At 64.2% G+C, this 57,671-nt stretch carries 40 protein-coding genes and 2 pseudogenes (2 of these 42 cut by a window edge); 20 read left to right on the top strand and 22 right to left on the bottom strand.

Translation table 11 applies throughout. The annotated features are described in order from the left end of the window. Positions 1-624, top strand: the 3' portion of a protein-coding gene (locus tag NE850_RS09110) for a patatin-like phospholipase family protein (RefSeq protein WP_007178166.1). It extends 540 nt beyond the left edge of the window; only the last 624 of its 1,164 coding nucleotides appear in the window; the start codon falls outside the window, past its left edge; it ends in the stop codon at positions 622-624. 198 nt (positions 625-822) lie between these two features. Here the strand turns inward: NE850_RS09110 and NE850_RS09105 are convergent, their stop codons facing one another. Further along, positions 823-1,962 carry an FUSC family protein gene (locus NE850_RS09105; RefSeq protein WP_035516781.1) on the bottom strand — a complete coding sequence of 380 codons (1,140 nt, stop codon included), beginning with the start codon at positions 1,960-1,962 and terminating at the stop codon, positions 823-825. 195 nt (positions 1,963-2,157) lie between these two features. On the opposite strand from NE850_RS09105, the gene msrA reads away from it, so the two are divergent. After that, complete coding sequence (msrA, locus tag NE850_RS09100) at positions 2,158-2,664, top strand: peptide-methionine (S)-S-oxide reductase MsrA (protein WP_007178168.1); 507 nt, start codon at positions 2,158-2,160, stop codon at positions 2,662-2,664. An 89-nt stretch (positions 2,665-2,753) separates the two neighbouring features. Here msrA and NE850_RS09095 read toward each other — a convergent pair whose 3' ends face one another. The 3 genes from NE850_RS09095 to NE850_RS09085 form a co-directional block, all read right to left on the bottom strand. Continuing rightward, positions 2,754-3,158 carry an ester cyclase gene (locus tag NE850_RS09095; protein WP_007178169.1) on the bottom strand — a complete coding sequence of 135 codons (405 nt, stop codon included), beginning with the start codon at positions 3,156-3,158 and terminating at the stop codon, positions 2,754-2,756. A gap of 27 nt (positions 3,159-3,185) precedes the next feature. After that, complete coding sequence (locus NE850_RS09090; RefSeq protein WP_007178170.1) at positions 3,186-4,358, bottom strand: glycosyltransferase family 9 protein; 1,173 nt, start codon at positions 4,356-4,358, stop codon at positions 3,186-3,188. A gap of 183 nt (positions 4,359-4,541) precedes the next feature. Further along, positions 4,542-5,702, bottom strand: coding sequence for an MFS transporter (locus NE850_RS09085; protein ID WP_007178171.1), 1,161 nt, complete (start codon positions 5,700-5,702; stop codon positions 4,542-4,544). Between the two features lie 191 nt (positions 5,703-5,893). Between NE850_RS09085 and NE850_RS09080 the strand changes: the two genes are divergently transcribed. Then, on the top strand, positions 5,894-6,325 hold the full coding sequence (locus NE850_RS09080; protein ID WP_035516784.1) for a PRC-barrel domain-containing protein: 432 nt from the start codon (positions 5,894-5,896) through the stop codon (positions 6,323-6,325). Positions 6,326-6,395: 70 nt separating this feature from the next. Here the strand turns inward: NE850_RS09080 and NE850_RS09075 are convergent, their stop codons facing one another. Together NE850_RS09075 and NE850_RS09070 are read right to left on the bottom strand one after the other, a co-directional pair. Next, on the bottom strand, positions 6,396-7,385 hold the full coding sequence (locus NE850_RS09075; protein ID WP_310698653.1) for a substrate-binding domain-containing protein: 990 nt from the start codon (positions 7,383-7,385) through the stop codon (positions 6,396-6,398). A 53-nt stretch (positions 7,386-7,438) separates the two neighbouring features. Then, on the bottom strand, positions 7,439-8,776 hold the full coding sequence (locus NE850_RS09070) for a leucine-rich repeat-containing protein kinase family protein (RefSeq protein WP_007178174.1): 1,338 nt from the start codon (positions 8,774-8,776) through the stop codon (positions 7,439-7,441). Between the two features lie 286 nt (positions 8,777-9,062). On the opposite strand from NE850_RS09070, the gene NE850_RS09065 reads away from it, so the two are divergent. Then, the gene (locus tag NE850_RS09065; protein WP_007178175.1) at positions 9,063-9,695 is read left to right on the top strand and encodes a methylated-DNA--[protein]-cysteine S-methyltransferase; all 633 of its coding nucleotides are present in this window, start codon (positions 9,063-9,065) and stop codon (positions 9,693-9,695) included. A 128-nt stretch (positions 9,696-9,823) separates the two neighbouring features. Beyond that, complete coding sequence (locus tag NE850_RS09060; RefSeq protein ID WP_007178176.1) at positions 9,824-10,129, top strand: hypothetical protein; 306 nt, start codon at positions 9,824-9,826, stop codon at positions 10,127-10,129. A 72-nt stretch (positions 10,130-10,201) separates the two neighbouring features. Here NE850_RS09060 and NE850_RS09055 read toward each other — a convergent pair whose 3' ends face one another. The 4 genes from NE850_RS09055 to NE850_RS09040 form a co-directional block, all read right to left on the bottom strand. Continuing rightward, a complete protein-coding gene (locus NE850_RS09055) occupies positions 10,202-11,068 on the bottom strand; it encodes a GNAT family N-acetyltransferase (RefSeq protein ID WP_007178177.1) in 867 nt (288 codons plus the stop codon). Beyond that, positions 11,065-12,306: a Zn-dependent hydrolase gene (locus NE850_RS09050; protein WP_007178178.1), complete on the bottom strand. Its 1,242-nt coding sequence runs from the start codon at positions 12,304-12,306 to the stop codon at positions 11,065-11,067. The genes NE850_RS09055 and NE850_RS09050 overlap by 4 nt, the downstream gene beginning before the upstream one ends. Before the next feature lie 290 nt (positions 12,307-12,596). After that, on the bottom strand, positions 12,597-14,183 hold the full coding sequence (locus NE850_RS09045; protein WP_007178179.1) for a S9 family peptidase: 1,587 nt from the start codon (positions 14,181-14,183) through the stop codon (positions 12,597-12,599). Positions 14,184-14,205: 22 nt separating this feature from the next. Next, a complete protein-coding gene (locus NE850_RS09040; protein ID WP_165189195.1) occupies positions 14,206-15,108 on the bottom strand; it encodes a LysR substrate-binding domain-containing protein in 903 nt (300 codons plus the stop codon). 203 nt (positions 15,109-15,311) lie between these two features. On the opposite strand from NE850_RS09040, the pseudogene NE850_RS09035 reads away from it, so the two are divergent. Together NE850_RS09035 and NE850_RS09030 are read left to right on the top strand one after the other, a co-directional pair. Then, positions 15,312-15,644, top strand: a pseudogene (locus NE850_RS09035) (alpha/beta fold hydrolase); the annotation flags it as partial. A gap of 11 nt (positions 15,645-15,655) precedes the next feature. Then, positions 15,656-16,402: an SDR family NAD(P)-dependent oxidoreductase gene (locus tag NE850_RS09030; protein ID WP_007178182.1), complete on the top strand. Its 747-nt coding sequence runs from the start codon at positions 15,656-15,658 to the stop codon at positions 16,400-16,402. 35 nt (positions 16,403-16,437) lie between these two features. Here the strand turns inward: NE850_RS09030 and NE850_RS09025 are convergent, their stop codons facing one another. The 4 genes and pseudogenes from NE850_RS09025 to NE850_RS09010 form a co-directional block, all read right to left on the bottom strand. Next, positions 16,438-17,145, bottom strand: coding sequence for a dienelactone hydrolase family protein (locus tag NE850_RS09025; protein ID WP_007178183.1), 708 nt, complete (start codon positions 17,143-17,145; stop codon positions 16,438-16,440). 90 nt (positions 17,146-17,235) lie between these two features. Continuing rightward, the gene (gene cynS / locus NE850_RS09020) at positions 17,236-17,679 is read right to left on the bottom strand and encodes a cyanase (protein WP_007178184.1); all 444 of its coding nucleotides are present in this window, start codon (positions 17,677-17,679) and stop codon (positions 17,236-17,238) included. A 194-nt stretch (positions 17,680-17,873) separates the two neighbouring features. After that, positions 17,874-18,932, bottom strand: coding sequence for a porin (locus NE850_RS09015; protein WP_007178185.1), 1,059 nt, complete (start codon positions 18,930-18,932; stop codon positions 17,874-17,876). Positions 18,933-19,147: 215 nt separating this feature from the next. Next, positions 19,148-19,426 (bottom strand): annotated as a pseudogene (locus NE850_RS09010) (DUF899 family protein); the annotation flags it as partial. 206 nt (positions 19,427-19,632) lie between these two features. Here NE850_RS09010 and NE850_RS09005 point away from each other — a divergent pair. Next, positions 19,633-20,853 (top strand): helix-turn-helix domain-containing protein, encoded by a 1,221-nt coding sequence (locus NE850_RS09005; protein ID WP_310698652.1) that lies wholly within the window; start codon positions 19,633-19,635, stop codon positions 20,851-20,853. A gap of 31 nt (positions 20,854-20,884) precedes the next feature. Next, on the top strand, positions 20,885-21,517 hold the full coding sequence (locus tag NE850_RS09000) for a DUF5074 domain-containing protein (RefSeq protein WP_007178187.1): 633 nt from the start codon (positions 20,885-20,887) through the stop codon (positions 21,515-21,517). Between the two features lie 65 nt (positions 21,518-21,582). Here the strand turns inward: NE850_RS09000 and NE850_RS08995 are convergent, their stop codons facing one another. After that, a complete protein-coding gene (locus NE850_RS08995) occupies positions 21,583-22,473 on the bottom strand; it encodes a LysR family transcriptional regulator (protein WP_007178188.1) in 891 nt (296 codons plus the stop codon). A 117-nt stretch (positions 22,474-22,590) separates the two neighbouring features. On the opposite strand from NE850_RS08995, the gene NE850_RS08990 reads away from it, so the two are divergent. The 3 genes from NE850_RS08990 (at position 22,591) to NE850_RS08980 (ending at position 26,173) form a co-directional block, all read left to right on the top strand. Next, positions 22,591-23,469, top strand: coding sequence for an NmrA family NAD(P)-binding protein (locus tag NE850_RS08990; protein ID WP_007178189.1), 879 nt, complete (start codon positions 22,591-22,593; stop codon positions 23,467-23,469). Between the two features lie 224 nt (positions 23,470-23,693). After that, positions 23,694-24,371 carry a hypothetical protein gene (locus NE850_RS08985; RefSeq protein WP_007178190.1) on the top strand — a complete coding sequence of 226 codons (678 nt, stop codon included), beginning with the start codon at positions 23,694-23,696 and terminating at the stop codon, positions 24,369-24,371. Between the two features lie 293 nt (positions 24,372-24,664). Continuing rightward, the gene (locus NE850_RS08980) at positions 24,665-26,173 is read left to right on the top strand and encodes an MFS transporter (RefSeq protein ID WP_007178191.1); all 1,509 of its coding nucleotides are present in this window, start codon (positions 24,665-24,667) and stop codon (positions 26,171-26,173) included. A gap of 25 nt (positions 26,174-26,198) precedes the next feature. Here the strand turns inward: NE850_RS08980 and gudD are convergent, their stop codons facing one another. Continuing rightward, positions 26,199-27,548, bottom strand: a complete 1,350-nt coding sequence (gudD, locus tag NE850_RS08975; RefSeq protein WP_165189210.1) for a glucarate dehydratase — start codon at positions 27,546-27,548, stop codon at positions 26,199-26,201. Positions 27,549-27,925: 377 nt separating this feature from the next. Between gudD and NE850_RS08970 the strand changes: the two genes are divergently transcribed. The 5 genes from NE850_RS08970 to NE850_RS08950 all read left to right on the top strand — a co-directional run bounded on the left by NE850_RS08970 (position 27,926) and on the right by NE850_RS08950 (position 32,470). Beyond that, the gene (locus NE850_RS08970; RefSeq protein ID WP_007178193.1) at positions 27,926-28,636 is read left to right on the top strand and encodes a FadR/GntR family transcriptional regulator; all 711 of its coding nucleotides are present in this window, start codon (positions 27,926-27,928) and stop codon (positions 28,634-28,636) included. A gap of 346 nt (positions 28,637-28,982) precedes the next feature. Beyond that, on the top strand, positions 28,983-29,489 hold the full coding sequence (locus tag NE850_RS08965; RefSeq protein ID WP_157187723.1) for a DUF2844 domain-containing protein: 507 nt from the start codon (positions 28,983-28,985) through the stop codon (positions 29,487-29,489). Between the two features lie 30 nt (positions 29,490-29,519). Then, positions 29,520-30,845: a DUF3443 domain-containing protein gene (locus NE850_RS08960; protein WP_007178195.1), complete on the top strand. Its 1,326-nt coding sequence runs from the start codon at positions 29,520-29,522 to the stop codon at positions 30,843-30,845. 171 nt (positions 30,846-31,016) lie between these two features. Further along, entirely contained in the window at positions 31,017-31,835 is an 819-nt protein-coding gene (locus NE850_RS08955) for an alpha/beta hydrolase (protein WP_310698651.1), read from the top strand. Positions 31,836-32,239: 404 nt separating this feature from the next. Beyond that, positions 32,240-32,470 (top strand): hypothetical protein, encoded by a 231-nt coding sequence (locus NE850_RS08950; RefSeq protein WP_007178197.1) that lies wholly within the window; start codon positions 32,240-32,242, stop codon positions 32,468-32,470. Between the two features lie 107 nt (positions 32,471-32,577). On the opposite strand, the gene NE850_RS08945 is transcribed toward NE850_RS08950, so the two are convergent. After that, on the bottom strand, positions 32,578-34,806 hold the full coding sequence (locus NE850_RS08945) for an NADP-dependent isocitrate dehydrogenase (protein WP_007178198.1): 2,229 nt from the start codon (positions 34,804-34,806) through the stop codon (positions 32,578-32,580). 412 nt (positions 34,807-35,218) lie between these two features. On the opposite strand from NE850_RS08945, the gene NE850_RS08940 reads away from it, so the two are divergent. After that, a complete protein-coding gene (locus NE850_RS08940) occupies positions 35,219-37,402 on the top strand; it encodes a TonB-dependent siderophore receptor (RefSeq protein WP_007178199.1) in 2,184 nt (727 codons plus the stop codon). Here the strand turns inward: NE850_RS08940 and NE850_RS08935 are convergent. Continuing rightward, the gene (locus NE850_RS08935) at positions 37,399-37,881 is read right to left on the bottom strand and encodes a LysR substrate-binding domain-containing protein (RefSeq protein ID WP_232064384.1); all 483 of its coding nucleotides are present in this window, start codon (positions 37,879-37,881) and stop codon (positions 37,399-37,401) included. The two genes, NE850_RS08940 and NE850_RS08935, sit on opposite strands and share 4 nt — an antisense overlap. Between NE850_RS08935 and NE850_RS08930 the strand changes: the two genes are divergently transcribed. Then, positions 37,862-38,560, top strand: coding sequence for a hypothetical protein (locus NE850_RS08930; RefSeq protein WP_405044812.1), 699 nt, complete (start codon positions 37,862-37,864; stop codon positions 38,558-38,560). The genes NE850_RS08935 and NE850_RS08930 overlap by 20 nt on opposite strands. 67 nt (positions 38,561-38,627) lie before the next feature. Here NE850_RS08930 and NE850_RS08925 read toward each other — a convergent pair whose 3' ends face one another. From NE850_RS08925 to NE850_RS08910, 4 genes are all read right to left on the bottom strand, one after another. Beyond that, the gene (locus NE850_RS08925; protein WP_007178200.1) at positions 38,628-39,470 is read right to left on the bottom strand and encodes a folate-dependent phosphoribosylglycinamide formyltransferase PurN; all 843 of its coding nucleotides are present in this window, start codon (positions 39,468-39,470) and stop codon (positions 38,628-38,630) included. 40 nt (positions 39,471-39,510) lie between these two features. Continuing rightward, positions 39,511-40,881 (bottom strand): lysine N(6)-hydroxylase/L-ornithine N(5)-oxygenase family protein, encoded by a 1,371-nt coding sequence (locus NE850_RS08920; RefSeq protein WP_165189216.1) that lies wholly within the window; start codon positions 40,879-40,881, stop codon positions 39,511-39,513. 122 nt (positions 40,882-41,003) lie between these two features. Then, positions 41,004-46,031, bottom strand: coding sequence for a non-ribosomal peptide synthetase (locus NE850_RS08915; RefSeq protein ID WP_310698650.1), 5,028 nt, complete (start codon positions 46,029-46,031; stop codon positions 41,004-41,006). Positions 46,032-46,095: 64 nt separating this feature from the next. Then, positions 46,096-55,815 (bottom strand): non-ribosomal peptide synthetase, encoded by a 9,720-nt coding sequence (locus NE850_RS08910; protein WP_310698649.1) that lies wholly within the window; start codon positions 55,813-55,815, stop codon positions 46,096-46,098. Between the two features lie 280 nt (positions 55,816-56,095). Between NE850_RS08910 and NE850_RS08905 the strand changes: the two genes are divergently transcribed. Further along, positions 56,096-57,671, top strand: the 5' portion of a protein-coding gene (locus tag NE850_RS08905; RefSeq protein ID WP_310698648.1) for a cyclic peptide export ABC transporter. It continues 191 nt past the right edge of the window; the window shows 1,576 of its 1,767 coding nt (coding positions 1-1,576); it begins with the start codon at positions 56,096-56,098; its stop codon lies off the right edge, out of view.

Raw genomic sequence — 57,671 nt, 5'->3', positions numbered from 1 at the left:
ATGCGGTACTTCACCAATCGCGACGCGCCGCTGGACGTCGAGCATGTAATGGCCTCCGCCGCTTTTCCGCCCGGCTTCCCGGCGGTGCGACTGGAAGGCGAATCGTACTGGGACGGTGGCATCTATTCGAACACGCCGCTCGAAGCCGTACTCGACGACCGGCCGCGGCGCGACTCGGTGATTTTTTCGGTGCAGTTGTGGCCCTCCAGCGGTCTGGAGCCCGAATCGATCCTGCAGGTGATGAGCCGGCAACGCGACATTCAGTATTCGAGCCGCGCGGAAAGCCATCTCGATCGACAGAAGCAGATTCACCGCCTTCGACACGTGATTCGCGAGCTCGGCCAGCATCTGCCCGAAGAACAACGCAATGCGCCGGCGGTGCGGGAACTCCTCGACTGGGGTTGCGGCACGACGATGCAAGTGCTGGAACTCGACGCACCGGCATTCGATAACGACGACCTGAACCGCGATATCGATTTTTCGTCGGCGGGCATCGAGCGGCGCTGGCGCGCCGGTTATGAGGACACGGCCCGCTTGCTGAAGCTCGCGCCCTGGCGCGAAACACTGGACCCGATGGAGGGCATCTCGGTCTTCAGGATGGCATCGGCGGAAAGCCGGAAGTAGACAGCGTTAGCGCCGCACATAACGCGGCCGGCCCTCGCTGAAATCCATTTGTACCTAGCACGCAAGACTGTTCGTCCATAGCAGCGACCGGACAGCAGGGCGCGCCCGCCGGCGTGCTGCGAACCGGCATGCCGACGCCATATGGCCACTACCGGCTGGGGTCGTAAGCATGCGGGTGTTCGCTCGATGGTCCCGGTATCAGGATCGCAGCGGAAAGATGAACTTCGCCGCGAGCAGTCCAAATGCCCCGCCGAGGAGCGTCTCCCAGGCGCGCGCGCCAAGAAGCGAAATGGAGTGCACGCCGCCGATCGCCAACGTCACGATCAACGTAAAGGCAAACGCCGCGCAGGCGATGTCGTAGCGATTGGGCAATGCCATCGCGTAGACGATCATCGCCACTGCCGCAGCGGCCCAGGCGAGCAACGGCGCGTGCTCGACTAGCGGCAGGCAGACGAGCCCCAGCGGCACACCGATCAAGGTGCCGATAATGCGCCGGCGCACCCGTTCCGCCGTGCCGCTCGCCGAGCCCGCAACCACGTACGTGCACGCCGTGATCGCCCAGGCAGACTCCTTGAGCCCGATCGCCTCGTTCAAGGCGACCACGGCCAGCGAGCCGCTCGCCGCCTGTAAGCCCATGATGAGTTCAGCCGGGAGTTTCCAGCGACCCGGCACATCGACGGGTGCAAGCATCGTCGTGGCCGGACGTTCCGCTGGGCCGCTGAGCAGGCGCGGAACAATCGACGCGAGCATGGCGATCAATCCCGCGACCGCAACCGCCGGCAGATCGACCCGCGTCAGCTGCGCACCGTAGGCCAGCAACTGGCCAATGTATATCTGGGACCCGGCTCCCGCGCCCAGAATGCCGAAGCGCTTGAGGTAGCCGACGAGAAAGGCTCCCGTCACGAGCGTCAGTTCGGGAGCCGCCTTGCCGATGGTCTGCAGGAGCGGGGCGAATCCGATGAACATGGCCGCGCCGAACGCAGCGGCGGCACATAAGAGAGCGAGGTCGCGGCTCGATTCGGCTCGCGAGACGCGCGCTTCCGAGACACTGGCCCACAGTGCGAAGCTGCTGGCCAGCGAACCGACCAGTGTGGCGCCGGGCAGACCGTGCGTAATGTCCTGCAAAGCCCCGAGCGCGGCGGCGATACCGTAAGCGGTGACGAGCCGCAGACCCTTGATCCGGCGATGCGTGCCGGGGTCGATCCGTTCGAGCCACGCCGTCACCGATCTGGAGACGCCGCGCTCGCCCTCGCCGTTCGGTTCACCTCGAATGCCAGCGCCCGGCGCGCGATCGTGCGCGTCGGTGCCGGCCTCCCTGTCGTCGTCATCGAGGATCATCTTTCGCTTCTCGGCGTTGTGCGCGTCGCATCGGGGTACCTCGTAGTCTAGGCGAAAGGAATGGCGCGGACCGGTGTGGCCGCCGCTACGCGACCCGGCCAGGCCGATCTCTGGCATGCTTGTGGAATCACCTCCGACAAACGGCGAACCGACCACCAGCGAGTGGCGCGGCGCCACTGACGAAAAGGATCGAAAATGACGACGCAAACCGAAACCGCCCTCCTGGCCGGCGGCTGCTTCTGGGGTATGCAAGACCTGCTGCGGCGCTATCCCGGCGTGCTGTCCACGCGCGTGGGCTACACCGGCGGCGACGTGCCCAACGCCACTTACCGCAACCACGGCACCCACGCGGAGGCGCTCGAGGTCGTGTTCGACCCGCGCCAGATCAGCTATCGCCAGATCCTGGAGTTTTTCTTCCAGATCCACGACCCGACCACGAAGAACCGCCAGGGCAACGACGTGGGAACGAGCTACCGCTCCGCAATTTTCTATCTCGACGACGAGCAGAAGCGCGTGGCCGAGAACACCGTCGCCGACGTCGAAGCATCCGATCTGTGGCCCGGCAAGGTCGTCACCGAGATCGCTCCCGCGGGTCCGTTCTGGGAAGCCGAGCCGGAACATCAGGACTATCTGGAACGCATTCCCAACGGATACACGTGCCACTTCGTCCGGCCCGACTGGAAGCTGCCGAAGCGCGGCTGAAGATGAAACCACACGCTACGGCCGGGCACGGCCGTGGCGCAAAGGCAGAAGTCCACAGAGACGATGTCAACCGCTCGATATTCCACGGCTCAAGCCGTGCCATTGGAATCGAGCTGTGCTTTGATGGCCGCCTTATCGATCACCGACCAGACCTGCTGGATCTTGCCGTCCCGGAATTGATAGAACACATTCTCCGTGAACGAGACCCGCTTCCCGTTGACCGGGAGGCCAAGAAACGTCCCCTTTGGCGTACAGGCGAAGCCGAGCCGGCTACCTATATGAGGCGGATCGGACATCAACAATTGAATGTTGAAATGAAGGTCCGGAATTTCACGAAAGTCCCTCTCCAGCATCTCGCGATACCCGGAGAGGCCGATGCGCCGACCGTTGTAGTGCACGTCGTCGTCGACGAACCGTCCCAGATCGGCCCAGTCCTGTTTATTCAGGCAGGCAATGTAGCTGCGATAGAGGTTGGCGAGTTCGATCGTGTTCACGGCAATTGCCCATGAGGTGAAGCGGCGTCAGGCGGCCGCGTCGACCGGCGCCCGCTGCATGCCGACGGCCTCCAGAACCGCTTGTACGACCCGCTCGACGCTCGGCCAGTTCCCCGCGTGTTCGCCCGCGACATACTGCTCGGGCGACACGCTGCGATACGGCGGCGGATAGCCCCATATGGCATCGTGCCTGTCCGGTTTCGTCACGCTCCCGCCGATCACCGCGACAGTCGGCCGCCGAAACGCGGCCGCGACGTGCATCAGCATCGACGAATTCGTCAGCACGACGCCGGCCTGTTCGGTGAGAGCAAACGTGATGCGCATCGGCACCTCGCCCGCTACCGAGCGGACCGGCACGCCCGTGCCCGCCGAGGCGATCGCCTCGGCGGCGCGCGCGCGATCCGCCGCGCTGCCGGCGATCACGAAATCGCCGGCGTCACCGGCTTTGTCGAGCGTCTGCGCGATCTGCGCGAGCGCCGCGCCGACCTGGCGAGCGTCCCAGGCCTTGCTCGGAACACCGGCCCCGACACCGACGATCAGCCGCACCGTGCGACGGCCGGGCGCGTCACCCGCATTCCAGATTTGCGCGGCCGCGGCGCGCTCGTCGTCGGTCAGGAACAGTTGGGGCCGTGCTTCCGGCAGCGCGGTCGCGCCGAGCAGTTCGCCCTGCGCGAGCGCGGCGCGTCCGCATTGCCGCGCGGCGAATTCGATATGCGCCTGGCACGCACTCCAGCCGCCGCGATAACCACGCACGCCGACGCGATAACGCACGCCTGTGCGCATCATCAGCAGCGCGCCCATGTAGCTGCCGAGCACGTCGATACCGACGTCGAAGCCACCGCGCGCGCGCAGTGCGGCGACCTGCGGAGACTTCCACAGAAAACGCAGCACGTTGCCGTGCGAGCGGTCCTCGACCAGTTTGTTGTTCCAGGGCGCGTCGATTTCCACGATCTCGTCGACAAAGGGATTGTTCTCGAGAACCGGACGCCCCCAACTACCCACGCCCGCAATCAGGCGGGTCGTTGGAAAGCGCCTGCGCAGCGCTTCGAAGAGCGGTGTGGTGGTGAGCAGTTCACCGAAATCGTTCGGGCGCAGCACGAGAATCTCGCGCGGCGTGTCGCGATGCGGGTCGAACCGTGGGCGATGGAACCGGCCAATCATCCAGACCGGCATTTCGATCAGCAGGCTTTTCCAACCCATTGCTTCTCCCAAGCGGCAGAGGGTTATCGCCACCGCTGCGCTTTGGCGCGCGCCGGCAGGCGGCCCGGGCGCGCACGGCGCCGTCGCGCCACGGGCGCCGCCCGGCTCTCGCTCCGATTGTGCATGGTTGCCGCAGCGCATTCTGTGGCCGGCCGAACAGAGCTGCGGACTGAAGCATCGCCTTCAGCAGCTCTCGACCGCCTGACGATCGGCGCGGCCGGCGAATACCAGCATCAGGCCGGCCCCGGCCAGCACCGCGCCGGCAATCGGCACGGCCGTGTAGCCCAGGCCCGCCGAGATCACCGCGCCGCCGGCAGCGGCGCCCAGCGCATTGCCGAGATTGAACGCGCCCACATTGACCGACGAAGCGAGTCCAGGCGCATCCGCCGCCGCGTGCATCACGCGAATCTGTACCGGCGGCACGATCGCAAAAGTGGCCGCGCCCCACACGAGCATACCGATCAACGCCCCCACGTGACTGGTGAGAACGAACGGCAACGCCGCCATGATGAGCGCCAGCGCGCCGAGAAACAGCTTGGTGCTGCCGTCGAGCGACCAGTCGGCGAGCCGTCCGCCCAGGCCGTTGCCGATCGTGAAGCCAATGCCGATCAGCACCAGCGCAATCGTGACGAAGCCCGCGGAAGCGCCCGTCATATTTTCGAGCACCGGCGCCACATAGGTGTAAAGCGTGAACATCGCGCCGGCGCCCATGACGGTGGTGGCCATCGCCATCAGCACTTCAGGCCGCGCCAGCACCCGCAACTCGCGGCGAATATCCGGCATCTTGCCCGCGTCGCCTCGCGGCAGCGCGACCGCCAGGGCGGCAATGGCCAGCACGCCGAGCCCCGCAGTGCCGGCGAACGCCATGCGCCAGCCGATCTGCTGACCGATCCAGGTCGCGGCCGGCACGCCGCCAATGTTGGCGATCGTCAGGCCCATGAACATGGTGGCGACCGCGCTCGCGCGCTTCTCGCGCGGCACCAGATTCGCCGCGACCACTGAGCCGATGCCGAAGAACGCGCCGTGGTTCAGGCTCGTGACAAGGCGTGCGGCGAGCAGTGTCCAGTAGCCGGGCGCCACGGCCGAGAGCAGATTGCCGAGGACGAAGATCGACATGAGCGCGATCAATGCCTTTTTCGCGCGCAGCCTGCCGAAGGCGAGCGTCATCAACGGCGCGCCCAGCATGACGCCGAGTGCGTAGGCGCTGATCAGCAGGCCGGCCGCGGGAATCGACACACCCACGCCGTTCGCGATTACGGGCAACAGGCCCATTGGCGCGAATTCGGTGGTGCCGATGCCAAATGCGCCGACCGCCAGAGCCAGCAGTGCCCAGGTTGATTTCATGCCTTTTCTCCGTCCGGATATCGCAAACGATGGATTGTGGGGTAGCGGGCGCCCGACAAACAGCCCTCCCGCGGCAATTGAATATTGACCGCGAGGCACGAATGCCGCCGCCGGACGGAGCCGGGCACGTCGCGTGCTTCCTCGTACTCTGGTACGAAGCTAACTGTTCGACAGACAACCAGGAGCCGAAAATGAAAGCAAGAACACTGATCTGCGCGACCGCTCTCGCCGTGATCTGCGCCTCACAAGGCGCCTATGCGCAGATTGCCGGACTGCAACCGCTCGGCGGCACGGTCGAGCAAACCAATGCGCTGCTGAAGGGCTGGAGCGTGCGACGCGCTCTCGTGGACGAGCCTGTCTACAACGATCTGAACGACAAGATCGGCAGCATCTATGACGTGATCATTGCGCCGGACCGCAAGGCAACGTATGCCGTCGTATCGGTAGGCGGCTTTCTCGGCATGGGCAAACACTATGTGGCGATTCCGGTCGATCACTTCCAGATCCGCGACGGCAATCTGTTCCTCGCCGGCGCAACGAAAGATGCGCTGAAGTCGGTGCCGGAATTCGAGTACAACAAGCTCGAAAAAGCGACCAGGCCGCGTAAGATCAAAGCAGATTAACCGGACGTGAAAGGGCGTGATGCGAGAGTGAGTTCTCTTGCTCTCGCAGCAGCCGTATCACGACCTGCAATCAGCGATCCGCAGCCGTGACCAGTTGCAGCGGCGTTTCGATCACCCTCGACAGCTCGCGCTGCTTCTTCTGCTCCGTCACGGCCTTCAAAGCCACGTCGACGCCGAATATGGCTTGCCGCGCAGGGAACTGGTTGATCGTGGCGAGCACGCGGCCATCGGCGATCAACGGCTTGATCGCATCGATATCGTTATAGCCGGTGACGTAGACGCCGCCCGTTCTACCCGCGTCGCGAATCGCGTCGACCGCGCCCATTGCCATGTTGTCGTTGCCGCACAGCAAGCCGCGTATCTGCGGATGATCGTTGAGCATCTTCGAGGCGATGTCCCGCCCCTTGCCGTACTCCCACTCGCCGGACTGAACGGCGACGATGTTGATGCCCACCGCATTCATCGCGTCCCTGCAACCTTCCGTGCGCTGCTGTGCATTGCGATCGGCCGGACTGCCTTCGATGACGCCCACCTGATCGCCCGCATGGAGTCGCCCCGCCAGATAATTGCCGACTTGCTGCGCGCCCTTGCGATTGTTCGGCCCGACGAACGGCACGGAAATCCCGGCCGCATCCTGCGCGGCCTCGTCGAGCGGGTTGTCGATGGCGATCATGACGATGCCCGCCTTGATCCCGCGCGCGACCACTGCCGTTAATGCCTTCGAATCGGTCGGCGCGATGACGATCGCGTTCATCTTCGCCTTGATCATCTCTTCGACCATGCGGATCTGTCCGGTGGTATCGCTTTCGGTAGCCGTTGCACGCACGGTCAAACCGAATTGCGACGCGAAATGCTGCTGGTAGTCCTGCGCGGCGTTCGCCATTGCCACGGTGAACGGATCGGTCTGCGACTTCAGCACGAGCGCGATCCTGAGCTTGCCGCCCTGCACGGGCACGGCGCCTGCCGTGCCGCCAATGCCGGCCGCGGCCAGCGCGCCGGCAAACAACACGCGACGGCGCATCCGCGAGGAGGGCTTCCTTCGGGGCGTCTTCTGCGTCATTGAATCTCTCCTTCCGTGGCGGGCCGACGGGTGGCCGTGCTGCGCTTTGCCGATCATCGTTCGCCCTTCAGCGCCAGCAAACGCGCCGTGATTTCGTCGAATAGCGGACGGCTTTCGATCACCTCGCTCAGGCAATTGTCCTTCAACTCCACCAATAGCGCGGCGGCGTCCGCCTGCGAGTCTGGCCAGTCGCATCGTTCAAGCAATTCTTCGAGCAGACAGCCGTATGCCCTTACTTCGAGACGTTGGAGCGCGAGGCCGGTGCTCCGGTCTTCAGGTGCATAGAAGGAAGCGGCGCCGAAATCTCCCAACAACGCGCGCCCTTGACCGCCGTACAGAATGTTGTGTGCGTACAGATCGCCATGCATGATGCCTTGGTCATGCAGATGACGCGCCGCCGACGCCATTCCGTACGCAATGCCCAACGCCGAAGCCGCATCGAAACGCGTGTCGGCGCCATAGATATCGCGCGTGCAGGATTCGAGGCTGGGAGGACCGGCAAGGTTTCTGAATTGCGGATCGATCAACTCCATCACGAGGCCGTGCGTGCCCGCCGGATGATCTTTGACCTTTCCGACCACCGGGATCAGGTTCGCGTGATCGCCCGCGCGAATGCAGGCGGCCATCTCGCAGTCCGGCAAACCGTCGCTCGTGACCGTGCCCTTGAACAGTTTCACCGCGACAGCGCGGGACGCGTCGTGATGCCCCGCAAGCTCCGCACGATAGATGACACCGGAGGCGCCTTCGCCCAACGGCGCTTCGAGCTTCAACTCATGCCATGCAATAGCGGTCGTCGGCGTGTCGATCAGCGCCGCCGCTTCGAGCGCTTCGCTGAACGGATTGCCGGCGTACGCCAGCCAGGAGAGCCGCGGCAAACGCAGCAGCCACGCGGGTAATCCGCCGAGTTGGTTCGCCGCGAGACGCAGCAATTCGAGCCGCGAGCAGGCCGCCAATTCCTCGGGAAGCGCGCGCAGGCGGTTGCCTGCCAGCATCAGCTTTTGCAATTGCGTACAGCCGCCGATATCGGCGGGCAGCGCTTCGATCTCGTTGTCGGTGAGGATCAGCCAACGCAGTTGCGATGGCAGCGCGTTGGCGGACACCCGGCGAATGCGGTTCGCCTTGAAGCCCACCATGCTCAATTGCGGGCACTGCCCCAGCACTTCCGGCAACTCGGTGAACGGGTTGTCCGATGCAAAGAGAATGCGCAGCTTGCCCAGTCGCGGCAAATCGTCCGGAAGCGTCGACAGCGCGTTGCCCGACAGGTCGAGAACCTCCAGCGTATCGGCCAGATCGAAAATCTCGCGTGGAAATTCGCTCAGCCCGCATGCCAGTTTGAGCCGGCGCGTGCCCGCGAGTTGTCCGGCCCGTAGTTGTTCAAGTGTCGTCGTCACAGTCGTAGAGAGAGGTCCGGTTGCCGGTGCGCTTCGTATCGAAGGTATCAATTCTACTGAGTCGCGCGCCTGGCGCGAAAACGGTTGTACAGTGACGCATCGTCCGCGTTCCCTTCAGGACAGCAGCCCGGTGATGGGAGGCCTTTCACAAGGAACGGGACAGCAAGATCCGGAGCGCCCTCAGAGCGAACAAGGCTCACACTGTCGTATATCGGCGCGCTTGCCGCGCGCATTCGCAGACTCGCCTTGCAGCATCTGTGCCTCCAACCAGTCAGGAGCAAGCCAAGTGACATACGCCTACAAGCTGATGGACTCGCCCGTCGGCCAGTTGAAACTCGTTGCGAACGGCGAGCGCCTCGCCGCCATTCTGTGGGAAAACGACAAGCCGAACCGGGTGCGTCTGGGAGAATGGGTCGAAGCAAATGACCGTCCTGTCCTGATCGACACCGAACGGCAGTTGAACGAGTATTTCGCCGGCACGCGGCGCGAGTTCGACCTTCCGCTCGCCTTCCAGGGAACGGAGTTCCAGAAACAGGTCTGGGCCGCGCTGTTGACGATACCGTTCGGCCAGACGCGCAGCTACGCGGAAATCGCCATGCAGATCGGCAACGTCAACGCGGTGCGGGCGGTCGGCGCGGCGAACGGCAGGAATCCGATCTCCATCGTGGCGCCGTGCCACCGGGTGATCGGCGCATCCGGCGACTTGACCGGCTTTGCGGGAGGCCTGGCGAACAAGATGTTTTTGCTGTCGCTGGAGGCTGGGCAGACGTCGCTCGAAGCGCAAGCCGACCGGCAGACCGACATGTTCGCGGACGAAGGAAAGGCGAAGGTCGAAGCTCAAGCGAGATCCGAAGCCCAGACGAAACCCGCACGCCATGCGCCGAGCCGCGGCACGCAAAGTTCGCTGTTCGGAACCTGAGCGGCTGCACGCTCCGCAAGCGCCCCGACTTTGCGGAGCCGCGTTGAATGCTTCGAAACAGATCACGTTGACGCGCGCATAAAGCATCTATCCTTAAGAAGCCCTTTGGGCGTCAACAGGAGGATGACATGCGCATGCTTCTCAACATACGAATCCCGCACGAACCGTTCAACACCCTGGTGCGCGAAGGCATCGCCGGTCAAGTGGTCGGGCAGATACTGGAAGAGATAAAACCGGAGGCAGTCTACTTCACCGAGCAGGACGGAACACGCGGAGCGGTGCTCGTCGTGGATATCGACAACGCATCGTCGATTCCCGCCCTCGCGGAGCCGTGGTTTCTGAAATTCAACGCCGACTGCGAAATGCGCATTGCGATGTTGCCGGAAGACCTGATGAAAGCCGGGCTGGATAAACTCGGCGCGAAATGGAAATAGGGGTTGCCGTCCGCGGTTCGCGGCTTGCGCCGCCGACGGCGATGTCATGGCGAAAACACCATCGGGCTACGATCAGCCGAGCTCGAACGAAGTCACTCCGAACACGCGCTCAATGGAAATCGCCGGCGGTTCATGGGTGTACATCCGCGCGGTTTCGAACACGCTCGTCATGCCGTGCCGTTCGGCCAACGCAACCGCATCCGCATTGATCTCCGGTACGTCGAAGAAAAACGCTTCACCCGGAATGCTCAACGTCAACGCGGAAAACAGATGGCCCGCAATTTCACCGTTATCGGCGAAGAGCGGGCCGATCTTGCTGCCTGTCCGGCAACGCCGCAATACGCCGTAGCCCACAACCCGGCCGTCGCGGACCGCGACTCGCGCAATCGCGCCGCGCTGCGCGAGCCATGCAGCGAGAAAGTGCTCGCGGCTGGCGGGAAAGCATTGCCGATCGTAGTGGCTCAGCGACTCGAAGGGTAGCGCCGAAGCATTGTGCAAATCAGCATGGGACTCGCTCCGGGCAATGTCTTGTACGACGCCCTGAAAGCGGATGTTGCGACAGGCGAGCTTGAATCCCGACCTCCTGTAATTCGCCTGCTGCGCGACCACGCCATCCAGACCCACGTTGCGGTTTCGCAGATAGTCCATGCCATGCCGCCAGATGCGCATGCCGAAGCCTCGACCGCGAAACGCCTGCTTCACGATATATAGGCCGATAAAGCCAAAGTCCTCGCCGTATGCGGCAGCGGACAGACACGCCACCGGTTCGCCGCGCCATTCGCCGATGAAGAACCCGTCCGGGTCCGCCGCGCGAAAACAGGCGGCATCGTGCAGACCGGGGTTCCATCCTTCCAGTGCGGCCCATTCCACCGCCAAAGCGACGTCCCCGGCCGACATCCTGCGCACGACGAAATCGTCTTGCTGGTTCAGGCTCGTCATGATCGTTTCGCCCACTCTTCATGCAGCATCGCCGCGGCAGCCGTGGCCGCGACCTGGCAGCCGAGGACGATGTGCGCCTCGGCCGTATCTTCGATGAAATCGTGGCTCACGCCGCCGATGCTCGGCACGAACATCATGCAGGCCGACATGCAGCGGGCGATAACCTGCGCGTCGTGCGCGGCGCCGCTCGGCATGCGAATCCATTGGCCGGGCGCCACCGCATCGGCGGCGCGCGCCAGATGGTCCGCGAGCGGGGTGTGCATGGTCACCGGTTGCATCGGTTCGTCGATCGTCGTCAGTTCGACGCTGACCGGGCCTTGTGCATTGAAGTCCCGCACCAGATCGGCGAGCGCGTCCTGCATCGCCTGCAAACGCGCGGCGTTCGCGTCGCGGAATTGCAAGTACATATCCGCCGCGCCCGGCACCACACTCAGCGAGCCCGGGTCGAGGTCGATGCGGCCCACCGTCCAGACAGTATCGGCATCCGCGAGCCGCGCGAACGCTTCGTTCATTCTCGGGATAAAGGCCACCAGCGCCGCACCGGCGTCGCGCCGGATCGTCATGGGCGTCGTGCCGGCATGGTTGCGCTGGCCGGTGAAGCGCAATCGCAGCTCGCGCAGCCCGACGATGGTGGTCACGACCCCAATGGACTTCCCAGCCGCCTCCAGCCGACCGCCCTGCTCGATATGCGGTTCGAGATACGCGACATGCCGGCCTGGCTCGAAACGCACACGCGGCCGCCCGGCAAGACCCGCCGCTTCGAGTACGTCTGCGAGATGTTGCCCTTGACGGTTCGTGGCGTCGCGGATCGACTCGTCCACGCTATCGCCGACAAAACTGCGACTGCCGAGCAGGCCGGAAAACGTGCCCTCTTCGTCGATCCACGACGCCACGTCCACCGCGAGATGGCTCGTCGCCTCGTGTTCCGCCAGCGAGCGTGCAATCTCCAGGCCGTAGATCACGCCCATCGCGCCGTCGAGCCAGCCGCCGGTCGGTTGCGTGTCGGTGTGAGAACCGATCACGAGCGCCGGCCCGCTTTTGCGCGAGCGCCCGAACACGGTTCCCACGCCGTCGATAACGGCGTCGAGCCCCGCTTCCGCCATACGGCCGGCCAGCCATTCGCGCGACGCCAGATCAACCGGCGAAAGCGCCAGCCGGACGACGCCCGGCCCCGTGGCGCCGAAACCGCGCAGCCGTTTGAGATCGGTCAGTAACCGGTCCGGATCGATCTTCACCACGTGCTCATCTCCTTTGATTGTGGGTTCACGCTACCGGGCGTGATTGCGCGGCGGGTCAGCGGCCGCACATCGCCTCGTGACAGTCCAAACGCAGCCAACTGCGCGCGCGGCGCTTCGTGGTACGTACTAAAGCGGTGAGAGAGGTCTGCTGCGGGGCGCCGTATCTCCCGTCACGGATTGAGTCGCCAATGTTTTCGCCACCGGTTGCGTTGTCTGCGCATGATAGCCGCAGGCGCTTGAAACTTCACGGACCTCGGCTCTCGCCGGTAATGTCCGCCTGATACGCGCGCTCAGAATCTGGCGAAGAAAGCCCGCGCCGCCACCATGCAGGACGACGCGACCAGTTGGCCGTGATAGGCCCGCAGTACCGCTGATACTCCACCCTCGGCCGCGCCACCGGCCACGGCCTGACTCGCGACTTCAGCCTTCGCACTCGCGAAACCGCGCTTGATGGGCGCGTACGGATCAGCTGGTCCGGCAACGGCAGAATCCACATCCAGCACGGACGTCAGCCCTGCGGACACCTTGGCGTTCTGCCAGTACGCCTGCTCGATGCGCGCGTTGAAAAAGAACACCGTGGGATCGGCCTCGCCGCCGCACAAAAGGACCGGCGCACGCGGCAACCAGTTGCGCAGGTCGTTGCGCCTGAACGCCTGACGCAACGGATGCATCGGATTCGATGCCGGCTCCATTGCTGCCGTTGCGTGGGGAAATGCACCATCGGGATTGGCCACGGCGTCCTCCAGCAGGGTCAGGCGATAGGCGTTGCGCACGAGGTTGGCCTTGCCGAATCCCGCCGCGAACAGCGGCATCAATACCGGCGGCGTCAACGACGGCATAGCGGGCGGCGTCAACGAGGCGAACTGCGGCGCGGGCGGCGCACTGTTAAAGAGTTGCGTCGACGGCAGTTTGCCTGCGGCGATCAACTTGTTGAGCGGCTGCGCGCTCGGCAGCAAAGTTTCGATACCAGATGCGTAAGCGGCGTCGTAGAAGTCGCCGGGCCGACGGTAGATATTCCCGTAAGCACGCTGGTAACTCGTCACGATCAGCGTCGCGAAGAGCGTCGAACCCAGGTTGACCTGGCCTTCGATGAGCGCGTCGGCGATAGCGGCAAGCGCATACGGACCGGAACCCGGCGCGGACGCGGTCACCTTCACACCCGCCGCCTGCAACGCGCGATGCGTCGCCAGGGCAACGAAGCCGCCTTGCGAATAGCCGGTGACGAATAGCTTCCCGTTCTCGTGTGCTCCACCGTCCGGCTTCACCTCGGCGAGCGCGAGGCGCGCCGCCTGCAGCGAGTCGATCATATCGGCGGATTGCTGGTCGGCGTTCAGATACGGGTGGTACGGCAGATCGGAGCCGGCGTAGCCCGCATAGTTGGTCGCCACGACGATATAGCCCCGCGCCGCATACATGGCGGCCACGCTCAGGCCTTCCCCGGCGCCGGCGCCGTTGCCGGGATCCGTTCGCGTGATATCGGCGAGGTTGTAGTTGCGGTACGCGGTGGTGCCGTGCGCGTAGAGCATCAGCGGACGCGCTCCGCTGCATGCCGCCGAAAGCCCCGACGGAATCATCAACGCGCCGCTCGCGTTCGTGGACTCGCCCGCGCCGCCGATGGTCCGGTAGCGAAAGCTCACGATCTCGATACCGCACGTGGGCGCGCCGGCAAGCCGTGCGAGCTGCCGGCCGCCCACGCTCGACGCCAGCAAGGTCGAAAACTCCGGCGCGCTCAGCGTGAGCGTGACGTGGTGGTCGAGAAGCTGGCCGCGTGCATTGCACGCTTCGTGACAACCGGAGCCGGCCTGCGCAGCGACACTCGTGCCCAACGTGATACTTGCCAGCAACCCGAGGGTCGCCCTTCGCATTGCTACAGACATATGACGCTCCCGCTTGTTGGTATCAGGGCGAGCGGCCGGCGTTCGCGTGCGCCAGCAACTCTTCGGCCCTCGAAAGAAACAGCTTCAGCACCGGCGATGTATTCGACCTGCTATAGCCGATCACGAGGTCGACGGTCGGCGTCTCGCCTGCGAGCGGCCGGCTGACCACCGACCACGGCAGCAGGTTGTTCGCATACTCCGGCATCAACGCGAGCCCACGCGTGGACGCGACGAGCGACATCGCCATAGCCAGGTTGTCGACGCCGTGGCCGGGCGTGACCGCTATGCCGTTGTCATCCAGATAGCGCTGGATCACGTCGTGCAGCACTCGCGCCTTGTTCGACGCCATGATGAAAGTCTCGCCGGCGAAATCATCCGGACGGATCGCGCTTCGCCCGGTCAGGCGATGGTCGCTCGGCATGAGCACGATCAGCTTCTCGCTACTTACCACCTGATAGTCCAGATCGAAGCCCGGTTCGGCACGCAGAAACGCAAGGTCGAGTTTGCCGCGCGCGAGCGCATCGGCAAGGTCTGGCGAATAGTGGCTCGATACCGTGACGTCGATGTTCGGCAGCTCGTCGCGCAGCACCTGCATGGCGCGCGGCAGCCAGGTCATTTCCTGGCCGGTCAGGAATCCCAGCGCGAAGACCTGCTTGGAAGGTCGCGCGGCACGGCGCGCGGCTTCAATGGCGGCGTCGACTTGCGAGAGCGCGAGCCGCGCATGGTCGAGAAACGCCTTGCCCGCCGCCGTCAATTCGACGCCGCGTGCGCTGCGGTTGAACAACTCCGCGTCGACTTCGTCCTCCAGGTTGCGAATCTGGCGGCTCAGCGACGGCTGCGACGTGTGCAGGCGCCGTTCCGCCGCCACCGTCAGGCTGCCCGCTTCGGCGACGGCCACGAAGTACCGCAAATGGCGAAGCTCCATAGATCCTCTTTGAATTCCGTTTGCGTCTTACCTGACGGGCATGCCTGACAGGCATGCCCGTCAGCCTACAAAGTCTTTTTCCTTTCCACAAGCCCCCGCTACATTACCCATCAGGCAGCAACGCCCAAGACAACCGAGCAAGCCTCGGCCTGACCCCCGCCTCCCGCTCCATGCCTTTCATCTATATTGCCGAGGAACCGAAAATGACCCCACCGGCTGCTTCGAATGACCCCGCCGTGACGCGCCACACGCACCAGACCGCCCCGACCCGTTATGTCGAAGCGAACGGCATCCGCTTCGCGCATCGCCGCTTCGGCAAGACGGGAGGCGTGCCGCTCGTGTTCGACATCCATTTCACCGGCACGATGGACCATTGGGATCCGGCCGTGACCGACTGTCTAGCGCAAGATCGGGAAGTGATCCTGTTCAACAACGCCGGTATCTCCAGTTCCTCAGGCGAAGTGCCGGAATCGATCGAAGAGATGGCCGCCAACGCCGCCGCGTTCATCAAGGCGCTCGGTTTGCTTCAACTCGACGGAGTTTCGCCATGAACAACCTCACGGGCAAGACCGCGCTCGTCACGGGCGCCTCACGCGGCATCGGCCGCGCCAGCGCACTCGCACTCGCCCAGGCCGGCGCACAGGTGCTGGTTCACTACAGCAGCGGCGAGAAAGAAGCGGATGCCGTGGTCGCGGAAATTCGCGCGGCCGGCGGCAATGCGCAGAAAGTCGCGGCGAATCTGCGCGAGGCCGACGGTCCGCATAAGCTGGCAGCGCAGGTGCGCGCGGTGATCGGCCACCGGCTGGATATTCTGGTGGCGAACGCCGGGATTTCGAAGGCGGTCAGCATCGATGACACAACCGTAGAAGACTTCGACGATCTGTTCGCCGTGAACGTGCGCGCACCCTACTTCCTCGTGCAGCAGTTGCTGCCGGTGATGTGCAAGGGCAGCAGCGTGGTGCTGCTCTCGTCACTCGCGGCGCGCGCCGCGGTCGGCACGCTGCCGGCCTATGCCGCGACCAAGGGCGCGGTCGATACGCTCGTAAAGCATTTCGCCGCCGCGCTCGGCGCACGTGACATTCGCGTGAATGCGGTGGCGCCGGGCGTCGTCGAAACGGATATGTCGAACTTCACGAAGACCGACGCGGGGCGCCAGGTGACGCTCGGCATGCAGGCGCTCAAGCGGGTGGCGCAGCCGGATGACATTGGCGGCGCCGTGGCCTTTCTCGCCTCCGACACCGCTCGCTGGATTACCGGCGAGACCTTGCACGTCGACGGTGGGTCGAAGCTCTGAGCCCGGCGAGGCGAACCTGCTGCCGGGCTCGCCGCCTACTTCCACAAAGTGCGGCCGAAAAACGTCAGCGTACGATCCCATGCCTGTTGCGACCACACCGGATCGAACTGCGTTCTCGCGATACGGCCCGGGCCCACGGCCTCTTCGTTGGCAAAGCCGTGGTGCGCGAGATAGCGGTAAAACTCGACATCGACATTCGCGCCCTTCAGTTTGCTTTCCAGCGCATCGACCGTTTCCGCCGTGAAGAACTCGTCTTGCGTGGCCCAATGACCGAGCACCGGCACTTTGATTTTCGATGCGTCGATGTACTCCAGCGGAGGGAAGCCATACCAGGCCACGCCGGCCGACAATTCGGGCACATTGCACAGCGCGAGCAAGGTCAGCGCGCCGCCCATGCAAAAGCCCGTCACGCCGACCTTCGCCGTTTGCTGCTTCAGATACTGGACGGCGCCGCGCACGTCCTGCGTAGCAGCGTCGCCGAAATCGAGCCCGTCGAGCAGGTGGTGCGCCTCCGCCTCCTCCACCGTGGTCTTGCCGCGAAACAGATCGGGCACCAGCGCCAGATAACCGGCCTGTGCGAGCCGGTCCGCCACGCCGCGAATCTGGTCGTTCACACCCCACCACTCCTGGATCACGACAATGCCGGGCGCACCCTCCAGCTTCTGCGGCTTGGCCAGATAGCCCTGGATCTGCTGGCCGTCCGGGCGGCTGAACGTGATCATCGAACCTGCTGACTGTTTCATCGGTTGCTCCTCGAAGTAGACGAAGCCGCTAGCATAGCCCCACTGTGGGTGGTTCTGCAGACTCGGTGCCAGGTCAGCCGATCGGTGCGATCAGTACGATTTGTAGGGAAGGAATTTGCCGCTGAGCACCACCTTGACGCGATCACCGTTCGGGTTCGGCTCACGCTCGATATCCATCGAAAAGTCGATCGCACTCATGATGCCGTCGCCGAACTCCTCGTGGATCAGCTCCTTGATCGTCGTGCCGTACACGCTCACGATCTCGTACCAGCGATAGATCAGCGGATCGGTTGGAACCGCGCTCGGCAGCGAGCCCTTGTACGGGACGATTTGCAGCCAGGCGGTTTCCTCGTCGGTCAGGTCGAACAGTTCACGCACGACGGCGGCCTGCTTCGCATCGAGTGTCATCTGGCCGAGCATCGCCGCGGTCGTCCACTCCTTGCTCCGGCCGATTTTCGTGGCGATCTCACCCCAGCTCAGCTTGCTTCTGACTTTCGCGGCGATGATTTTCTTCGTGACGTCGTTGCGATCCATGATGCAGTCCTCCATAAAAGTCGGGCGATACGCGCATGAGAGCCGTCGAGCGATAGTACTCAAGACGAAATAAGCGCGCTCGCCTCGACATGCCGCGCTTCAGGTCCGGAAATAGCGCGGCCGGTCGAGGTCGGCAATCGGCCCGGTGCTTCCGCTGCAATCGAATGCGACCGGCGGCACCGTTCCCTTGCCCGCTAGAATCGCTCGAGCACGCCGAACTGCACGCCCGCGACCGGCGCGCCTGGATAGGCGACCGGCAGCCCGGTCACGTTGACGCCGCGCAGGGTGAAGCCGGCGCCGTCGTGATTCGACAGATAGGCTGCGCTGAAATAAAACAGCAAGGTGGAAGAAAAGTTGTATTCGAATGCCAGGCTGAACTGATCCGCGCTCGCACCCGCACCGGTAAAGTCGCGCACGTGCGCATAGCCCACCGACGCGCGCATATTCGAAGAAAAGCTGTATTGCGCCGAGAGCGCGCCGCCCGCGCCGTGATAGAGCGGCGTGCCGCCATCGCCATTGAAGAAGGCGAGCCACACGCGCACTTTATCCACCGCGTACGTTGCGCCGCCGAGATTCGCGCGCAGTGCGCCCGCGCCGTGCGTCTGCTGACGCGCGTAGAGCAGCCTGAGTTCGTCGAGCTGATACGCGGCGGTAACGTAGTATCCGTCGATGCCGTTGCCATCGCTCTCCGCCTGATCGCGCGTGGCCATCATGATGGTGCCGCTGAACCCGCCGACGAGCGGTGAAAGATACGTGATCGCGTTACTGGCGTAGGGCGTGATCTTCGACAGGTTGTTGAGTCCGGACGCAATCGTGCCGGCGCCGAACGCGTCGAGATAGCCTTTGAACGGGATATAGATAGGCGAGTATTGCCGGCCGAAACGCATCTCGCCCCATGCGCCCCGGGCACCGACCCACGCCTGGCGGTTGAACAGAAGACCCGGACTCTGAAGCGAACCGTCGGCCGAGCTGAAGCCGTTTTCCAGCGTGAACACCAGATCGGTGCCGGCGCCGAGCGGCTCGCTGCCGCGCAAGCCGATCCGCGAACCGCGATAGGCACCCGAGTCCAGACGCGGCGTCCACCCGGACCCGGGATCGGTGATTTCGAGGCTGGTGTCCAGTACGCCGTACAGCGTGACGGAGCTCGTGCTCGTGCCCTGCGCCGCGAGGCTTGGCCCGCAAAATAGCAGCGCCGCGCCGCCGACGCCTGCACACCAAACCAGACGGCGGCGCCAGGCGGCAACCTGTGCCACCGCAGCCCACTTTCGTGGCGACTCGTTGAGTGAAGATCGCGTGGCACCGACCAGATGAAGTCCTCCACAGTGACATCCAACGTGTGTTTCCAGAACGATAACCTGCCATGTTCAGACAGGCCGCTCGCGGGCCCGGCTTCGACCATAACAGACCTGAGCCGGATTGCAATTTTTGGCTCCATTGTCGCGAGCGGATAGCGTGCCCGAGACGCGTGTCAGTGCTTCCCATACTCGTCATGGCGGCGCCACCAGACACCTGTTTCGTTGCGTCCCTTGGGCGCGCGGTCGAGCCATTGATACATACTCCATAGCGCATCCACGCCGCGCCCATAAGTGGAATACGTGTGATACACGACACCGTCTTCGAGCACGAATGCGCTCATGCCGGGCCTGTCGAGCGAATACGTGGGCGCGTCGGTTCCGCAGGCGCCCGCGAATTCGACGACGGGCGCCGGGGCCGGCACGGCATCCATTGCATGACCGCCGCGCTGGTAGTCGTCGCTCTGCCGCGTCAGCGCCTTTTCGGCTTCGAGCAATTCGAGCCGCGCTGCAAACCATGCTTGCCGTGTGCCGATGGTGTGTGTCGTCGCCATGCTTCTCTCCTTGGTTCGCTATGCGAAGTGCTGCGGGGTGGTCGTGCTAGATTAGCCTCCGGCTTCGAACCACGGGAGTGACAAGTGTGGCGGGATTCGCGTAAATCATGGACTCGCTAGTGACGGCAGCAGCGCGCGCGCTTGCAGCGGGCGATCCGCTCGGCGCGCTGAACCGGGTGGCGCTGCGCAACGACGCGCCCGCGCTCGCGCTGCGCGGCATCGCTATGGCGCAACTCGGCGATCTGGTCCGGGCGAAGGCGCTCGTGCGAAGCGCTGCACGCGCGTTCGGTGCAAAGGAGCCGGTGGCGCGCGCGAGATGTGTCGTCGCCGAGGCCGAGATCGCGCTCGTCTCGCGCGATCTGAACTGGCCAACGAAAGCATTGGAAGCCGCACGCGCCACGCTCGAAGCGCACGGCGACCGGCTCAACGCCGCGCATGCGCGCTATCTCGAAGTCCGGCGCCTGCTGCTGATCGGACGCCTCGACGAGGCCGAACGCGCGCTCGCCGGGCTCGACCCCGCGCCGTTCCCGCCGGCCTTGAGAGCCGCGCATGAACTGGTGGTGGCCGGCGTCGCGCTGCGCCGCCTGCAGACCCGCGCAGCACGCGCCGCGCTCGAACGGGCCGGGCGCACAGCACGTCTCGCGAGCATTCCTGCACTGATAGCGGAAGTCGAGAACGCCTCGCTCGTTCTGAACGCGCCGGCGGCGCGACTGCTCGCGGGTGGCGAGGAACGCCCGCTGCTGCTCGACGAGGTGGAAACGTTGCTGGCATCGAAGGCGTTGATCGTGGACGCGTGCCGCCACGTGGTACGCGACGCGGGCGCGGTAATCCCGCTCGCCGGTCGCCCGGTGCTGTTCGTGCTCGCACGCGCGCTGGCCGAAGCGTGGCCGCAGGACGTGCCGAGAGATGTGCTCGTCGCGCGAGCCTTCCGGGCCAAGGTTGCCGATGAATCGCACCGCGCGCGCCTGCGGGTCGAGCTCGGGCGGTTGCGGTCGGTGCTTCGCACCGTGGCCGGCGTGAACGCCACGCGGCGCGGCTTCACGCTCGTGCCGCAACGCGCGCAGCAGGTGGTCGTGCTGGCGCGGCCGCTCGAGGACAGACATGCGCCCGTGCTTGCGTTGCTCGCCGACGGCGAGTCATGGTCGAGCTCGGCCCTCGCGCTAGCGCTTGGCGCGAGTCAGCGCACCGTGCAGCGGAGTCTCGATACGCTCGCGGCGCAAGGCAAGGTGCAGTCGTTCGGCCGAGGGCGGGCGCGTCGCTGGATGACCCCGCCCATGCCCGGATTCACGACGACCTTGTTACTCCCCGCCCCGTTGCCGATTGATTAGGATGGCAACACGAAAACAGGAGGGAACGAACATGAAACAATCAGCCGCCGAAATCATCGACGAATACGGTCCTTTTCCGGGCGTCGAAAAAGTGCATGGCGTAACGTACGACGGCCAGCATGTCTGGTTCGCGGCGGGAGACACGTTGAACGCGTTCGACCCGCAGAGCGGCAAGGCGCTCCGCTCGATCGACGTCGCCGCGCATGCGGGAACAGCCTTCGACGGCCAGCACCTGTTCCAGATCGCCGAAGACCGTATCCAGAAGATCGATCCCGAGAGCGGCCGCGTGCTCGCCACGATTCCCGCGCCCGGCGGCGGAGGCGACTCGGGCCTCGCCTGGGCTGAAGGGACGCTCTGGGTCGGACAGTATCGGGAGCGCAAGATCCATCAGGTCGATCCGCAGACGGGCGCGATCCTGCGCACCATCGAGTCCAACCGCTTCGTGACGGGCGTCACCTGGGTCGACGGTGAACTTTGGCACGGCACGTGGGAAAGCGATGAAAGTGAATTGCGGCGACTCGATCCACGCACCGGCGAAGTTCAGGAGCGGCTTGAAATGCCGCCTGGCGTCAGCGTGTCGGGACTCGAATCCGACGGCGGCGATCGCTTCTTTTGCGGCGGCGGAAGCAGCGGCAAGGTGCGAGCCGTGCGACGTCCCAAGTGAGGTTGCGGGGTGCGAGCCGATTCCGGGTGATTCCACACACAAGCCGTGTGTAATCGGCGCCTCTATCAGCCGGGTTTCCGCTCGCGCCCCGGCAAATCCTGCAACAGGTTCATGAACGCGCGCACTTTCGCACTCAAAAGGCGGCGCGAGTTGTAGAGCGCCCAGATCTCGACCGGCGGCCCGTCCGCCACTCCCCAGCAGACAAGCCGCCCCGCCGACACATCCTGCTCGACCAGCAGCCTGGGCAAGAGCGCCGCACCTACACCGTCCACCACCGCGTCGCGCACCATCAGCAGCGACGAGAATCGCAGCACCGGCTGCGGCGCGAGCGACTGCAGGCCGCCTGGCGTGTGCACCGTCCAGATCTCACCCGGCAATTCGGAAGCCCGCACGATCGCGGGCACCGGCAACGCGGCGGCGCCGCCTGCGAAACTGGAAGGCATCGACATGGCGGGCGCCGCGACCACGAGCCGTTCGTCGCCGAAAATGCGCCGCCCCACGAGTTGCTCGTCGCGCGACGGATTGATGCGGATCACGAGATCGTAGCCGTCTTCCACCGGATCGACCACGCGGTCTTCCGCAATGACTTCCAGCTCCACCTGCGGATAGGCCAACGCAAAACGCGCCGCGATCCGGCCCAGCACCACATGCGCGAACACGACCGGCGCGCTGATCCGCAATCGCCCGCGCGGAACCGGCGCGCGCGACGCCACCACTTCCCCCGCCTCCTGGATCTCCGCCATCAGCCCGCGCGTGCGCTCGTGCAGCACGAGACCTTCTTCCGTCAGCCGCAATCTGCGCGAGCCGCGCTCGATCAGCCGCACGCCGAGCGCTTCCTCGAGTTCCGCCACGCGCCGCGACAGCGTGGCCTTGGGACGGTCGAGCGCCCGGCTGGCTGGGCCGAATCCGCCGTGCAGCGCAACCGCATTGAAATCGGCAAGTGACGTCAGATCCATGATCGTTCCAAATATGAGACGAGGTGTCTGAATTTTTGCACTATCGCCGCCCAAATGGAACATCTATTGTTCGTCTACGGGCTGGCTTCCAGCCCATCCAACCCTTGGAGAAAAGTCATGGCAATTCTCGTAACAGGCAGCACCGGCGTGGTCGGTAAACAGGTTCTCGAACATCTGGCCGGTAGCGGCGCGCAAGTTCGCGCGCTGACTCGCTCGCCGGAAAAAGCGCAATTCCCGGACGGCGTCACGGCGGTTCAGGGCGACCTCTCCGACGTGGACGGATTGCGGCGCGCGATGAACGGCGTCAGCACGCTGTTCCTGCTCGCTCCCAATGCCGCGGACGAACTGACGCAAGCGCTGCAGACCCTGAGCGTGACGCGCGAGGCTGGCGTGAAAGGCGTGGTTTATCTGTCGGTGTTCAAAGGCGCCGACTATGTCGACGTGCCGCATTTCACCGGCAAGTACACCGTCGAGCGCATGATCGAACACTGCGATCTGCCCGCCACGGTATTGCGTCCTGCGTATTTCATGCAGAACGACGTGCGCCAGAAAGAGCCGTTGCTGACGCACGGCGCGTACGGCATGCCGATCGGCGCCAAAGGCATTTCCATGGTCGATGTACGCGACATCGGCGAGGCCGCCGCGCGCGAGCTGCTGCGCCGCGAGCGTGCCGCAGACCGTTTGCCGCGCGAGACGTATGCACTGGTCGGCCCTGACGCGATCACGTCGCAAAGCGTGGCGTCGATCTGGGCTGAAGCGCTCGGACGCGCGGTGCGCTATGGCGGCGACGATCTCGATCTGCTGGAACAGCGTTTGAAGGCGGCCGCACCCGGCTGGCTCGCTTACGACATACGCCTGATGATGAGCCGTTATCAGCAGGACGGCGCGGTCGCATCCAGAGCGGAGATCGATCACCTGGCTGCGCTGCTGGACCGGCAGCCGCGATCGTATCGGGACTTCGCGAAAGAGACAGCGGCGGTCTGGGCGCAGGGTTGAGCGACTGAGACGGGCGACCAGGCAATGGGTCGCCCGATTCGACGTAGCGCGGCTATTCGATATTCGGTTGACTGTCGCATTGTCTGAGCGCCATCAATTAAACGGACGCTAAAGTTTTTTTCTCCTCTGTCGTTTACCCGGCATGCGCCGAGTGCCACATCAATCACGCCGCATAAATAACTCTAATCTGGCTCAAGTACAAACCACATTCCCTTCAATCCGTAATGAAAAAAACCATCGCAATCTTCGCCATTGCCGGCACGTTATTGACTTCAGGCTGCGCGACAGTTTCCAACATGTCGCCCACCACATCGACGGGTTCGGTCGACACGACGAAAAACTCGTACGCGTTAATGACGGTGACACTCAAGAACGCATATCACACCAGTTATCAACCGAGCCCTATCGTCGTGAATATGGAGCGCGGTTCGGCAGACTCGCGAGAAGACCGGCTGAATTTCAAATTCGACGATCAGGCCACCACGACGAGCGACACGGGTAATCACTATTTCATTCGCCTGCCGTTGGCGCCGGGTAAATATGTGATGCGCGGCATTACCGGCCAAAGCGGTATATTCCCTTTCCGCGGCATGTTCTTCACGCCGCTTCACGAAGTGGTCGAAATCAAGCCGAATTCGATTGTGTATCTCGGCCATATCGACGCTACGGTTGTCGAACGTAAAGACGGCGAACTGCGCGCGGGACCGGTCATTCCGTTGATCGATCAGGCGGCTACGGGTTTCAGCGGCGGGACGTGGGACGTTAGCGTGACCGACCAGTTCGACGACGACGTGACCGCGTTCAAGAAGGACTTTCCGGCACTGACCAATGCGTCGATTGAACGCGAAGTGCTGCCTGCCTGGGACAAACAGAAAGCAACCGAGTGGTGGAATAACCACTGATTCGACGCAGCAACGCTGAACGGCGCGCCCCTGCAATCGGCGGCCTGCGCTTCGCTTCACCCACCATGCCGTGCCGCTGCGCACGGCATTTTTTTCGCCCGACAATTCGTGGGAATAGTTTCGAATAAGGGGAAACCCGTATAATTCCCGCAAGAGGTCAGACAACTAGAGGACACCCGTCGTCAAGACCTTGGCCCGCGACAACCGCGCAGCGCCGCCCCTGAAAAGCCTTCTCTCCCAGATCCGTGAATCCGACTGCCACTGCCCTGCCTTTCCGCAACGCTCTGTTCGCCATGCTCGGCATCGGGCTCGTCAATATGCTGGTCGCACTCGACCAGACAGTCGTCAGCACTGCGCTGCCTTCCATCGTCGCCGAACTGCACGGCTTCGAGTATTACGCGTGGATCGCCAGCGCGTATTTGCTGGCCTCGGTGGTGACGGTGCCGGTGTTCGGACGGCTCGGCGACTACTTCGGCCGCAAGCGTTTCGTGATCGCCGCGGTCATCACGTTCACTATCGCGTCGGTGCTTTGCGGTGTCGCGAACGACATGCGGTTTCTCGTGATCGCGCGCGGCTTGCAAGGTGTCGGCGGCGGGATGATGGTCGGCACGGCGTTCGCGTCGATACCCGACCTCTTTCCCGATCCGCGCGCGCGCGTGCGCTGGCAGGTGGTGATGGCGGCAGCGTATGGCATCGGCACGGCGGCGGGGCCGTCGCTCGGCGGGTGGATGAGCGAACACTGGGGCTGGCGCTCTACCTTCCTGATCAATCTGCCGGTCGGCGCGGCCGCGCTCTATTTCATCTGGGCGCACCTGCCGAGCTTCCGCCGTCCGCATGAAGGCGACGTGAAGATCGACTGGCTCGGCGCGGTGCTGGTCGCCGCCGTGCTCGGCGGGCTGCAGGCTTTTATCGAAGCAGTGCCGAAAGACGGCCTGAGCGCCGCCAATCTCACGCTGGCCGTCTGCGTGATCGCCGGCGCGATTGCATTGCTGGTATGCGAAAAGCGCGCCACGCATCCGATCATTCCGCTCGACCTGTTCAGGGATCCGCAACTCGTCACGCTGTTCACGCTCGGCATGCTGTCGGGCTTCGTGATGTTCTCGCTGATCTTCTTCGCGCCGCTGCTGCTGCAAGGCGGCTTCGGTCTGTCGCCGCAACAGGCCGGCCTGCTGGCCACGCCGATCGCCGCCTGCATCGCGCTCGGCAGTCTGCTGAACACGCGCATCGTCATTCACATGAAGAAGCCCACGCAGATCCTTTCGATCGGTTTCGCGCTGCTGTTGTTCGCGTCCATTGCGCTAGCGTTTGCGAATCCGGACACGCCGCATCTGTGGATCGAATTGCCGATGGCCGCGGTCGGCATCGGCCTCGGTTTCATCCTCAACAATCTGAACGTATTCGGCCAGGAGATTGCCGGACGCGAGCGCTTCGGCATCACGACGGCGCTGCTGCAATCCACGCGCATGGTGGGCGGGATGCTGGGCACGAGCATTGTCGCGACCGTGGTGTCGCATCATTACCGCAACGTGGTCACACGCACGATGAGCGTGCTCGGCGAGCCGGCCGCCTCGCAATGGCGGCCCCGCTTCGTCGACCTGCGCATTCTGATCGACGAAGCGTCGCGTCTGAAGCTGATCGCGGATATGAAGCCGTCAGGGCTCAATACGCTCGCGTTGATCGACACGGCGCGCGATGCGCTGGTGCAGTCCATTCACATCGGCGTGTGGCTGACGGCGGTCGCGGCGCTGGCGGCCGCGCTGCTGGTGCAGCGCATCTCGCATGTGGTGTTTCGCAAGAGTTAAAGGCGCCGGCCGGATCATCGCTGGTTCAGCGCATGAGGCACGGGCGCCTGTTATCGAACTTCCAGTTCGGGACCAGATACTGCATGGCCACGCCGTCGTCGCGCGCGCCCAGGCCGTGCTGTCGATACAGCGCGTGCGCCTTCCCGATCTCATCCATATCCAGTTCGATGCCGAGCCCCGCGGCCTGCGGCACCTTGACCTTGCCGCCGACGATCCGCAGCGGCTCGCGCGTCAAACGCTGGCCGTCCTGCCAGATCCAGTGCGTGTCGATCGCGGTGATCCTGCCCGGCGCGGCGGCCGCCACATGGGTGAACATGGCGAGCGAAATGTCGAAGTGGTTGTTCGAGTGCGAGCCCCACGTGAGGCCCCAGTCATTGCACATCTGCGCGACGCGCACCGAACCCTGCATGGTCCAGAAGTGCGGATCGGCCAGCGGGATATCCACGGACTGCAACTGGATCGCGTGGCCCATCTGCCGCCAGTCGGTCGCGATCATGTTGGTCGCCGTCGGCAAGCCGGTCGCGCGACGAAACTCGGCCATCACCTCGCGGCCCGAATAGCCGTTTTCGGCGCCGCACGGATCTTCCGCATAGGCCAGCACGTCGTGCTTGTCGCGGCACAGGCGCACCGCTTCCGCCAGCGACCAGGCGCCGTTCGGGTCGAGCGTCACGCGTGCGTTCGGAAAACGTTCGGCGAGCGCGGTGACCGCTTCGATTTCGGCGTCGCCGGACAGCACGCCGCCCTTGAGCTTGAAGTCGTTGAAGCCGTAGCGCGCCTGCGCGGCTTCGGCGAGCCGTACGACGGCCTCGGGCGTCAGCGCCTGCTCAGTGCGCACGCGCTCCCAGTCGTCGCGGCCATCCGCGCCGCTCGCATAGTCCAGGTCGGTCTTGTTGCGGTCGCCGATATAGAACAGATAGCCGAGCATTTCCACTTCGTCGCGTTGCTGACCTTCGCCGAGCAGCGCGGCGACGGGCACGCCCAGATGCTGGCCGAGCAGGTCGAGCAATGCGGCTTCGAGCGCGGTCACCGCGTGAATGGTAGTGCGCAGATCGAACGTCTGCAAACCGCGGCCGCCGGCGTCGCGGTCGGCGAATTGCGTGCGCACCTTGTTCAAGACTGCTTGCAGATTGCCGATCGACTGACCGACGACGAGCGCACGCGCATCGTCGAGCGTCTTGCGGATGCTCTCGCCGCCCGGCACTTCGCCCACGCCGGTATGGCCGGCGCTGTCGCGCAAAATGACGATGTTGCGCGTGAAGAACGGGCCATGCGCGCCGCTCAGATTGAGCAGCATGCTGTCACGGCCGGCGACAGGCACGACGCGCAGTTCGGTGACGACCGGCGTGTGGTTCGCTTGGGAAGGTTTCGTGGACATGATGTCTCCAGGTTTGGTCGTTCAGGCGGTCTGATCGAACGCAATGTGGCGCATTCAGGGTTTCTGGCTTGCCGCACGCAATATGTTGTACGATGACAGTCTACTGTGATTTGATAAAACGCGCCAATGCGGTGTTTACCCTGCGTGAACACGACCACTACGCCTCAGCTAAGGCGCCCTCGGCTCCCAACATTCGAGCAACAGGCCAAAAAATAAGACGTCCGACAACTAGAAATAAGGAGACAACTTGCATGTCACAGGCAACTCCGAAATCCCGCTGCCCGAAGCGCTTGGGAGGCAGCAATCGAACCCGCCCATCTCCCACCAGACGCTATGATCGCTAAGTCAATACGTCACACAATCAACCCGCCACAGAAATGAGCAGCCTGACTGAGAAGGTGGTGGCCGCCCTGTCCGACGAAATCCGCCGTGGCATCCTGAGGCCGGGCGACCGCATTCCCACCGAGGTCGCAATGATGAAACAGCTATCGGTGAGCCGATCCGTGGTCCGCGAGGCAATTTCGCGCCTGCAGGCCGCCAATGTCGTCGAGACGCGTCATGGCATCGGCACGTTCGTGTTGGCGCCGGCCACGGAAAGCCCCGTGAAGTTGCCCGCCGCCGATCTCTCCAACATGCTGGACGTGATGGCGATCATCGAATTCCGCATCGACGTCGAGGCCGCCTCCGCAGCCCTCGCCGCCGCACGGCGCACCGACCAGAACCTCAGGCAGATCCGCGGCGCGCTGGAGCGGTTCGAGTCCGAACTCGAACGTGGCAGCACCGATACGCTCGCGCACGACATCGAGTTTCATCTGCAGATCGCACGCGCGAGCGGCAATCGCTATTTCTTCGACGTGCTCAGCCAACTCGGCCGGGCGGTAAGTCCACGCACGCGGCTCGGCTCCGCTGAGATCGCGGAACTCGACCATATCGAGCATCTGCGTAACGTGCTCGGCGAGCACCAGATGATCTATCGCGCAATCGAACGGCAAGACCCGGACGACGCACGCGCCGCGATGCGCATGCATTTGAGCAATAGCCGCGAACGATTGCGCCGCGCCCACGAATTGAGCAGAACGGACGACTGAGTCGGCCGCGGGCAGCTATGTATCCGGTTGCATGTGATTGCATGCGATTGCGTCGTGCAGAAATACTAAAGTACCCGTTTCGATGCAGCGTGGATGGAGAAGCGCGGCCGGACATTGCCGCGCGCCGCAGAGGGGAGACTTTCGTCGCGATGCTCATCGAACAACTCGGCGTGGATTGAAGTTGAATGCCAACCCGATGCGCGTTGCCTTTCATTTTCAAACAGAGCCCAATTACTTCCATTAATCGTCTGATTTAATTAAACGCGCTCGCGCTAATATCGGCTTTGCGCGAGCTCGAGGATAGAAAACGTTCGCGCGTATTCTCCAAAACTTCAAAAATGAAAAAATGCTAATGAGTCAGTTTCGAATGCTCGCGATCGCCGCAGCGTCGTTTGCGATGGCCGCTCCCTCGCATGCGGCATTAGGCGGCGCACCAACCTATCCGGTAACGGCCAGCAGCACGAACGCAGGGGCAGCCAGCCAGAATAGCGCGGCGGTCGCGCGCTTCGCCGCCAGCGCCAGTACTGCCTCCACGAACTACACCGTGAGCCAGACAACCCTGCCATCGGGCACCGTGGTAAGCGAGTACATCGGCGCGGGTAACACCGTGTTCGCGCTGAGCTGGCAAGGCCCGACCATGCCGCCGCTCAAAACGCTGCTCGCCACCTACTTCCCCTCCTACGTGCAGGCCCTCACCGACGCCCACGCCACCCAGGGCGGCGGCTACGGACCCGCCGTCGTTCATCAGTCGGGGCTGGTCGTGGAAACCGGAGGCCACATGGGCGCCTTCGTGGGCCGCGCCTATTTACCGCAAGCGCTGCCGCAAGGGGTGAGCGCGGACGACATCAAGTAACTCATTAAAATCATTAGAGAGAGAACAACAGTGCGCAAAATCGCAAGGATTATTGCCGCGGCGCTCGGGCTCGGGTTGGCACTCAATCTTGCCGGCTGCGGCGGCGGTGGCGGTGGCAGCAGCACACCGACGGCCAATTCGCCGGCCGCAACGAATACGCCCGCGCCATCGGGCGGTACGACTTCCAATCCCGTTATCAGCAACCCGACACCCAACGTGCTCGCCGTCGACGCGTCTGCCGTGCCCACGCCGGTGGGCGCGGGCAATACGATGCTGGTGACGGTAAGCGGAACGGGCATTCACAATCAGCCGATGGTCAGTGTCAAGATCTGCGCGGGCGGCTCCAACGCGGGCACGAGCTGTGCGACGATTCCGAACGTGATCGTCGATACGGCGTCGTTCGGGTTGCGTCTGGTTCGCTCCGCGATCCCGAATGCCACCTTCACCGCGCTCGCCGCCGAAACGGATCAATCGAGCGGCCTGCCGCTTGCCGAATGTGCGTTGTTCGGCAGCGGCTATGCATGGGGCTCGGTGCATACCGCCGACGTGGCGCTATCGGGCGAGATTGCGGCTTCGGTGCCGATTCACGTGATCGGCGATCCCGCACTGACCGTGGCCGCGCCGGCCGAATGCCAGGTGGGCCGGCCGCTGGCGAGCGCTGCCGATATCGGCGCAAACGGCATTCTCGGCATCGGCGTGAGTCCGACGGACTGTGGTTCACTGTGTGAGCTGACGGCGCGCCCGCAGTTCTATTACACCAATGCCGGCAACGCGACTTCGGTGCCCGTGAGCAAACAGATCACCAATCCGGTTTCGCGCTTCGCGCAGGATAACAACGGCGTGATTCTGGAAATGGCGCAGGTATCGGATAGCGGCAGCGCGACGGCTCAAGGCACGCTGGTGTTCGGCATCGACACTCAGGCCAATAATGTATTGAACGGCACCGGCGCTCCGATTCTGCGGACCGACCTGAACGGCGACTTTACGTCCACCTATAACGGGAGCGTGTTTACCGAGACGTTCTTCGACTCGGGCTCGACGGTGCTGTTCTTTCCGGATACGACGATCGCTCGCGACGCGTCGTCCGGATACTACATTCCGGCCGCGACGGTGGGCCGCACCTCGACGCTGGAGGGGACCAATCCGGCGAGCGTGACGCTCGGCTTCAATATCGGAAACGGCGCGACACTGAATGCATCGGGGAACAATGCGTTCAACAATCTCGGCATCTATATGACCCGCCAGTTCGACTTCGGCCTGCCGTTCTTCTATGGCCGCCATGTGTACTACGGCATTTCAGGCCGGGCATCGAGCGGTGGTGGGACCGGCCCGTACGTCGCATACGTTTCGAGCTGAGTGTTTTGTCGTCAGATCCCGTGCGATCGCTATAGAAAAGAAATCAAAGCCGTTCAGATCGCACGGGCTATTCATTACGTCGTGCCCAGACACAGAAACTCGTAGGACGGTTGATCTCCCGGCCGCAACGCTGGCAACCTAGCGAATTGCCACGCAGCGGAGACCACGGCGATGGAACCGTCCACCCAGGCGCACGACGACAACCTCGAACATTTCGAAGCACACGGCGCGGCGCCTCTGCCGGTCCCGAACGGAGAGGGCTACGTCGAGCATGAAGGCGCGCGAATCTGGTACGCGTCGTACGGCGCCGGCGTGCCGGTGATTCTGCTGCATGGTGGCCTCGGGCACAGCGGCAATTGGGGCTACCAGTTGCCGGCGCTGCTCGGCGTGGGGCGCCGCGTGGTGGTTGTCGACAGCCGCGGCCACGGCCGCAGCACCCGCGACGCGCGGCCCTACCGCTACGAGTTGATGGCATCCGACGTGCTGGCCGTCATGGACGCGTTGCAACTCGAACGGGCCGCGCTGGTGGGCTGGAGCGACGGCGCCTGCGTGGCGATGGTATTGGGCATCACCGCCGCGGACCGGGTGGCGGGCGTGTTTTTCTTCGGCTGCAACATGGACCCGAGCGGCACGAAGGCGTTTGTGCCAACGCGGACGATCGAGCGCTGTTTCAGCCGCCATGCAAAAGACTACGCGCAACTATCGGCGACACCGGATGACTTCGAAGCGTTTGTCGGCGCCGTCAGCACGATGATGAAAACGGAGCCCAACTATTGCACCGACGATCTGGCTCAAGTCCGTGTGCCGGTCGCCATCGTGCAAAGCGAGCATGACGAATTCATCAAGCCGGAACACGCCGACTATCTCGCCCGCACCATTCCGGGCGCGGAACTGATCCTGCTGTCCGGCGTGAGCCATTTCGCGCCGCTACAACGGCCGGCGCAATTCAATCGGGTGATGCTCGACTTCCTGCGCCGGATTGGCGGCTGAACGAAGCGGCTGAACGGACAGTGGCCTCGCGGTGTGCTTTGCCATCCGGCCGCAAGGGGGCGGAACCCTGCCGACCCCTAAAATTTCACGATGCGGAATGATCGATTGCTTCGTAAAAAATCGTGGTGCGTGGCACAAATCCGGCATTTCGCAATGTCGCCTCGCGTTGCACATCACGAAACTATGACTGTAAGTCTTTATTTTTAAACGATAATTTTTGATAGAATGAAGCGTCCAACAACCACTTGCTCCGCTGCCTGCTGACGTAGACTCTTTTACAAGAGCCGGCGCTTCAATAGGCGAGCCAGGTTGGACGAGACGGAAACCCTGTCTGACGGTTCCCAACCTCGCGCACGAAGCCGCCCCGGCACCGCGGTTTTTAATTGGCAATTGGGAGACTAAAAATGAAAGGCTTTCGCTTTGGTTCGGATCAGGGAGCGTTCTACATTTTGCCGGGACAGGACGGCTGGGAAGCCACCTACGGCAACGAAACGCTCGGCGAGTTTGCGAGCCCGCAACAGGCAGCCGACGACCTCGCACGCGGCTTGATCTGCCCGCACCTTCCAGACGCCGACGACACGGCGACGCTCGAAATTCCAGAGAAGCTCAGCGACTGGGAAATCGTTCACGTGTGATGGCAGGTATGGCCGCTGCCCACGTGGAAACAAAAATGACGATGGCGCTCGAGAGCGCCATCGTCATGCTTACCACTTACTTCATTGCTGCACGCTTCTTCAGCGTCTTAAGCAATCGCGTCCACGATCTTGTTCAGCGTGGCGCTCGGGCGCATGGCCTTGCTCGTCAGTTCGACATTCGGACGATAGTAACCGCCGATGTCTACCGGCTTGCCCTGTGCCGCACCCAGTTCTTCGACGATCTTCGCTTCGCTCTCAGCCAGCGCCTTCGCCACGCCGGCGAACTGTGCCTGCAACGCGGCGTCTTCGGTTTGCGCGGCCAGTGCTTCCGCCCAGTACAGCGCGAGGTAGAAGTGGCTGCCGCGGTTGTCGATACCGCCAACCTTGCGCGCCGGCGACTTGTCGTTGTCGAGGAACTTGCCGGTTGCCTCGTCCAGCGTTTTGGCCAGAATCAGCGCCTTCGGGTTGTGATACTCATTGCCCAGATGCTCGAGCGACGCGGCCAACGCCAGGAATTCACCCAGCGAATCCCAACGCAGGAAACCTTCTTCAACCAGTTGCTGAACGTGCTTCGGCGCCGAACCGCCCGCGCCGGTTTCGAACATGCCGCCACCTGCCATCAGCGGGACGATCGACAGCATCTTCGCGCTGGTGCCCAGTTCCATGATCGGGAACAGGTCGGTCAGGTAGTCGCGCAGCACGTTGCCGGTGACCGAAATCGTGTCCTTGCCGGCGCGGATACGATCGACCGAGAACTGCGTCGCTTCGACCGGCGTCATGATGCGGATGTCCAGACCGTTGGTGTCGTGATCCTTCAGGTAGTGTTCGACCTTCTTGATGATCTGGGCGTCGTGCGCGCGGACCGGATCCAGCCAGAACACGGCGGGCGTGTTGGAGGCGCGAGCGCGGTTGACCGCGAGCTTGACCCAGTCCTGAACCGGCGCGTCTTTGGTCTGGCACATGCGCCAGATGTCGCCCGCTTCCACCGCCTGTTCGAGCAGCACCGTGCCGGCTGCGTCCGTTACGCGAACCACGCCGTTTGCCGGGATCTGGAACGTCTTGTCGTGTGAACCGTATTCTTCGGCGGCTTGCGCCATCAGGCCGACGTTAGGCACCGTGCCCATCGTGACCGGGTCGAACGCGCCGTGCTTCTTGCAGTCTTCGATCACCACCTGATAGACGCCGGCGTAGCAACGGTCCGGAATCACGGCCTTGGCGTCGTGCAGCGCGCCGTCCGCACCCCACATCTTGCCCGACTCGCGAATCATGGCCGGCATGGACGCGTCGACGATCACGTCGCTCGGCACGTGCAGGCTGGTAATGCCCTTGTCCGAATTGACCATGGCCAGCGGCGGGCGCTGTTCGTATTGCGCCTTGATGTCGGCTTCGATCGCTTCGCGCGTTTCGGCCGGCAGATCTTTCAGGCGCGCGTACAGGTCGCCGATACCGTTGTTCGGATTGAAGCCGGCTTTCGCCAGCACGTCGGCGTACTTGGTCAGCACGTCTTTGTAGAACACCGACACCACGTGGCCGAAGATGATCGGATCCGACACCTTCATCATGGTGGCCTTCAGGTGCACCGAGAACAGCACGCCCTTCGCCTTCGCGTCGGCGATTTCCGCCTCGATGAAGCTGCGCAGCGCGTTTTTGGACAGCACCGAAGCGTCGATGAGCTCGCCCGCCAGCACCGGCGTCTTTTCTTTCAGGACCGTCTTCGAGCCGTCCGCGGCCGTCAGTTCGATCTTCACCGCGCCGGCTGCCGCGATCAGCGCCGATTTTTCGCTGCCGTAGAAGTCACCGTCGCTCATGTGCGAGACGTGCGACTTCGAGTCCGCGCTCCAGGCGCCCATCTTGTGCGGATGCTTGCGTGCGTAGTTCTTGACCGACAGCGGCGCGCGGCGGTCCGAATTGCCTTCGCGCAGCACCGGGTTGACCGCGCTGCCCTTGATCTTGTCGTAGCGGGCCTTGACGTCTTTTTCGGCGTCGGTCGTTGCGACGTCCGGATAGGCCGGCAGCTTGTAGCCCTTGTCGCGCAGTTCCGCGATCGCGGCCTTCAGTTGCGGCACCGACGCGCTGATGTTCGGCAGCTTGATGATGTTCGCTTCCGGACGCGTGGTGAGTCCACCCAGTTCCGCCAGATCGTCGGAACCCTTCTGTTCCGCGCTCAGGTAGTCGGGAAATGCAGCGATGATCCGGCCGGCGAGCGAAATGTCGCGCGTTTCAACGATCACGTCGGACGAGCGCGTGAACGCCTTGACGATCGGCAGCAGCGAGTAGGTCGCCAGAGCAGGCGCTTCGTCAGTCAGGGTGTAGATGATCTTCGGCGATGTGGACATGTTCGATGCTTTGCTAGGTGAAGTGATAGACAGAGCGTTTGGTAGCGCTGAGCCGGCGAGGTTGCGACGAAGCAGCAAAACGCAGCGCGAGGCTCGGCACTACTTTTTACGGCCAGGACGTCAGTATATGCGTGTTTTCCTCTATTCGCTGCGAAACAAACATATCCAGAAACTGCGCCCAACGGGGTCGAGCCCCGCTGGATAAGGCTTACGGCCATCTGCCCTATGCCATAAGACAGATGTCTTATAGATGACCTGATGTACGAAATAATTTGTTAATGCGAATCAGATGCATTACCATTCGACCGTTCCTTTCAGTTTCACCCATTTTTCTGACAATCACTCGCTAGAACGGCGCAGTCTTCGCACAGCTTTGGTGCGCAACTGCGCCACCTGCCCCAATTCAAACAACATGCAGAATTCATTTGTCGCCGGCCGCCCAACTTTTGCGCGCGGCCAACGTTGGACCCCGTCGCTGCTCAGCGCGGGGCTACTGGCCAGCGTCGGTTTGACGCTTTCCACGCTGTCGTCGTCCGGATGGGCGCAGGTCGCGGCAAGCGACACGGCCGCGACCTTGCCGGCCGTGAGCGTGTCGGCGTCGAAAGACACCGCCGTCGCGCAAGCCGACACGGTCAGCGCGGGCGCGCTGGGTTCGCGCAAGCAGGTGGACACGCCGTTCTCCACCCGCGTCGTGACGAGCGACGAAGCGCAGGATCTGTTCGCGACGACCGCCAATGATCTGTACAAGTACGACCCGGCCGTATCGGTGACCAGCGAAAACGCGATCAGCGAAAATTCGATGTTCACCGTGCGCGGCATGCCGATCGACACACTGAACAGCATCAAGGTGGACGGCCAGACCTTCCCGTCGTGGGATACCGACCTCTCGCTCGAACCGTTCGAGCAGGTCGAATTGCTCAAGGGCCTGTCCGGCTTCATGTACGGTTTCGGCTCGCCGGGCGGCATCGTCAACTACGTGTTGAAACGCCCCACCGACACGCCCTACCGCAGCGTCACGGTCGGCTACAGGTCGGCCGGCGTGTTCACGGAGGCGGTCGATCTGGGCGGCCGCTTCGGCAATGACGACCGTTTCGGCTACCGCCTGAACCTCGTCAACGAGGACGGCAATACCGCCGAAGACCACGGCCACATTCGCCGCCAGGTGGCCTCGCTCGCGTTCGACTTCCGCATTACGCCGGACCTGACGTGGAGCGCCGACGCGTTCTACCAGAAGCGCAGAACCAACGGCACGCTGTTCGGCCTGATGTTCGGCACCGACGCCGGCGGCATTCCCGACGCGAGCAAAGTCACCCACGCGCTGACGCAACCGCAGAACTACTACCAGACCGAGATGGCCTCGTTCGGCACGGGCCTGGATTACCGCATCTCCGAAAACTGGCACGCGAGCCTGAAATACCGCTTCGCCAAGGAGAACCGCACCAACTCGGACAGTCTCCTGTTCGTCACCGACCCTGCGGGCAACTACTCGAACACGCTGTATGCGGCCATGACGCGCTACTTCTACCAGAACGTCGACGGCATGGTGCAAGGTCATTTCAACACCGGCAGCATCAGGCATGACGTGGTGGTAGGCGCGGGCTTCGAAACGCAGACTGCCGAATACAGCAACAGCACGGGCTGGAACGACGGCTACCTCCTCGGCTACGGCAATCTGTACAGCAGCACGTTGCTGACCAACGATGAAGTCAGCATCGGCTCGGACCTGTATCGTCAGCAGCGCACCACGCAGGCCGCCGTGTACGCGAGCGACACCGTGCAGCTCACGTCGCGTCTGTCGGCGCTGGTCGGTGTGCGCTATACGCAATATCGCGAGCATGTGTACGACCCGAGCGGCGCGGTCTCGTCGCAATACGACGCCGATCCGGTCACGCCGACCTTCGCGCTGATGTTCAAGACCGATCCGTACTCCACGCTGTACGCGAGCTATGTGGAGTCGCTAGAACAGGGCGGTGCCGCGTCGAACACCAACCTCAACTACCCGGACACGTTCGGCCCGCTGCGCAGCAAGCAGTACGAAGTCGGCTTCAAAACCGATCATGCCAAGTGGGGCGCCAACCTCGCGCTGTTCCGCGTCGATCAGGGTTACAACTACACGAACGTGAACAACATCTTCGTGCAGGACGGCACCAAACGCTATCAAGGCCTCGACGCGAGCGGCTGGCTCGCGGTCACGAGCGAATGGCGCGTGATGGGCGGGGTGATGTGGCTCGACACGAAGGCCGTGGACGTGAACGACCCGACCGTGGAAGGCAAGCGCATCTACGGCGCGCCGCGTTTCACCGTGACGGGCCGGATCGAATACAACCCGTCGTATCTGCGTCCGCTGACGCTGGCGTTCGGCGGCAAGTACGTCGGCAACCAGGCGGTGGACGCGCAGAACACGCAGTTCGTGCCGGCATACACCACGTTCGATCTGAGCGGCCGGTACGAGACGAAGATCGCCGGCAAGGACGTGACGTTCCGCGCGGGGATCAATAACCTCTTCAATCGCCGTTACTGGACGACGGCGTGGGGTTACTACGTGGCGCCGTCGCCGACGCGCACCGCCGTGGCCAGCGCGACGCTGCAATTCTAGGCATGACCTGAACGAGGGGCGCCCGCCTCGGGCGCCCCGATCATTGCGGGAATCTGCGCGACCAGCGCGTCGATCGCGCAGCGCGTTTTCAGCGGCAGATAGCGGCTCTTCGGCCACACCAGGTGGATCTCCTGAGAAGGCCGGAAACAATTCTCCATCACCGTCACCAGCTCGCCTGTTTGCGCATAACGGGCCAGCAGCCAGCTCGGCAGCCACGCAAGGCCGAATCCGGCAAGCGCGGCATCGACAATACCCTGCATGTCGTCGAAACCGAGTTGCGGCTGAACCTGCGCGCGGCGGATCTGCCCGTCGACATCGACCACATCCCACGGTTGCGCCGAGCCTGCCCGCAAGTAGGCAATCACGGCGTGCCCACGCAATTCGTCCACGCTGCGCGGCGTGCCGTGCCGCTCCAGATAGGCGGGCGCGGCGCCGATACTCGCGTGCTGCACGCCGAGCTTGCGCGCGGCGAGACTCACGCTGTCGGCCAGCGGCCTCGCCTACACGCTGCCCAGCCTCCTGTTTCCGCCGCTCGGTGAGCGTCTCGCGCTGCGCTACGGCTCGGGAATCGCCATACCCGCAGGGCTATTCACGATTGGCCTCGGCTTCCTGCTGATGCGCTACGGCAGCAGTGCCGCGCATGCGGACGTGTGGACCATGCTGCCCGGTTGCGTCGTCGCCGGCGCGGGCCTCGGGCTCACCAATACGCCCGTCACCAATACGACGACCGCCGCGGTTGCCCCGGAACGCGCGGGCATGGCGTCCGGCATCGACATGAGTGCGCGGATGATTACGCTCGCGATCAACATCGCGTTGATGGGCGCGATCCTGGTCGGCGGCATTCGCTTCAATCTGCCGACGCGGCTGCCGAAGACGCTCGATAGCGCATTGCTCGGCAGGCTGGCAGAGAAGATTGCAGCAGGAGATGGGGAAGCGGTCAAAACGGGAATTCCCGCGTTGGCGCGGATCGACCCCTCTGGAAGCATCGTGCACGCTGCATTGATGCAGGGTTTCGGCTGGGTGATGGTCTATGGCGGCGTCGGCGTATGGGTGCTCGCCGTGCTTGGCTTCGTGATTTCCGGCAGCGCGTCTCGAAGGCTGAAACACCAGAAGCACGCGCCGGCAACGCAGCAAGCAAGCCGTTGCGACGCGTGCTGAACAGCAGTGCGTGATCGACGACGGCGCATGCTCCAACGGAAGCGGCACGCACGCGCCGCTCCTTAGCTCAGGCCTCGACTTGCACCGACTGCCCAGCCATGATCGCGAGTCCTTCGTTCAAAGCAGGAAAAAGACTGCGGTTGAAATTGTTCCAGCGGAGTTCGAGGATCGTATCGTCCTTATCGATTTCGGTATTCAGCACGTCGTGAATCACCTCGCCGGAATCGATTCCGTTGTCGACATAGTGAAACGATGCGCCCGTCAGATACAGCGGCTCGACCGCCACAGTCTCCATCGTCTTCCAGTTGACTACTTTCTTGCCACGTGCGCCGTAGAGCGCGTCGAGCGTCGCGTAAGCGCCGCGCCGCTCATAGGGCGATTCGGCACGCGTCACGCCAGGGTGGATATTCACGATCTTGCGATAGAACGGGGCGCCCGGCCGAACCAGTTCGTCGAGAATGATCAGCAAACCGTCGAGCACGACGATATCCGCCTTCAACTCCACCAGCGTATCGAGCAGGTGCTTTTCAAAGCGGCTCTTGCCTGCCGTGCGTCCAGGCGCATCGAGCGGTTCACGCCGGTAAGTCGATGGAATGGCGAGCAGCAGATCGTTGACCGGCTTGCCCTGCACGCGCAAATTCGGCGGATAGAACCAGCGCTTGCCTGGCTCGTAGGAAAACCCATATTCCTTCAGTTTCTCGCGGTCCGTGCTGGAGCCGGCGTCGTCGTCATAGATGACTTTTTCGAGCGAGTACTGATCGCCGAGTCCGGTTTCGTTGAGCGCCTCGACAAGCGACTCCAGCACCGACTTCATGTAGCGCGTGCCATTCTTGTACGCAATCTCCTGGCCTGCCTTGTCGGCGGCCGCGTTTCTCAGCGACCAGATGTAGACGAGTTTTTTCTTCGGCATAGTCGGTTCCTATGTGTGTGAGTCTTTGCGCCGTTTTCCATTAAAGAGCAAAGGCCATGCGGCTCGCGCCCGTCGCGTTTGTTTGCGCCTGTCCAGTTGGCCCCGCCGACCGGTCCTGCAATGCGTGATGCGCGAGCGAAGCAGCAATTTCGTCGGAGCGCAGCGCAAGAACCGACAGCAGCGAGTCAGAAAGTCCGTGACTGTCTTCGCAGCAGCCTTGCAGATAGATGCGCGGTTTGAAGCTCGCCGGCGTGGCAAGCCGGTAATCGCGTTCGACGTTGCCTTGCGCGAGCGCATCGCCCAGATGCGGCGCGAGCCCTTCCAGCAAGTCCAGATGCGTATCGCGGCGATATCCCGTGGCGAGCACGAGCGCGTCGAACTGCTCGGCGCGGGCGTGGCCGTTCAGACGGTCGCGCAACGTGAGTTCAATCCGGCCGTTGACCGTGCGCACCGCCGTTTCGATGCCGGTGTTCGCCAGCAGCCGGTGACGCGGCTCGGCGCAGACGTTCTGCAGATACAGCATCTCGTAGATCTGCTCGATCAGCGGACGGTCGACCACCGCGTAGTTGGTGTCGCGAAAGCGCTCGATCAGCGCACGCCGGCCGTCGCGCGGCTGCGCGTAGACGACGTCGGTGAAAGCGGGACTGAAGATCTCGTTGACGAACGGGCTGTCGTCGGCGGGTTTCAGTGCGCCCGAGCGGATGATGAGGCTCGCATCCACGTGCGGATAGCGGCGCGTCAGATCGACGAACACTTCGGCCGCGCTCTGTCCCGCACCGATCACCGCCACGCGTTTGCGCGCGCCGCTCGCGGGCCCGACCACCCGATCGATCGAAGTCAGGTACTGCGACGAATGCACGATATTGTGCGTGCCGAGCGCTGCGAATGCCTCCGGCACCTGAGCGCCGCCACCGATACCCACCGAGAGCGCCCGTGTCACGCGCTGCCATTCGCGGCCTTCGCTATCGCGCGAGAAAACGCGCAGCGCTTCGACGTCGTTCGTCCTGGCGGTGGCTTTGACCGCTTCGATACCGGTCACGGTCTGGCCGTAGTTCACACGATCGTCGAAAGACGCCGCCACCCACGCCAGGTAATCGTGGAACTCCACGCGCGTCGGATAGAAACTCTTCAGGTTGACGAAATCCGCCAGACGCCCGCGTTCGAACAGATAGTTGATGAACGTGAAGCGGCTTTTCGGATCGCGCATCGTCACGAGGTCCTTGAGGAAGGAGATCTGCATCCGGCAGTCGTCGAGCAGCATGCCGCGATGCCAGCCGAATTCCGGCTGACGCTCGATAAAACAATGCGCGAGGTCCGGCACGCCGGCCTCTTCGGCGAGGCGCACGGCAAGCGCCAGATTCGACGGTCCGAAGCCGATTCCGATCAGATCAAATACGGTGTCTCTGTGCATGTCGCAGGTCCTTATCGGTGGAAGCCGGCACGCCGAATGCGCGGCCGGCGAAAGATCTTTCGTGATTGATGCGGTTTTTATTCACTGCTTTTTTCTTGCCAGGTTTCGTAGCGGCCTGACGTTCATGCGCCGTCCCGCAACTCGGCGACGCTCGATGCGCGCGCAACGAGCCGCGCCCCCAGTTGCGCAAAGGTCGGTGCGGCGAACACGTCGGCAATCTCCAGCGCGTGACCGGTGGCTTGCGCCGCATCGACAAAGCGCACGACGTCGAACGAACTTGCGCCCGCTTCGAACAGATCGTCGTGATGTGCGGGCGTGTTGCCTTCGAAGAGATCGCTCCAGATGCGTTCGAGCGTATGGGCGCGCTGCGTTGCTTCGCTGTGAGATGTCGGGTTCCGCTCCGCGTTCGTTGCAGCACTGACCGACTCCAATGCAAAACGCGCTGAAGCAACACCCAGTTGTTCGTGCGGCGCATCGACGAACTGCTGCACGACATTCAGATAATCGTCGCTCAGCGCCTCGACGAAGGCGCCATCCACCAGCTCATTCGCATACGAGAACGCACCCGTGACGCGTCCGTCGGCATGCTCGACCACATCCAGTTCCAACTCGAACACGACCCGGTGCCGCACGTCGTTGAAATCTTCGAGCGTGAGACCGGCCCAATCGCGTTGCGCTGTCCCCGCCGGCCGCAGGTAGTTGAACATCACCGAAAAGAGCGGATTGCCGGCTTCGGTGCGTGTGGTGCGCAATGCCGCCACCACGTCGGCGAACGGCGTGTCCGCATGCGCATAAGCGGCGAGCGCGGCGTCGCGGACTTCGGCAAGCAACGTGACGGGCGTATCCGTTCCGGCGAACCGCGTACGGACGACAACTGCATTGATGAAGAGTCCCAACGCGCGGCGCGCGGCTTCGCCTGTCAGTTCACGCGTCGAAGCGAGAACGCCCACAGGCTGATCCGTGGCACCCGTCGCACGATAAAAAGCGACGTTCAGCGCGGCATGCAGCAACATGGGCAGCGTGGCGTGGACTTCCAGCGCCAGCGAACGAGCGCGGCGCACGAGAGCCGGGTTGAATTCGAACGCATGGCGGCCGGCGCTCCAACTCGGCGACGCGGCCCGGCCCGATGGCGGCGAAGGCAACACTTGCGATGGCGCATCGGCTAACGCATCGCGCCAGAACGACAGGCGCGCTCGCGGCGCGGCAACCGGCAAGACCAGATCCTGATGTGAAGGCGATACCGTCGCGAAGGCCGCGGGCGACGCGCCGTGCACGATCGCGACATACGTGGTGCGTAGGTCTTCGAGCCACAGATCGATCGACTGACCATCCGATACGATGTGATGCACAACCAGCGACAGCACGTGATCATGCTCTGCAACGCGCAACAGGCGCACGCGCCATAGCGGCGCATCGTCGAGCAGGTGGAACGGCGTGAGTGCGTCTTCGTCGGTGAGCGCGATAGCGGCGCGTTCGCGTTCGGTACGCAAAGGATCGCCGGCAAGATCGACCACCGGCAATTCGACCGGCCCCGGCTCGGCGACTCTTTGGCCCGGCAATTGCCCATCGCGCTCGACGAGCCGCACCCGCAGCGCGGGATGTCGCGCGGCGGCTTGAGCAAACGCTTCGCGCAATGCAACCACATCGAGCGGTCCACGCAGACGCAACGCGACAGGAATGTTGTAGGCCGCACTCTCCGGCTGCGAGCGCCACAGGAACCACAAGCTCAATTGCGCGGAAGAAAGCGGCATCACACCGTTCGCGTCCGGCGCAATACGTGAATGCGAGGAAACGCCATTCGACGGTTCATCGCCCATATCCGCGACCGCTTCGCTGCGTGCGGAGGCCATTACCCGCTGCGCGTATTGCGCAAGCGTCGGCGCTTCGAAGAGCGTGCGCACCGGCACGTCGCGTGCCAGCCGTTCGGCGACGCGTGTCGCCACGCGGACCGCCGCAAGCGAATGCCCACCGAGTTCGAAGAAATGGTCGGCGCGGCCGACACGCTCCACACCCAGCACTTCGCGGAAAATCTGCGCCAGCGCGGTTTCGAGTCCGGCCGCGGGCTTCTGATAGGCCCGCTCGACACGCTGCGGTTCCGGCAACGCCGCGCGGTCCACCTTGCTGTTGGCATTACGCGGCAATGCGTCGAGCACCACGATATGCGCCGGCACCATATAGTCGGGCAACGTATGACGCAGATGCGCGTCGAGCTCGGCTGCGTCCGCGCGTGTGCTGCGCTCGCGCGCTTCGGCGCTCAGTTCCACATAGGCCACCAGCGCCGCTTGCGTACCCTTGCCATGCACGATCGCCACGGCTTCGCGCACGTCGTCGTGCGCGGCGAGTTGTGCTTCGATCTCACCGAGCTCGATCCGCAAGCCGCGCAACTTCACCTGATGATCGACGCGGCCGATAAAGTCGAACACACCGTCCGCACGCCGCCTGACGAGGTCGCCCGTGCGATAGAGCCGCGCGCCCGGCGCGCCGAACGGATCCGGCACGAAACGCTCGGCGGTGAGCGCCGGCCGGTCGAGATACCCGCGCGCGACACCCACACCCTCGCCGCCCAGATACAACTCGCCGATCACGCCGACCGGCAGCGGATTCAGGCGTGCATCGAGCACATGCGCCGAACGCGCGCCGACCAGCGTGCCGATCGGCAGATAGGCGCTGTCCGCGAATTTTGCGGCGCTGTCGGTCGGATAAAACATCCACAGCATCGGCGTGATGACGGTTTCAGTCGGCCCGTAGCCGTTGACGATGCGCGCTTTCGGAAACGCCCGGCGCATCAGCGCGAACGCTTCGCGCGAAGTGGCCTCACCGCCCACCGTCAACGAACGCAAGCTGGGCGGCGCACCGTGCGCGAGCGCCCACTCTGCAAGCTGGGTTGCACAGCCGGGCGGCACGTAGGTCATCGTCACGCCTTCGCGGACCATCATGCGGCAGGTTTGCGCGGGCGGCCACAACGTGTCCGCCGTAATCGCGACCGCTGCACCGGACATGTACTGCGAGAACCAGCCTTCATGCGCGCCGTCGAAATTGACCGACTGGAACAGCAGGAAAACGTCACGCTCGCCTGCGCCGTAGCGCTCGGCAATCGCCGCGCAATGCAGCGCGAACGAGCCGTGATCGACCACTACGCCCTTCGGCTTGCCGGTCGAGCCCGACGTGTAAATGACATACGCGGCCTGGTATGGCGATACGCGCGGCAACTCGACATTCACCGCGGAGGGCTCCTCGGGTTGCGGTTCCTCATCGACCAGCCACAAACGCAAACGGTCCGATTGCGGCAACGCGGCGAGACTTGCGCGTTCCGTGATGACGTGCGTGATCCGCGCGTCGTCGAGAATCTGTGCGAGACGCTCGCGCGGATGGCTCGGGTCGAGCGGCACGAATGCACCACCTGATTTGAGCGCGGCAATCAGGCCGACCAGCAGATCGACCGAGCGGCTCAGCGCCACGCCGACCCGCATTTCCGCACCCACCCCCGCCGCGACGAGACGTTGTGCCAAACGTGTCGCTAGTGCGTCCACTTCACCGCGCGTAAGCGACCGGTTCGTATCGGCCACGCCGCGAGCTTCCGGCCGCGCACGGGCGTGATCGGCCACGCGTTGATGCACCGGCCTGAATGCCGTGTCGCGCGGCAGTGTCGTACTATTCCATGCGTCGAGTTGTGCGCGCTCTGATTCCGGCAGCCACTGCAAATCTCCCACCGCGGCGGCGGGTGTCGCCGTCGCGTTCGACAGCAACTCGACGAATCGCGCAGCGAGGCGCTCTATTGCATCGGCGTCGAACAGGTCGAGCGGGTAGATGAAATACGCGTAGATCGAACCGTCGTCGCGTTCCTCGAAACTCAGCGTCAGATCGAACTTGGCAAACGGTGCGCCCGATGGCAACTCCGTCATGCGCACCTCCGCGAGCGAAGGCAGACGGCGGCGCGCGCCATAAGCGGCCATCACCTGAAACAACGGATGATGACTCGCGCTGCGCACCACGCCGAGCGCTTCGACCACCTGTTCGAACGGCACGTCCTGATGCGACTGGGCGTCGATCAGCGTTTGCTGCGTCGCGCCGACCAGCGCGGCAAACGGCTGCGCCAGCGGAACCGGCGTGGCGAGCGTGAGCGTGTTCACGAAGAAGCCGACGAGACCGCCCACTTCGCCGCGCTCGCGATTCGCCGCAGGTACGCCGATCTGGATCTGAGTTTCACCCGAAGAACGCGCGAGCAACGCGCTCAGTGCCGCCAGCAATACGGCGAATGGCGTGGCGCGCTGCGCATTGGCGAGCGTCCTCGCCTGCTGAACGAGCGCCGCATCGAGAACGAAACGATGGCGCGCGCCACGCGCGCTGCGCTGAGCCGGGCGCGGCGCCGCGCCGGGCAGCATCAGCACGTCGCGATTCGCGTCCAGCCGCTCGCGCCAGAATGCCAACTGACGTTCACGTTCGCCCGCGTCGAGCCAGCGGCGCTGCCACAACGCAAAGTCGGCGTACTGGATCGGCAACGGCGCAAGCGACACCGCTTCACTTTTCGCATACGCGCGATAGAACGAGGCGAGTTCCGCCAGCATCACGTCGGCGGACCAGCCGTCGGAGACAATGTGGTGCGTTGTGAGCGCGAGCCAGTGAGTCGTCGCGTCGAGGCGAATCAGGTGAGCGCGCATCAACGGCCCGACGGATAGATCGAAGGACTTCGCTTCGTCGGTGCGTGCAATCTCGGCGGCGCGTGCCTCGCGCTGATCGGCGGGCAAAACGCTCACGTCGCTCGCGCGCCACGGGCAGCGCGACGGCGCATGGACCGTCTGCAACACGCCGTCCGCACTTTCGGTAAAGGTCGTCCGCAGCGCTTCGTGGCGAGCGATCAACGCATCGCACGAAAGCCGCAGCGCGTTGGCATCGAGCGCGCCGTCGAGCCGCAGGCGTTCGGTGATGTGGTACGCAGCCGGTTCGTCGATCATCCGCGCATGCAGCCACAAACGCGTCTGCGCGAACGAAGCCGGCACGCTCGCGGTCCGCTCGGCGCGCGGCGGAATCGGCAGCACGCGAAAGTCGATGCCGGCGGCGTCGAGCTTCGTGAGAAAAGCTTTGCGCTGCGCATCGGGCAACAGCGCGAAGCGCGACGCGAGGGAAAGCAGATCCGGTTTGGCTGTGGTCATGCTGGGTTGTCTCAGTACGGGTCGGCTGGTCGATGGATCGATATGCGTGGCTTGCCGCAATTCGTTATTGCAGTTCGAATTCGTCGAGGAGTGCGTCGATCGCGCGCGCGGTATCGCCTACTCCATGCGCATCGCGCTCGGCGAGCGCGCGATCGATCGCGGCGGCGCAGCGCTGCAACGTGCGTTCGTCGAATAAGGTACGTAGCGGCAGAATCAAAGTCCAGTGCAGATTCGCCTGCGCATTGGCTTGTGTCGCGAGCAGCGAGTGGCCGCCCAGCGCGAAAAAGTCGTCGTCGCGGCCAATCGTGTCGACGCGCAGCACGCATTTCCAGATCCCGGCGAGTTCGTGCTCCGTCCCGGTGGCCGGCAACGCAACGGCTTGTTCGTCGGCGGCGCCGCGCTCGGGAGCCGGCAACGCGTGACGATCGCATTTGCCGTTCGGCGTGACCGGCAGCACATCCATCTGGATCAGATGCGAAGGCACCATGTACGGCGGCAACTGCGCATGCAGGCCATCGAGCAGCGTTTGTGTGTCGAGCGCGCTATCCCCGCCGCGCGCCACATAACCGATCAATTGCTCGTCACGCACGATCACCACGGCATCGTGCACACCCGGTGTCGCCCGCAACAGGGTTTCGATTTCGCCCAGTTCGATACGCTGGCCACGCAGTTTCACCTGCGTATCCATGCGGCCGAGATAGTCGAGCGCCCCATCTGCGCGACGGCGTGCCAGGTCGCCGGTTCGATAAAGCCGCGCACCGTGCGCAAACGGATCGGGAATGAAGCGCTCGGCCGTCAGTGCGGCCCGGCCGAGGTAGCCGCGCGCAAGTCCCGCTCCGCCCAGGTACAGTTCGCCGGTCGCTCCTTGCGGCAGCGGTTGCAACGCCGCATCGAGCACGTGCAGTTGCAGGTTTGCAATCGGATGACCGATCGGCACGGACGCAGCGTCGGCATCACGGGCGTCGCACGTCCAGTGCGAAACGTCGATAGCGGCTTCGGTCGGGCCATAGAGGTTGTAGAGCCGCGCATGAGGTAATTGCTGGGCGACGCGCGCCACCAGTTCCGGCGCAAGCGCTTCGCCGCTGGCGACGATTCGCTCGATGCTCGCGCAGCGCGCCGCCGCACGGAAGTCTTCCAGGTGGGCGACGAAGGCCGCGAGCATCGACGGCACGAAATGCAGCGTCGTGACGCGGTGCGTTTCAACGGCCGCGACAAGCCGCGCAGGGTCGCGGTGATCGCCGGGCGCCGCAATCGCGAGCTTCGCGCCGACGGCGAGCGGCCACACGAACTCCCACACTGAAACGTCGAAACCGAACGGCGTCTTGTGCAGCACGACGTCGCTCGTGTCGAGGCGATACGCGTCCTGCATCCACGCAATCCGGTTCGCCAGTGCGCGATGCGTATTGCCCGCGCCTTTCGGCTTGCCGGTCGAACCGGACGTATAGATCAGGTAAGCGAGCTGATCGGGCGCGACGGCCACAGCCGCGCTGAGCGTGAAGTCGGCGCCGCGCAATGCGTCGATGGTGAGGATTTTCACATTAGCGCTATCGACAGCTTGCGTGACGCGCTCCAGTAGATGCGGCTGCGTCAGCACGACTGCCGGTTTCGCGTCGTTCAGCAGATACGCGATGCGGTCCGCCGGATAGTCGGGATCGACCGGCAGATAAGCCGCGCCCGCTTTGAGCACGCCGATCAGCGCCACCACCATGTCGAACGAACGCTCGACGCATAGCGCCACCGCCGTGTCCGCCTGCACGCCCGCTTCGATAAGCGCGGCGGCAACGCGATCGGCATTCGCATCCAGTTCGCCATAGGTCATCTGCTGCGTGCGTGCTTGCTCGTCCGCGAATTCCAGCGCGATTGCTTCCGGCGACGCCAGCGCCCTCAATTCGAACTGCCGATGCAGCGCCTGCTGCTGCGCAGGCGGCCATACCTGCGCGGTCGAGTTGAAGCGCGCCAGTTTGATCAGATCGTCCGCACTGGCAATCGAAATCGTGCCGAGCGGTGCGTCCGGATTTGCGATCAACCCGGCAAGGCACGTTTCGAACGCGCGATGCAACGCCGCAACGCGTGATTCGTCGAGTCTCGCGGCGTCGTAGCCGTAATCGATGGTCAGCGTCGTGCCCGCTTCGATCACCAGCGTAAGAGCGAAATCGGTAGCCTCGATATTGCGCAGTTCACGCAACTTGAGCGCACGCTCGTCGCGTCCTTGCCATGCTTCGTCCACGGGATAGTTTTCGAACACGACCAGCGTGTCGAACAACGCGCCGCCGCCCTGTCCCGCCCACTGCTGGATTTCATAGAGCGGCGTGTGCGCATGCTCCGCAGCCGCGGCGTTGTCGCGCTGCAAATCGTGCAGCCATGCCGACGCGCGGCGCTGCGGCAACGGCGCGGCAATCACCGGCAGCGTGTTGATGAAGAGACCCAATATGGTGTCGACATCCGGCAGCGAGTCGGGCCGGCCGGCGACGGTCGCACCGAACGCGACCGCGGTGTGATGCGTCATTCGTTGCAGCGCGAGCGCCCATGCGCCCTGCACCATCGTATTGAGCGTGACCTTCAGGCGGCGCGCGGCGTCGGTGAGACGCGCCGTCGTGGCCGCGCCGACCGTTTCACGCCGCGTGAGATGGCGCGACTCGCGGCCGCCTTTCGCCGGCGTGCGCTCCGCAACCAGCGTCGGTTCGTCGAGCAGCGCGAGGCGTTGCAGCCAGAAAGCGCGCTCGCTTTCGGCGTCGCGTGCGGCCAGCCACGCGATGAAGTCGCGATAACGCGTCTTCGCGGGCGCGGCGAACGGCTGCGGACGCGGCGGCTCGATGTAGTCGCGCAACACGTCGGCGAAGAAACGCGCGGTGCTCCAACCGTCGAGCAGCAAATGATGACGCGTCCAGACAAGACGCCACGTGTCGTCCGTGATGCGGATCAGCGCGACGCGCATCAACGGCGGCGACGTCAGATCGAATCCGCGAGCGCGGTCGGCATTGAGCCAGGTTTCGAAGGCATCATTCGCGTCAGCGCCGCGCTCGCGCCAATCGAGAATCTCGACCGGCATGCGCGCCTGGCGGTGCACGATCTGCATCGGCGTCGCCTCTTCCGGCGTGAAGCTGGTGCGCAAAATGTCGTGGCGCGGCACGGCGGCCTCGAATGCCGTACGCAGGCGCTCCACGTCCGGTTCGATCAACGTCGCGACCAGTTGATTCACGTAAGTGGATTGCCCGGGTGCGAACAGCGAGTGAAACAGAATGCCGTGCTGCATCGGCGAAAGCGGATAGATGTCGTCGACGGTACGCAAGCCGAGCGGCATGCGCTCCAGCGCGCCTTGCGTCAAGCCGCCTGCACGCGCGAGCGGATAGTCGCCGGGTGTCGCTCCGCCGCCGTGTTGCGCGAGACGCGCAGTGCAGGCGGCAATCAATTCCGCGAGCGCGCTTTCGAAGCGCTGCGCGATGGCTTCCACGGTGGCGCGCTCGAATTGCGTCGCGCCGTAGACCCAGTGGACTTTGAGCGTGCGCGTGGCGTCGCCGTCGATATAGGCGTGAATTGCCAACGCATTGCCGAGCGGACCTGCCGGATCGCGTTCGCGGCCCGCGCCGCCGAAACGCGGCACGAGCGCCGCTTCACGCGGCGCATCGAACTGGCCGAGATAGTTGAAGGTCACATGCGGACGCGGCACGGCGGCGAGCGCCGCGCGCGTCGCCGTGTCGCCGTAGTGGCGCAGCACGCCGAAACCGAGCCCTTTGTTCGGCACGCCGCGCAGCGTGTCCTTGACCGCGCCGAGCGTGGCCGCCGGCGTGCTTTCAAGCGCGAATTGCACCGGATAGTGGCTGGTGAGCCAGCCGGGCGTGCGGCTCACATCCACGTCGTCGAACAATGCCTCGCGGCCGTGGCCCTCAAGCTCGATGCGGCACACAGGCAAGCCCAGCGACTGCGCCAGCGCCGCAATCAACAGTTCGATCATCTGCGTGCGGTAGGCAGCGTTCGCTTCCGTCAATGCGGCGCGCGTCAGATCGGCGCCGATGGTCTGGATCACGGATTGCGCGTCGGCGTTGGTCGCGCGGGCTTGCGGGCGGTCGAGCGGCAAATCGTCGTACGGCGCGGCGTGCGCGGTCCAATAGGGTATTTCGGCGGCAAACGGCGAGTTCGCTGTGTCGAGCGCGGCGCGCGCGAGCCGTGCCGCCCATTCCTGCGCACTCGTTCCCGTCGGCGCGAGACGCACGCTGCGGCGCTCGCACGCGGCGCGATAGGCGGCTTCGAGATCGTCCAGCAGCACACGCCACGACACACCGTCGACGATGATGTGATGGATCGCCAGATAGAGTTTCGTCGTGCCGTCGGGCATCAGCGCGGCCAGAGCACAAACGAGCGGGCCATGCGTCAGATCGAGCGTGCTTTGCAATGCATCGAACTGGGCGAGCGCGTCGGCTTCGTCGCGTGCGGAGACGGCCGCGAGCGGCAGCGTTTCGAATGCGCGCGCAGCGAGCGTGAGTCGCCATTCGCCTTGCGAACCAGCCGGCGCGAAACGCTGGCGGAATATTTCGTGGTGCGTCAGCAGCGTTTCGAAAGCGCGCGCGAAAGCGTCGAAGTCGAGCGGCGCGTGCGTGTCGAGTTCGATGGACTGATTCCAGTGGCCGCGTTGCGGAATATCCAGCGCGAAGAAACGCAGCTGTGCGGGCGTGAGCGTGACGGCCTGCTCGATCGGGGACGGCGCGGCTTGCGCCTTCGCTGCGCCCTCTGCCGCCGGCGCGGCGAGATCCACTGTCGTGGCGACACGCGCGAGTTGCGCGAGCGTCGGTGCGTCGAACAGTTGCTTCGGTGTGAAGCGCACACCGCGTTTGCGTGAACGGGCGATCACCTGCAACACGAGGATCGAATCGCCGCCCAGCTCGAAGAAGTTGTCATCGCGGCCCACGCGTTCGGCTTTGAGCACTTCTTTCCAGACAGCGGCGAGGGCTTCCTCGGTGACGCCTTGCGGCGCGTCGCCTGCTGCCGTGGTCGCTGCCGGCGCAACCGCGAGCGCCCGCAATGCCGCACGATCCACCTTACCGTTGGCGGTCACGGGCAACGCAGCAACGTGTTGCAACACGGCCGGCACCATGTAATCCGGCAGGCGCGCGCTCACCGACGCGCGCAATGCGGTTTCGTCGAAACGCGCACCGCTACTCAACGTAACGAACGACGCGAGACGCAAACGTCCTTCATGCTCAACAGCAAGCGTTTCGGCCTGAGCGATGCCATCGAGCGCGCGCAGTGCCGCGCTGACCTCGCCCGGTTCGACACGGTAGCCGCGAATCTTCACCTGATCGTCGAGCCGGCCCAGAAAATCCAGCCGACGATCGGCGCGCAGTCTCACGCGGTCGCCGGTTCGATAGAGTCGCTCGCCCGCCGCGAATGGATGCGGTACGAAACGCTCGGCAGTTGCGGCGGCGCGATTCAGATAACCGCGCGCCAAACCCGGTCCGCCGAGATACAACTCGCCGATCGCGCCCGGCGGCACGCTCGCGCCATAGCTGTCGAGTACACACGCATACGCGTTCGGCAAAGGCAAACCGAGCGGCACGGCGTACGCGGTTCGCATGCTGAGCGCGCGCAATGCCGCCTGTGCCGGCGCGGACGTGTCGCACGTCAATGCGCCGACCGTTGCTTCGGTCGGGCCATAGTGATTGATCACGCGGCAAGCCGGCTTGAGCGCGGCGATCCGCTCGACCAGCGACCACGGCAGCGTTTCGCCGCCCGTTACCAGGGCGTGCGCGGGAAGCACGTCGGCGGGATGCTGCGCGTCGAGCAGTGCGTGCAGGTGGCTCGGCACGATCTTCAGAATGCCGACGTTGCGCATGCGCATCTCGTGAGCGAATCGGTCGGGATCGAACGCGCATTGCGCCGGTAGCAGATGCAGCGTACGGCCCGAGCAGAGCGCGCCGAATAGCGTGGTATGGCCGAGGTCGGCGGCGACGGTGGAGACCATTGCCATTGATGCATCCGGGGCAAACGCCAGTTCATCCAGCATGCCCTCGACGTAGTCCGCCAGTGCGGCATGCGAGATGACGACGCCTTTGGGGGTGCCGGTCGATCCCGAGGTGAAGATCAGATAGGCGGCTTGATCGGCCAACGGTGACGTATGCGATGCGGTTGCTGTTAAGTCACCAACATTCGCGGACGATGATTCTTGCGTGAGCGTGTCCACGTCGATCGAGGTCGCACCACCCACCGTGACGAGCGGTTGTGCCTGATCCGCCGTCAGAATCCAGCGCGCGCCACAGGCGTCGATAGAAGCCGCAAGGCGTTCATGCGGCGCTGCTGGGTCGAGCGGCACCACGTACGCACCAGACTTCATCACGCCGATCAGCGCAACGGCAAAACGCACCGAACGCTCGATGCACACGACCACCGGGTGTTCCGCGCACACGCCTACCGCTGCTCCCACTCCGCGCCGCCGCAAAGCAAGCGCGATACGGTCCGACGCCGCGTCGAGTTCGCCGTACGTGAGTTGCGTATCGGCATCCGCAAGCGCCACGCGATGCGGCATTTCACGCGCATGCCGCGCGAATAGCGCGAGCACGCTGTCAGCCACCGGTCGAAATTCGCGGCCACGTCGCGCGGATCGATATTCGGCGCTATCAGCACAATCCAGTTCGGTAACGGCGCGTCGTGGATCGCGCACTGCATCGGCGACGAGCGCGGCGTAGCTATGCAGCCAAGCGTGCGCGGTCGCTTCATCGATACCGTCGAGTGCATACGCAGCCACCAGTTCGATGCCGCGCGGATCGTCGGTGAAATCGAGCGCGTAATCGAAGCGGGCGGCAAGGTCGAGGCCCGGCGACATGCGCACCGAGGCGCCCGGCAATTCAGCCGTCAGTTCCAGATCGAACTGCTGCGCGAACTTGACCTTGAGCCACGCGTCGCCACGCCGTACCGGCGGCTTGACGGCGTCGAGCACCTGATCGAACGGCACATCCTGGTGCGCGATCGCATCGAGCGTGGACCGGCGCACGCCGTCGAGCAACGCGGCGAACGATTGATCCGGCGCGACACGCGCGCGCAGCGCCAGCGTATTGAGGAAGAGGCCCACCAGCGGCGCGGTCTCCGCCCGCTGCCGATGCGCGATCGGCGCAGCCACGACAACATCGGTCGCACCGGTCAATCGGTAGAGCCAGGCGTCGAAGGCGGCAAGCAGCACCGTGAACGGCGACGCCTGCGCGCGTCGCGCCGTTTCGCGCACAGCCTCGGAGAGCGCTACGGGCAAACGCAGCGTGAGACGGCCGCCGCGATAGTCGTGCTCCAGTGAGCGTGGCCGGTCGAGCGGCAATGCGAGTGCTTCGGGCGCATCGCGCAACGCGTCGCGCCAGTACGCCAGTTGCCTTTCGCCCTCGCCTGCGGCGAGCCAGTCGCGTTGCCATTGTGCGTAGTCAGCATACTGGACGGTCAGTGCGGGCAACTGCGGCTCGTGTCCCATCGCGAAGGCAGCGTAAGCGGTTCGCAGTTCGTCGAAGGCGCAGCGCGAACTCCAGCCGTCGCTGACCGAATGATGCGTGGTGAGGAGGAAACGCTGCGTGTCGTCAGCAAGCGTGACGAGCGCGGCACGCACCAGCGGCCCTTGCGACAGATCGAAAGCCGCGCCAACCTGCTGTTCCGTCAACGCCGCCAGTCGCGATGCGCGCTCATCCTCGCAGCACGCGCGCAGATCGATTTGCGCGATCGGCACCGGCAAACGGGCGTGGATGCGTTGCACGACAATGCCGTCGTCGGACTCGACCAGCGTGGTTCGCCACGCCTGATGACGCGCGATCAGACAATCGAGCGCGCGTTGCAACGTGCCGATCTCGAGTGTGCCCTGCACGTCCCATTGCACCGCAACGTGGTAGGCCGCGCCGGCGTCCTGTGTTTGCGCGAGCACCCAGAACCGCTGTTGCGCGAATGAGGCGGCACGATCGACGAACGGCGCGTCAGCGGTACGCACAACCGTGATTGAATGTGAACCTGCCGACGTTTCAGTCTCACTGGCATCGATCAGACGCGCCAACGCTTCGAGCGGTTGATCGTCGAACAACGTGTCGAGCCGCAGATTCACGCGCCATTCGATCCGAATCGCCGCCTGCAATTGCATCGCCGCGAGCGAGTCACCGCCGCGTGCGAAAAAGCGATCGTTGCAGCCGATCGGCGCCGGATCGTTCAACAGCTTTTGCCAAAGCGCCGCAAGGCGCGTTTCGATGCGGGTCCGAGGCGCGACATGATTCGAATCGATCACGGCCGGCAGCGTAGCAACGAAGTCGCGCAGTGCTGTGCGATCGAGCTTGCCGTTCAATGTATATGGCAGGCGCTCGAAGCGCACGAAGCGATGCGGCATCCAGGCCTGCGGCAAATGCGCGGCGAGATGAGCTTGCAGCGCGGCATCATCGGGTTCGAGCGCATCTTGCAGCACGACGCAGGCGATCAGTTGCGTGCGGCCTCCGGCCGCTTCGGCCAGCACACCCGCATCGGCCACGGCCGGGTGGGTCAGCAGACAAGCCGCGATTTCGCCGGGTTCGACGCGCACGCCGCGCACCTGAACCTGATCGTCGATGCGGCCGAGATAATCGAACGAGCCGTCCGCGCGTTCGCGCGCGAGGTCGCCGGTGCGGTAGATCCGCTCGCCCGGCTCGCCGGTCGGGTCCGGCAGGAAACGTTCGGCCGTCAGCGCCGCGCGGCCATGATAGCCGCGCGCGAGGCACACGCCGCTGAGCAGCAGTTCGCCGGCTTCGCCCTGTTGCGCCGCGCCGTCGATGCGCGCCACGCGCCGGCCGATCGGCCAGCCGATCGGCAGCGATGCAAAGCCGTTGCTTCCTTCGAGCGCCGGCGTCATTCCCGGATCGACGGGCCACAGCATCGGCGAGATCACGGCCTCGGTCGGCCCGTAGCCGTTGACGAGACGTACCGACGGGAACACGCGGCGGATTTCATCGAAACTGTCCTGCGACATCGCTTCACCGCCGAACAACAGCGTGCGCAGCGAAGGCGGCACGCCGAGGCGCGCGCAAACGTTCGCGAACTCGCGCACATAAGCGGGCGGCAGCGTCGTATTGGTGATGCCTTCGCGCAGCATGAAGGCATGCGTGGTTTCAGGCGCGAACGGCGGCGGATCGCTGATCACCACACTGCCGCCGACGGCAAGCGGTACTAACCATGCTTCGATGGAGACATCGAAATTGACCGACGCAAAATGCAGCACGCGGTCGGTGGCCGCGATCGGCAACGACCCGGCAAGCGCCTCGCCATGCGCGGCAAGCGGTCCGTGTTCGACAGCCACCGCTTTTGGCGTGCCTGTCGAGCCAGACGTGTAGATCATGTATGCCGCCGCTCGCGGATGAACCGGCGTGTCTTCGTCGTCGAAACAGGGTGCCGCCGCGTCTGTGGTGGCAGCGCTTTCCACGTGAAAGCACTCTCTGAAGCGCGCACGCATCGCCGCATCGGCGGAATCGTCGACAATGCCGTGCATGAGTCCCGCATCCCGCGCAACCCAATCGAGGCGCGCTGGCGGATGGAGCGGATCGAGTGCGACGAACACGCCGCCCGCCTTCAATACGGCAAGCAACGCGACGAACAGATCGCACGACCGTGCAACGCATACGCCCACACGCACCTCAGTCGTCACACCTGCCGCGCGCAGCCGTGCCGCGAGCCGCGCCGCGCGACTATCCAGTTCGCCGCGCGTCAGCCGCACGGTAGACGGCGTGAATGACGCCAGCGCGGGCGCATCGGGATCGATGCGCGCCATAGCGCGGATCTGCTGGTGCAATGCAATCGGGAAGCTCGTCATGGGCATGGAATCCGTTAGAACTGGCCGCGTTGGCCAAGTCGCAGGCCGCAATGGGCCGCTTCATTGGTGTGACGATCCGCCATCGCAAATCTTTACCGCGCGCAGCGTTTTTATTTGGACTGCATCTTTTTGATGTGGCAGATGGCAGCGCGCGGTAAATGTTTGCGTCGCCCATTCGTCTATCAGGCGAGGGGCGATTCTTCGCGCCCCGCTGAATGGCTGCATGCACGCATGCGCTGCGATTCACCGATCCATTGCGACCCACTGCGACACCTTGCCGATGACCGCTGCCAACGAGCGCTACGACGCGCCACCCTCGTCTTCTTCATCTTCCGCCAACCCTGCGGGCAAGCCCGCCATGCGCCTGATCGTTGCGTTGCTCAAACGTTCACGCGGCTCGTTCGCGATCGCGCTGACGGCGTGCGTGCTGAACGGCATTGCCAGCGTGCTGCTCGTTGCGACCTTGAGCCGCGCGCTGTCGCAGCCGGGCGCCGCCGATATGTCGCTCGCCATGCGTTTTGCGCTGTGCGCGATCGTCGCGCTCGTCACGCGTGTGATTACCGGCGTGCTGTTCGCGCGCCTCTCGCAAGACACGATGGCGCAGTTGCGCGAACACGTCGCGCGCCGCGTCGCGGAAGCCGAATTGCGCGATGTCGAGCGCATTGGCGCGGCGCCCGTGCAGTCCGTGCTGACCGACGACGCCACCAACGTCTCGATGCTGTTCTTCGCGTTGCCCAATCTCGTGATGCACGGCTCGATCGTGTTCGGCTGCCTCGGCTATCTGGCGTGGCTGTCGTGGCCGGTCTGTCTGCTCGCGGTGGCCGCGATCCTGGTCGGCTCGCTCGGCTATCACGCCGGCGACAAGCGCGCAATCGCCTCGCTCGAAGCCGCGGGCCGTTCGCAGGACAAACTGTTCGGCTATCTCGGCGCGCTCTTCACCGGCGCGAAGGAACTGAAGCTGCACCAGGCGCGCTCGCGTCAGTTCGTGGACGGCCAGCTCGGCTCGGCCATCGACGAAGTGCGCGATCATCGGCGCCGGGCGTTCAGCGCGTATGCGGTCGGGGTCGGCTGGATCGTGTTCCTGTTTTACGTGTTTCTCGGTGTCGCGGCGTTCTGGCCGGCACTCGGCGTGCATGCGGACGCGCCTTCCGCATCGGGCTACGTGGTCGTGTTCCTGTTCATGCTGCTGCCGCTGGACGGTCTGCTCAACAACGTGCCGACGCTGAATGCGGCACGCGTCTCGCTCGATCGCATCGAGAAGGTGATGGGCGAATTCGGCGCGCTGCGCACCTCGCCGCCGCCCGACGAGAACGCCTCGCACGCGCCGTATCGCACTCTCACGCTCAGCAATGTCACGCACTCGTACTTCCATGAGCGCGACGAGCGCATGTTCCGCGTCGGACCGGTCAATCTGACTTTCAGGCCGGGCGAGCTGGTGTTTATCGTCGGCGGCAACGGCAGCGGCAAGACGACGCTCGCGAAAGTACTCACCGGGCTCTACGAACCCGAAGACGGCACCATTGAACTGGACGGCAAACCGGTCGGCCTCGCCGAACGCGCCGCGTATCGTCAGCGCTTCACGGCCGTGTTCAACGACTTTCATCTGTTCGACGCGCTGCTCGGCATCGTCGATCCGAACGACGCCTCGCGCGCGCAGGCTGACGCCCGCGCGAACGCGCTGGTGGCGAAGCTCGCGCTCGATCACAAGGTGCAGGTCGTGAACGGCGCATTCTCCACGCGAGCGCTTTCCACCGGTCAGCGCAAACGCCTTGCGCTGGTTGTAGCGTATCTGGAAGACCGGCCGTTCTATCTGTTCGACGAGTGGGCTGCGGATCAGGATCCGCAGTTCAAGGCGG

Source organism: Paraburkholderia sp. USG1 (assembly GCF_031570135.1).
GTDB lineage: Bacteria > Pseudomonadota > Gammaproteobacteria > Burkholderiales > Burkholderiaceae > Paraburkholderia > Paraburkholderia dioscoreae.
The sequence above is the reverse complement of the archived record's forward strand: the minus strand, read 5'-3'. Positions and strand labels throughout refer to the sequence as shown.

What these genes read in the sequence shown, in the direction of transcription:
- NE850_RS08920 (WP_165189216.1), bottom strand. Translation starts at nt 40,881, where the DNA reads ATGCACAGAGACACCGTATTTGATCTGATCGGAATCGGCTTCGGACCG.
- NE850_RS08955 (WP_310698651.1), top strand. Translation starts at nt 31,017, where the DNA reads ATGGAACCGTCCACCCAGGCGCACGACGACAACCTCGAACATTTCGAA.
- NE850_RS08940 (WP_007178199.1), top strand. Translation starts at nt 35,219, where the DNA reads ATGCAGAATTCATTTGTCGCCGGCCGCCCAACTTTTGCGCGCGGCCAA.
- NE850_RS08990 (WP_007178189.1), top strand. Translation starts at nt 22,591, where the DNA reads ATGGCAATTCTCGTAACAGGCAGCACCGGCGTGGTCGGTAAACAGGTT.
- NE850_RS08985 (WP_007178190.1), top strand. Translation starts at nt 23,694, where the DNA reads ATGAAAAAAACCATCGCAATCTTCGCCATTGCCGGCACGTTATTGACT.
- NE850_RS09085 (WP_007178171.1), bottom strand. Translation starts at nt 5,702, where the DNA reads ATGAAATCAACCTGGGCACTGCTGGCTCTGGCGGTCGGCGCATTTGGC.
- NE850_RS08965 (WP_157187723.1), top strand. Translation starts at nt 28,983, where the DNA reads ATGCTAATGAGTCAGTTTCGAATGCTCGCGATCGCCGCAGCGTCGTTT.
- cynS (WP_007178184.1), bottom strand. Translation starts at nt 17,679, where the DNA reads ATGGATCGCAACGACGTCACGAAGAAAATCATCGCCGCGAAAGTCAGA.
- gudD (WP_165189210.1), bottom strand. Translation starts at nt 27,548, where the DNA reads ATGTCCACGAAACCTTCCCAAGCGAACCACACGCCGGTCGTCACCGAA.
- NE850_RS08980 (WP_007178191.1), top strand. Translation starts at nt 24,665, where the DNA reads ATGCTCGGCATCGGGCTCGTCAATATGCTGGTCGCACTCGACCAGACA.
- NE850_RS09090 (WP_007178170.1), bottom strand. Translation starts at nt 4,358, where the DNA reads ATGGGTTGGAAAAGCCTGCTGATCGAAATGCCGGTCTGGATGATTGGC.
- NE850_RS08970 (WP_007178193.1), top strand. Translation starts at nt 27,926, where the DNA reads ATGAGCAGCCTGACTGAGAAGGTGGTGGCCGCCCTGTCCGACGAAATC.
- msrA (WP_007178168.1), top strand. Translation starts at nt 2,158, where the DNA reads ATGACGACGCAAACCGAAACCGCCCTCCTGGCCGGCGGCTGCTTCTGG.
- NE850_RS08910 (WP_310698649.1), bottom strand. Translation starts at nt 55,815, where the DNA reads ATGACGAGCTTCCCGATTGCATTGCACCAGCAGATCCGCGCTATGGCG.
- NE850_RS08915 (WP_310698650.1), bottom strand. Translation starts at nt 46,031, where the DNA reads ATGACCACAGCCAAACCGGATCTGCTTTCCCTCGCGTCGCGCTTCGCG.
- NE850_RS09040 (WP_165189195.1), bottom strand. Translation starts at nt 15,108, where the DNA reads ATGGAGCTTCGCCATTTGCGGTACTTCGTGGCCGTCGCCGAAGCGGGC.
- NE850_RS09080 (WP_035516784.1), top strand. Translation starts at nt 5,894, where the DNA reads ATGAAAGCAAGAACACTGATCTGCGCGACCGCTCTCGCCGTGATCTGC.
- NE850_RS09045 (WP_007178179.1), bottom strand. Translation starts at nt 14,183, where the DNA reads ATGTCTGTAGCAATGCGAAGGGCGACCCTCGGGTTGCTGGCAAGTATC.
- NE850_RS08925 (WP_007178200.1), bottom strand. Translation starts at nt 39,470, where the DNA reads ATGCCGAAGAAAAAACTCGTCTACATCTGGTCGCTGAGAAACGCGGCC.
- NE850_RS09025 (WP_007178183.1), bottom strand. Translation starts at nt 17,145, where the DNA reads ATGAAACAGTCAGCAGGTTCGATGATCACGTTCAGCCGCCCGGACGGC.
- NE850_RS09055 (WP_007178177.1), bottom strand. Translation starts at nt 11,068, where the DNA reads ATGACGAGCCTGAACCAGCAAGACGATTTCGTCGTGCGCAGGATGTCG.
- NE850_RS08950 (WP_007178197.1), top strand. Translation starts at nt 32,240, where the DNA reads ATGAAAGGCTTTCGCTTTGGTTCGGATCAGGGAGCGTTCTACATTTTG.
- NE850_RS09005 (WP_310698652.1), top strand. Translation starts at nt 19,633, where the DNA reads ATGGACTCGCTAGTGACGGCAGCAGCGCGCGCGCTTGCAGCGGGCGAT.
- NE850_RS08995 (WP_007178188.1), bottom strand. Translation starts at nt 22,473, where the DNA reads ATGGATCTGACGTCACTTGCCGATTTCAATGCGGTTGCGCTGCACGGC.
- NE850_RS09060 (WP_007178176.1), top strand. Translation starts at nt 9,824, where the DNA reads ATGCGCATGCTTCTCAACATACGAATCCCGCACGAACCGTTCAACACC.
- NE850_RS09030 (WP_007178182.1), top strand. Translation starts at nt 15,656, where the DNA reads ATGAACAACCTCACGGGCAAGACCGCGCTCGTCACGGGCGCCTCACGC.
- NE850_RS08945 (WP_007178198.1), bottom strand. Translation starts at nt 34,806, where the DNA reads ATGTCCACATCGCCGAAGATCATCTACACCCTGACTGACGAAGCGCCT.
- NE850_RS09075 (WP_310698653.1), bottom strand. Translation starts at nt 7,385, where the DNA reads ATGACGCAGAAGACGCCCCGAAGGAAGCCCTCCTCGCGGATGCGCCGT.
- NE850_RS09000 (WP_007178187.1), top strand. Translation starts at nt 20,885, where the DNA reads ATGAAACAATCAGCCGCCGAAATCATCGACGAATACGGTCCTTTTCCG.
- NE850_RS09105 (WP_035516781.1), bottom strand. Translation starts at nt 1,962, where the DNA reads ATGATCCTCGATGACGACGACAGGGAGGCCGGCACCGACGCGCACGAT.